Here is a 55,112-nt window from a genome sequence, read left to right on the forward strand (position 1 = left end):
CGTACTCGCCGACGCCGGAGACAACCGTGAGATCGTCGTCGACCCCACGATCGGCTACTTCGGCGGAAACGTGAACGACCAGTCCCTGACCCCGGGCAACGACCCCGCTCTCTCATACCGACTGGCCGAAACAACCCTCGACGCGTGGCTCGCGCGCTGACCACGAATCGATCGGCGTAGAAATGGAAAATGACATGACAGACAACAACGACCTCGTTGACAGCTCGAAGGAACCCATCATCACGATGCTGGCCACCGTTCCGGGGCCGCACATCCCTGAGCCTGCCGAGGTGATGACGATCCTCGTCACCTCTCCCCCTGGCAGCCCTGGAACGCCCCCTCACCGACACAGCGGCCCGGCCTTCGGGTACGTCATCGAGGGCGCGGTGACGTTCGAACTCGAGGGCGAGCCGGTTCGGGTCGTGCGCGCCGGCGAAACCTTCTGGGAACCGGGTGGCGACCTCATCCACTACCAGGACGGCAACCACCTTGCTGACGAGACCACACGGTTCGTCGTCACCATGTTCGGAGTCCCCGGTGAACCGATGCTGACCTTCGTCACGGCAGAGGAACTCGAAGAACGCCGACACCTCAGGATCACCTGAGTCTCATGCGGCGGGAACGACTCACGAGTCAGATGAGCTTGACTCTCACGGGGCGCCGACTGATCCTGTGGCTGCTTTCGCTCTTCGCTGCTGCTATCGGCGCCTGGTCGCTGCTGTTCCCGGCGGAATGGTATGACACGTTCCCTGACGGCTCGGCCTCGTGGGGGTTCGGTCAGTGGATCCTGACGGATGGCCCCTTCAACGAACACCTGATCCGTGACGTCGGCGCGATGTACCTTGCTCTAGCCGGTGGAGGCATCGTCGCGGCACTCTCGAAGAGCGTCACCGCGACCCGCACAATGGCGGTGGCTTGGATCGTGTTCTCCGCTCCTCACCTCGTCTACCACTTGCAGCATCTGCACGGACTGCCCACGATCGACTTGATCGGTGAACCGATCTCCCTCGCACTGACGCTGGTTCTTCCGCTGTTCCTCCTCGGTCCCGAGCGCACCAGACGCCAACCCGTCACCCAGGCAAAGGAAGTACCTCGATGAGGATCGTGATCGCCGGAGGCACCGGAACCGTAGGGAGGCATATCGCGGAGCCAACGGGCCCATCCTCGAGGTGCCGCTACCTGGCGGTTTCGGTCGAGCGATCCGCGACGGAACTCTCACTGCCGGTACGGCAGCCACACTCAGCACGCTGACGTACGCGGACTGGATCGAAGAGATCAGATCCGGGCGGACTCCTGCCCCTGATGCTGATGTTTGACCTGCAGTTCAGCCGTCTACCGACACGCGCCGGGACCTCGCGAAGTCGTCATCGAACCCATCGCCAGCCAGATAGCGGAAACCTTCAATCCCCGACTGCGGGCACAGCCCGCTCTGGCGCACGAGAGGCTCGTCAACATCCTGGTGAGGATCTGGCATGGGTCATGCGCGGTATTGGCCGCAGGCTGAGGGGAATCATTCATTGGAGGTGCCGTGAAGGCGATAAGAGATGTGCCCGTTCCCGACCTGACCGGGAAGGTGGCGGTCGTGACGGGAGCGAGCGATGGCATCGGACTCGGCATCGCGGTGCGGCTCGCGAGAGCTGGCGCGGAGTTGGTACTCCCGGTTCGGAACCCGGCGAAGGGGGCCCGGGCCCTGGAGGTGGTCGCGGCCAGGGCTCCCGGCTCTGTGGCGAGCACTCGCGAGCTTGATTTGGCTTCACTATCGTCAGTGAAGCATCTCAGTGAGACCCTTCTCTCGGAAGGGCGTCCGCTGCACCTGTTCGTGGCGAACGCGGGGGTGATGACGCCACCAGAGCGCACACTTACGACCGATGGATTCGAGTTGCAGTTCGGCACGAACCATCTAGGGCACATGGCATTGATCGGCCGCGTCCTGCCGCTGCTTCAGATGGGGGAGGCACGCGTCACCACCATGTCGAGTTCGGCAGCAGCGCAAGGCGCGACGGACTGGGATGACCTCGCTCGTGCCAATCGCTATAAAGCGATCCGTTCCTATTCCGCCTCGAAGCTTGCCCAACTCATGTTCGCGATGGAACTGGATCGAAGGAGTCAGGAGCTCGGGTGGCGGATATCCAGCAATGCTGCACACCCCGGCACGACCTACAGCAACCTTTACGCGTCCGGTCCGAATCTGGGGCGTACCAAGCCGTCACCGATCGATGGGATCTTCCGCAGGCTCTCCACCATCGGCGTCTTCGTGCAGTCGGTCGACTCCGGGCTGCTGCCGGCTCTGCATGCTGCGGTGTCACCCGACGCAGAAGGTGGACGCTACTACGGGCCTGACGGGCTGGGCCAGTTCACCGGGAGCGCGAAGGAGTTGAAGCTGCCTCGGCGGGCGAATGCACACAGCGACGCGGCGCGGCTCTGGGCTTTGTCTGAAGAGGTGACAGGTGTGACCTTCCCGCCCGCAGCGAGCTCCGCCAGCTCCGACGACACGGGAGGCCGACCCTCAGACCCGAGAAGAGGGAGACGATGAACGATCGGCCGCAGCTTTCGAAGTTCCTTCGGGCGCGCCGAGAATCGATCCAGCCGGAAGACGTGGGGATGCCCCGCGGCCCGCGTCGGCGGACCAGCGGACTACGCCGTGAGGAAGTCGCCGCCCTCAGTGGCATCTCAAGCGACTATTACAGCAAGATCGAGCAGCACGACGGCCCAGTGCCGTCGCAGCAGATCCTCGCATCGATCGCACGAGGCATCCAACTGAACCTCGACGAACGCGACCACCTGTTCCGACTTGCCGGATACACGGCCACGTCCCGTGCGGTCCGAAACGAGCACGTGAATGCGGGCCTCATGCGAGTGCTGAACCGCCTCGGAGACACCCCCGCACAGGTGGTCACGATGCTCGGCGAAACGCTCGTGCAAACCCGGCTGGCGGTTGCCCTGCTTAGCGACGAAACCTCCTACACGGGTCTACGCCGCAACCGGATCTACCGTTGGTTCACCGACCCTGACGAGCGTGCTCTGACTCCGGTAGAAGATCACGAGCGGCACTCCGCGACCCTGGTCGGTCACCTGGTCGCCGCAAGCACTTCTGCCTCCCTGGCGGACCCCGCGCGCATTCTCATCTCCCGCCTTCGCAGGGCCAGTCCGGAGTTCGCGGCCCTATGGGAGTACCAACCCGTTCCCGGACCGTACTGCGAAGCCACGCGCATCCTGCACCCCGAGGTCGGCGAGGTCGAGCTCTACGGCCAGACCATCCTCGACCCCGATCAGTTCCAGGCCCTGATGATCTTCACCGCTGAGCCTGGCAGCCCCAGCGCCGAGAAACTGGAGCTCCTCTCAGTCATCGGCGTCCACCCGTGACTTCGACGTTTGACCTGGAGTGCACTCCAGGGTGCACGATGTGATCATGGCTGCCGTCACACTCCCGACTGTCGATATCGACATACCCGAGGGCGGGCTGCCCATCAGCGCGGTTGCGCGGGCCACCGGGTTGAGTATCGACACACTCCGCTACTACGAGGGTGCCGGGCTGCTGCTGAATCCCGCACCGCGTGACCACGGCGGCCGGCGCCGGTACGGCCAGAACGACGTGGATTGGATCGCCGGCTTGATCATGCTCCGTGAGACCGGCATGAGCATCGCCGATATACGACGGATGGCCGAGCTCAGCCGCATCGACGGCACAGAGGCGGAGCGGCTCATAGTGCTCGAGCAGCACCGGCTTCACGTTCTCGCGAAGCTCGACAGAACCCGCGCGCACCTCGCAGCACTCGAATCGAAGATCGCCGCATATTCCGAAGCATCAACCAAAGAAGGATCATCATGACACTTTCGACACCTCTACCGACCGCTGCCCTCGGAGACGGCCTGCGGGTCTCGGCCATCGGCTTGGGCGCCATGGGCATGAGCGCTTACTACGGAACCAGCGACGAGAAAGAATCGATCGCCACACTCCGCCATGCCGTCGACACCGGCGTGACTTTCATTGACACCGCCGAGGCATACGGCCCGTTTGAGAACGAGAAGCTCATCTCGCGCGCGCTGGGCGACCGCCGTGATGAAGTCACGCTCGCAACCAAGGCCTCCGCAGAGACCGACGACGATGGCACCATCCACGGCCGGAACGGTACTCCCGCCTATATCCGCAAGGCGGCAGAACGGTCCCTGCGCCATCTTGGCACCGAGGTCATTGACCTGTACTACCTCCACCGAGTTGACCCGGACGTCCCCATCGAGGAGAGCGTCGGCGCGATGTCCGAGCTCGTGACCGAAGGCAAAGTGCGGCACATCGGCTTGTCCGAAGCATCGGAGGCCACCATTCGACGCGCACACGCCGTGCATCCGCTCGCTGCGGTGCAGTCGGAATTCTCTCTCTTCGCCCGCGATGTGCTGCACAACGGCGAACTGGCCGCTCTGCGCGAACTCAACATCGGTTTCGTGGCGTTCTCGCCACTGGGTCGTGGATTCCTGACGGGAGAAATTCGCTCAGTGCACGATCTTGATCCCGCGGACGCTCGCCTGGGCCTTCCCCGGTTCCAGCCCGAAGCCATCGCCGCGAACTTGGCGCTCGTCGATCGGGTGAATGCGATCGCTTCCGAGAAGGGAGTCACCAACGCGCAGATCGCCTTGGCATGGCTGATCGCGCAAGGGGTGGTGCCGATCCCCGGCACCCGTCGGCGCAACCGACTCGACGAGAACACCGCCTCAGTGCGTGTCCGTCTCGACGACGCCGACCTCGCTCGGCTCAGCGCGGCGCTGCCCGACGAACAGATCGTGGGCACGCGCGACTATGTCGCGCACGCAGACGGTGTGGATCGATGACAGCCGGGACGGCGAAGTTCATCACGGTCGTCACAACGACGACACGCGTCCGGTCATAGCTTGTGACGGCCGCATGAAACCTCTGCGTCCGCGCGAACCGGAAGGTCACTCATGTCCAGAATCGTTGTCATCGGAGGCACCGGCCTCATCGGCTCCAAGGTTGTCTCAAAGCTCACTGAGCACGGCCACGACGCTATCTCGGCCACACCCAACTCGGGCGTGAACACCCTGACCGGAGAGGGACTGGCCGAGGTGCTGGTCGCCGCCAACACCGTGCTCGATGTGTCGAACTCGCCTTCGTTCGCCGATGACGACGTGATGAACTTCTTCACGACCGCCACCAGCAACACCATTGCCGCCGCGAAGGCCGCAGGGGTTAGCCACTACGTCGCCCTTTCCGTCGTCGGTGCCGAGCGGATGGTCGACAGCGGTTACATGCGCGCGAAGGTCGCGCAGGAGAAGCTCATCAAGGACTCCGGTATCGCCTACTCGCTGGTGCACGCGACCCAGTTCTTCGAGTTCGTGAAGAGCATCGCCGACAGCGCCACCGTCGACGGCGTCGTGCACCTGTCCCACGCCCTGATTCAGCCGATGGCGGCGGAGGACGTCGCGACCGCGGTGGCACGCACCACCGCAGGCGAGCCGCTGAACCGGACCATCGAGGTCGCCGGCCCCGATCGGTACAGCCTGGACGACCTCATCCGCACAGGCCTCGCCTTCCGCGGGGACACGCGGACCGTCGTCGCCGACCCCGATGCCACCTACTTCGGCGAGAAGCTCACCGCCGAGATGCTTCTCCCCGGCCCCGACGCCACACACTTCGACACCCACTTCGAGGAGTGGCTGCCCGCGAACCCCGCCCCGGCAGCGCCGGCCGCTTCGAAGTAGCATGCCGACCGTGTCCGCTTCGGACCACCTCGACTCCGCGGTTCCGGCCGCCTACCAGGCGCTCATCGCCGCCGGTAAGGCGGCCGGCCTCGCCGCCCGCGACGCGGGACTCGACCCGCTGGTTGTTGAGCTCGTTCGCATCCGATCGTCGCAACTTAATGGCTGCGCATTCTGCCTCCGCATGCACACAAGGGATGCATTTGCTCACGGCGAGACCAGCGACCGCCTCGCCGTGCTCCCGGCATGGCGAGACTCCCGCTACTTCACGGCCGTCGAACGTGCAGCACTGGCCGTCGCCGAAGAGGTCACACTCATCGCTGATCAGCAGACAGGACGCCGGTTCCTCCGAAGCGACGGTGACGTCGAGCAGCAGGTGCTCACCCCCGACCAGCTAGCGGCGGTCCGCTGGTTGACCATCGTCATCAATGCCTTCAACCGCATCGCGATCCTCAGCCACTACGACGTCGCACCGTAGCCAGCGGCCGACATCCCACCCCACGGATCGACCGAAACCCAGCACCACTGAAGAAAAGGAAGCGAATGATGAGTGAACACGAGAACTCCGATTCCGCTGCCCACCCTGATGAGGTCAGTTTCCTCCAGGATGGCATCGCCGACCTTCGCAATGACAGTCTCCGCGACGCTGACCTTCCGTCGGCGGACGCAGATTTCGAGATGGTCGTGCATCGCGATGATGTCCGGCATCACTACTCTGCCAGACTCGAGGAGCTCGAGGTGGCGGCCATCGAGTTCAAACAGATGGGCAACCGGGTCGTGATTCTTGCGACCACTGTCGTCCCAGAGTTTCGTGGGCGAGGCATCGCTGTGGAACTCATCGCTTACGCCCTCGACGACGTGCGCGATCGCGGCATGCACGTCACCGTGTACTGCCCTCTCGTTTCCGCCTTCATCAACCAGAGCCCGGAATATGCGGACCTGGTCGATCCGGAGCATCCGGGACGAACATCCAGCGAACGGCTCTTCACCAAAAGGACCACATCATGAAGAACATCGCCGTCTACGGTTTCGGACGTATCGGCCGTCAGCTCGTGCGCAGCGCGGTGAAGAACGACCTCTTCTTCCCCAGCGTCATCTGTGACATCGCTCCAGCCGGCGACCTCGCCGCACTCCTCGAAGTGGACACGAACTACGGGTGGTGGCCAGCGGTCTCCTCGGACGACGACACTTCCATCTCCATCGACGGCAGACGAATCACGTACATCAACTCCCGCGAGGGCGTCCCGGACTGGAAGGCCCTCGGCATCGATCTGGTCGTCGATTGCACCGGCCGCGGTGTCACCCGGGAAGCAGCTGAGCGGCATCTCGCGAACGGCGCCGAGCGCGTGCTGATCAGCGGACCGAGCAAGACCGCCGAGGACTGCGACGCGGTTCTGCTGCCGGGCATCAACCTCGACGACTACAACAGTGATACCCACAAGATCATCAGCATGGCCAGCTGCACCACCAACGCCCTCGCGGCCGTCGTCAAGGTGCTCCTCGAGTCCACGGGCATCCAATACGGCGTCTTCTCAACGGTCCACGCCTACACGAACACGCAGTCGTTGACCGACCAGCCGATGAAGTCCAGAAGAGACTCATGGGCCGGTGCGGAGAACATCATCCCGTCCTCTTCGGGGGCCGCAAAAGCGCTGGGGTTCGTCTGGCCCGACCTCAAGATCACCGGTAAGGCCTATCGGGTACCCGTGCGTACGGGCAGCATCGTCGAGCTCAACGTGATACCGGAGCGAGAGATCGCGACCGAGGACCTTCGCGACGCCTTCCGGCAAGCCGCGGCCACAGGGCCCCTCAAAGGCATCCTCGAAGTGTTCGAGGACGAGTGGACCTCAGCCCGCATCGTCGGAGATCCGCACTCATCGATCGTCGACCTCCCGCTGACTCAGTCGTTCAACGGGATGGTCTCAGTGGCGGCTTGGTACGACAACGAGGCCGGATTCTCGATGCGACTCGCTGAGACCGCTGTCCGCTTGGCATCCACAGACTGCTGAGTGCCGTGCACCGATGCCATGGAACGTGGCATCGGTGCACGTTTTGGTTTCAGCGCCCTCAGCGATACTCGGGATTCGCGCTCAGGCCAAAGCGTTCTCCGCTGTCCCACGCCCCTCGAAGATTTCCCCACGCGGGGATACCGCCAGCTGCTCGAAGCATGCTGGCCATGTGCATCAGGTTCCAGGTCATAAACGTCACATTTCGACGAGTGAAGTCATTCTCCGGACCTCCGGAACCTGGGTCCAAGTAGCTCGGTCCGGGACCGATCTCGCCTATCCAGCCCGCGTCGGCACCTGGAGGTATGACGCATCCCACGTGTTGGAGGCTGTACAGGATTGAAGCGGATGCGTGCTTGACCCCGTCTTCATTGCCGGTGATGATCGCGCCGCCAGTCTTCCCGTAGTAGACATACTGACCTTGGGCATTGTATTCGCCGCTCATCGCGTAGAGGCGTTCGATGAGTTTGCGAGTGACCGATGCGTTGTCCCCGAGCCACAAAGGCCCGCCAACGACGAGGATGTCGGCGGCCTTGATCGCCGGCCATACGTCGGTGAGCCACTCATCGCTCGCCCAGCCGTGTTCGCGCATATCGGGGTAGACACCCGGAGGCACGTCAAAGTCGACGAAGCGAAGCGTTTGCACCTCGACACCATGGGATCTCATCAGGTCGACACTGAGGTCCATGAGTCCTTGGGTGTTACTCACCTGCGGACTTGGTTTGAGAGTGCAATTAACGAAGACGGCACGCAACCCGCTGAAATCAGGCCCGCCGCTCATCGTTGTTTCGCCGCCTGCGCGCGCCAGTCTGCCGGAAGCCGACTCGCGGGGCCGGGCGCTGCCTGATCGAGGGGATGGCTCAACGGTGGCGCCAGAACGACCGGCTCGGCGTAGCTGTCGCTCCGGTAGTCCCAGAACCAGTCCTCGCCCGGCTCGAAGCTTGCGATGACGGGATGGCCGGTCTGAAGGAAGTGCGCCGTCGCGTGCTGACCGGGCGAATTGTTGCAGCAGCCAACATGACCGCAGGCAGCGCACCGGCGCAGATGCACCCACCAGCTGCCTTCCGCATCGCACTGCACACACACATTTCCCGACGGCGGGACCGTCGGGTCGACAATTGAGAGATCCATGGTCATGAGCCAGCCTTCGCTGCGGTGCCCGCCGGGGCAGGTCGCGTTTGCATGAGATCCAGACTGGACAGCCCGCCGGTGCGGGTTTCGCTGATAGTCACTGCGACTTTCCTCTCTCACCGAGCTGAGGCGCGGTGGGTCATGAGATAAGACCGAACAACTGCAACTTGTGTGACACCCCAGAAGCACCGCCAACTGCGGCGATCTACAGCGCCAGGGGCACGGAGGGCGCAATCGGTGCGAGCTTCTCGGGATTCATCACCCAGAAAATTTCTTGCACCGAGCCCACGCGGGCGGAGACCGTGAGGAGCGCGAACGGCTTTCCTGCTCGGTACAACAGGGCACTGTCGTGGCCGTTCGCCTCGACGATTTCGATGGTCACATCACCCCAGAACCACGTCGAGACGCCGACGAGGAATCGAATGAGCGTCTCCCGCCCGCAGATAGGTCGCCTGGCGGTGCGATGAACCACACCGCCGCCGTCGGTGTAGCTCACAGCGTCGGCAGCGAGAAGCTTCTCTAGCTCCGTTGCGTCTCCCCCCTGGGCTGCGTCGAGAAACGTGCGGAAGAGTCGTTTCTGTTCTTCTCGGCTGCTCACGTGCACAGCATCCGTCGACAGATGCTTTCGTGCCCTGCTGACCAGCTGGCGGGCAGAAGCTTCCGTTGTGCTGAGGATGTCCGCGATCTTCGCGTAAGGGTAGGTGAACGCTTCCCGGAGCACATATGCCGCGCGTTCGGTAGCAGTGAGTCGCTCCATGAGGAACAAGGTGGCGAGCTCGAGTGCCTCAGATCGTTCAGCTCCGAGCATCGGATCGTCTGAGGTATCGACGGGCGTCGGCAACCACGAACCGACATAGGTTTCGCGTCGAGAACGGGCACTGTTGAGGACGTTGATGGCGAGGCGCGTGGTGGTTGTCGCGAGAAAAGCGGCGGGGTTTCGCACCGTTGCCTGATCGCACAGTTGCCATCGAATCCACGTGTCCTGCACGACATCCTCCGCTTCAAAAGCGCTGCCGAGAATCCGATAGGCGATGCCGAACAATCGCCGACGCTGAGTGACGAAGGCCATCAGCGACTCGTCATCTGAGTCGTACACGTATTGCTGTTGCGGGTTCATGTGCCGTTCCTGAAGGAAGGTCGCGCACTCGACTTTGTCGCACACGCTGGCTGAGTCGCGCACCTCAGCTGAGCGCAAGGCTACAACGTGCGCCAGCAGTTAGATAGCGATATGACTGCACCTCAAGCCGTGATGTCTTCAACGACTTCCGGGGTCTGAATGCGCCAGTCGTGGTACCTCCGCTGAGCAATCGAGGCTGTGGCCTCCGGAAGAAGGTCACGGCTCGCGAGTCGAGCACCGAAATAGGTCCCGAGCGGGTCGGGCACGACTTCCCGCTCGTCCTGGCGGAAGCTCAGATCCATCACCGCCAGGTCCTTGAGACTGAAGACCTCCGGGCCACCGAACTCCACCATCCCGTAGAGCGGCTGCCCGAGCGACGTGTCAACGACAGCCCGTGCGACATCGTCGGCTGCCATGGGCTGCACCAGCACATCGGCGACCCGGACGGCCCCGCCGCGCACCGCATGGTCGGTGATGCTGCGAATGAATTCGAAGAACTGAGTCGCGTGTACGAGCGAGTATGGGCGGTGAGACTCGATGATGAGCCGTTCCTGCTGCTGTTTCGCGACGAAGTACCCGCCTTCGGCACGGGCCAGACGATCGGTGCCGACGACGGAAAGGGCGACATGGTGCCCTACGCCGGCTGCTTCCCCGTAGCTGAGCAGGTTCATGGTGGAGGTGTAGAAGAATTCTTGCGCCCCCGCTTCGTCCGTGTAAGAGGAGTTCGACACGTCGACCAGAACGTCTGCACCTGTCAGCGCGTCTTCCAGCCCCTCCCCCGTGAAGGAGTTGACGCCCGTGGAGCGGGCGGCGACGAGAACGTCGTGCCCGGATGCCCTCAGCTGACGGACGACCCTCGCTCCGATCAAGCCTGTTCCACCGATCACCGTGATTTTCATGTCGCCCCTCTGAATGCTGTTCGGCTGCGACGGATGTCCGCCCGTACTCAATAGACCAGGCGCCCGCCCTGTTTGTGACAGTCCGCGAGGAACTGCCTTTCAATCGCTAAGCCCGTCACACCCGCTCGAGCTACACGGTCTTGTCTGGCATGGGCAACAGATGTTGAACGAAGGCCCATCCCGTTATCCCTGAGCACGGAAGGACCATCATGGTCGATCACACCCTGGAGCCGGATGCACGAGCATTCGCGGACGCCACCTCGAAGCCGCCGTATCTCACCAACCTCGGCGTCGATGGCGCCCGCGAGCTGTTAGACCAAGTTCAAGCGTCCCCGACCGCAAAACCCGACATCGATGAGGAATGGATCTCTGTCCCCGCCGACGTCGGTCAGGTGCGAGTGCGCATCGTCAAGCCGGTTGGCTCCGCTGCGGCGCTGCCGGTTGTCCTCTACGTGCATGGCGGCGGGTGGGTGCTCGGCAACGCTGGCACCCATGATCGGCTGGTGAGAGAGATCGCTGTCGGCGTCAACGCAGCGATAGTGTTCGTCGAGTATGACCGGTCCCCGGAAGTGCGCCACCCCGTCGCCGTCGAACAGGTATACGCGACCGCGCGCTGGATCATGAACGAAGGCGCAACGAAGGGCCTGGACGCGTCTCGTCTCGCGATCGCCGGCGATTCCGTCGGTGGAAACATGGCCGCTGTTGTCGCGATCCTTGCGAAGCGGCGTGGCGACGTCACCTTCATTCACCAGTCGCTGTACTACCCCGTCACCGATGCGGGCCAGGACACTGACAGCTACCGTGAGTTTGCTGAAGGATTCCACCTGCGCGCTGATGCGATGGCGTGGTTCTGGGACAGCTATCTGCCGGATCTTGACGCTCGCAAGGACGTCACCGCGTCGCCGTTGCAGGCTTCCGTTGACGATCTCAGGGGACTGCCGGAGACGCTCCTCGTGGTCGATGAGAACGATGTCCTTCGCGACGAAGGCGAGGCATACGGACGAAAGCTCATCGAGGCGGGAATCCGCGCGACCCTCGTCCGCTACGACGCCACAATCCACGACTTCATGATGCTCAATCCGCTACGGACCTCAGCCGCAAGCACGGCGGCGATTGAGCAGGCCGTGCGGACCCTCCGCCAAGCCTTCGCCACCGCAAACTAGCCCATTTCGAAGAAAGTGAAGATCATGACCGACTTGAAGCCCACCATCGTCCTCGTTCACGGCGCCTTCGCCGAATCTGCCTCGTGGAACGGGGTTATCACCCGTCTGCAGGAACAGGGGCTCGACGCAGTCGCTGTCGCGAACCCGCTGCGTACGCTCGCCGGCGACGCTGCCTACGTCCGCGATGTCATCACCTCCATCCCCGGGGCCGTCATCCTCGTAGGTCACTCGTACGGCGGCCTGGTGATCACTGAAGCTGCAGCCGACAACGACGCCGTCGTCGGTCTCGTATATGTGTCCGCCTTCGTCCCTGATACCGGGGAGAGTGCGCTCTCGCTGTCGTCCAGCGCGCCGGGAAGCACTCTCGGAGACGCGCTTTCTGTGTACCCGGTCACAACCGGAGGCAACGAGTTCGCTATCCGTCCGGACGTATTCCGGCACCAGTTCGCCGCAGATGTGGCAGAGGATGTTGCGGCACTCATGGCCGCAACTCAGCGACCTGTGACCGAAGCCGCGCTCTCCGAGACGCTTTCCACGTCGCGTCCGGCCTGGAAGGACGTGCCCTCCTGGCACGTGTTCGGCGAGCAGGATCTGAATATTCCAGTTGCAGTGCTGCGGGCTGGTGCCGAGCGCGCTGCCTCGCGGGCAACACACGAGATCAGCGGAGCATCACACGCTGTCCCCGTTTCCAACCCCGGTGTCGTCGCCGAGATGATCACTAAAGCAGAGCAGGCCTATGCCGCGACCTTGGAGGGCGCCGCATAGCCAAGAAGTTTCGGGCAGGCTGTCACAGATCGATGCACTGTCCGGTCTGAACTTGAGTAGGGCTTTCTGCGTGCACGGCGCAAGCCCGGAACGGAGCGGGCGAGATGCGAATCGTTGTATTGGGCGGAACCGGCCAAGTTGGCCGGAAGATCGTCGAAAAGCTCGAACGAAGAGCTCAGGCCGTTGTCGTTGCTTCACCGACCAGCGGGGTGGACGCGAGAACCGGACGCGGGCTCGACGCCGCGCTCGAATACGCCGACGCGGTGATCGATGTGACCAATGCTCCCGATCTCTCCGGAGATGCGGCGCGGGAGTTCTTCGAGGCCAGCACTCACCGGTTGCTGGAAGCCGAAGAACGCGCCGGCGTGAAGCACCATGTGGTCCTCTCGATCGTCGGGGCCGATCACGCAGGTGAAGACGGTTACTTTGCGGCAAAGGGTCTCCAGGAACGGCTTGTACAATCGGGGCCGATCGCTCACTCCATCCTGCGATCGACTCAGTTCTTCGATTTTGCTCGCAGCATCGCCGAATGGAACACCGCCCAGGACACGGTGCATCTACCCGCGAAGCGCGTTCAACCGGTCGCGTCGTCGGATGTCGCGGAAGTTCTCGTGGAACTGGCGATGGGAGATCCGCTGGGCGGCGCCATTGACTTCGCCGGCCCGGAGCAGATGCCCCTGCCCGAGTTCGTGCACCGCGTGCTGCGGGTCGACCACGATCCGCGCTACGTCATCGAAGATGCGGAGACCACCCTCGTGGGCTTCAACGTCTCCGGAGATCTCCTCCTCCCCCGCTCACCCATGCGCCTTGCACCCACCACGCTGGAATCTTGGGTGCACCAAGAAGGACAGCGGAAGCTTTCAGGAGTCCGTTGAGGTGGGAATGGAAGACGTGACAGCTACAAATCCTGATCATCCCAGCAGAAGCGGTGACCTCGCCGCTGCCGTCCAGGTCTTCGACGCGCATCGTCGGCGCCTGTTCGGCATCGCATACCGGATGTTGAGCAGCGTGGCTGATGCAGAAGACATCGTTCAGGAGACGTGGATCCGGTGGCAGAACACCGATCGGACACAGATTCAGGAGCCCGTCGCGTTCCTGGCCACGATAGCGACCAGGCTCTCGATCAACGTCCTGCAGTCAGCGCACGCACGACGTGAGACCTACATCGGGCCGTGGCTCCCGGAGCCGGTCAACACGGATAACGACCCAGCTCTCGGCGCCGAGCGCGCCGAAGCGTTGCATTTCGCGATCCTGCTAACCCTCGAGAAGCTGACCCCGACCGAGCGGGCAGCGTACATTCTGCGCGAAGCATTCGACTATCCCTACCCGCGCATCGCTGAGGTGATCTCCAGCAGTGTCGTCAGCGCTCGACAACTCGTCAGCAGAGCACGCACGCACCTGTCCTCGGCCCGCGTTGTGACAGTAGACACGATCGCGCAGCGCCGATTGCTGGAAGCCTTCCTCGTCGCTGCGCAAAAAGGCGACGCCAAAGAACTCGAAGCACTCTTCGCATCCGACGTCGTGAGCTACACAGACGGGAACGGCGCGAAGCTCGCTGCCCGCATCCCTGTCATCGGAAGTGCACGGGTAGCGAAGTTCGTCGCGGCGTTCTCGCACCACTTTTGGACTGACAAGACAATCGGCTGGGTTCATGTCAACGGTCAACCCGCCGCAACACTTACAGAGAACGGCACGGTGACCGCCATGGTGACAGCGACAACAACGAACGACGGCATCCTTCAACTTCTCTGGGTGATGAGCCCGCAGAAGCTCGGACATGTCACCGCGGCCAGCGCATGACTCGCAAGCACTACCCGGCGTGGTTGCGCCGGAGGCGTCGTGGTGCCGCTGACGAAGCCACGATGAAGGAACTTGCGATCGCGCTGACGTCGAGCGATCAAAATGCGCTCCAGGAACTGCTCCACCGTGATGTCGTCTTGGTCATCGACAGCGGCGGCCACGTCCCCAACGTCGCCGAACCCATCGAGGGGCAGGCAGCGGCTTCCGCACAGCTGCTCAGCCTGGTGACGTCGGGCACGTCCGCCGCGATGGCCTCGATCAACAGCGTGCCCGGGTTCACTCTCATCCGTGACAAAAAGGTCGTCGGAGCGGTCACGGCCGAGATGCGATCGAGGCTGTTGGCCACCGTCTGGGTTGTGTGCAACCCAGACAAGCTTCGCCACTGGAATCGGTGATCCGGCGTCACAACAGCGCGTCCTCAAGGACGGTGGTCACTGGAAAGAGGGCGGATGTCGGTGTTCACCGCCACACTGCTCGTAGAGCCTGCTGTTCCTGGCGCTACTACAAGGAGACAAAGATGCCTCAGCCCGACCGATACGTCAGTGTCCGGATTGAATGCAATTCCAACCACCCGCACGATATCTGCGTCGAAGTAGACCGGCAAGTCCCTCCGGAGCTTCGCTGCCAGCCAAACGCCGGTCCCGGTTACTCGCAGGGCGGCGGAGGTGGTGGTTGCAGCATTCGGTCTTCCGCCGAACTAAAGGAACTGACCAGACGCGAACTTCGCGACAACTTCCAAGAGTCCAAGCGCCGCGGTTATGTGCTGATCCGTCGGTGACAACAGATCCCCCACACTCGCGGAGACGCCTCCTGACTCGGACGCGCTACGTGTCGGACACGCTCTAGGTTGAGGGACACTCCATTCCTTGCTGCGACCGTCCGGCAAACTGAAGGGCTTTCTAAACACGCCCTGACGACTGGGGCGTGGCCTTCGACCCATCCCCAAAAGCAACTGTGTCTCCGGAGACGGCCGTCAGGTGGCTGAGGCCGCTCGTGCGCATGTCGTCGCCGAGCTCCGTCGACACCGCTCGGGTGTCTCCGACCGCGAGTCCGGGGAGCAAACCCGCTCCGGGCTCGGGAAGCCGCGATGAGCGCTCGATGAATGCGCCCCGGACATCGGCCGCCACCGCGAACACCCCCGACGCGGGCGTCTCGACCGACGCGCTGCTCGCGAACACGACCAGTGCCGACCTCTCCCCCGGATCCGTCGCCGCAGCCTCTCCCGTCACCCGGACAGCCGCGCCGAGATCGAACCCGTCAGCCGGATCGATCCCGATCCGCACCGGCGCCGAGGCCGCCTGCACCGACCCCGGCGACCCGATCCCCGTGAGCTGCACCTCCATCCAGAGACGCCCGTCCCGACCGACCGACGCCGACGAGGTGACCTCCCCCGTGGCCTCGACCACACGCCCATCCCACGACGCTGCGCCGTCACGCCCGGGCGACGACGACGTCACAGTGAAAGCGACCGCCGTGATCGTGGCGAGCACGACCACCATCAGAGCTGCCCGCGACGCGACTCGGTCTGCGCGTCTCAGCAGGACCGCACACACGATGACCGCACCGAACGCACCCACGAGCGCGCACCACCCCGCCGCGGCAGGGACGAACACGCACAGGAGAGCGACCCCCCAGACTCCCCCGGCAACGGGCAGGAGGCGCAGATCGCGCTTCACCCGAGCCCGCCGTCACGGATGATGACGGCGACCATCCATCGAATGCTGACGCTGTTCGTGGATGCCTGCATCAGAAGAACCTATGGGGCCCCGCAATCGACAGTCGGACACAGGCCCACGCACCGTGGACAAGCGTCTTCCACCGCGCGAAGTGCAGAAACGGAGAACGACGTCGACGCGCTGATTCGTGCGCGTCGCTTCCTCACGCGCCGGACGAGCGCCGACGGATCTGCATGGGACTTCTGGCTGAGGATGCGTCTACGACACGTCCGTCCTGAATGATGTCGACGGTCCCCGCAGCCACCAGCCGTCGAGCGGCGCGGCGCGCGGGCTCCACCAGCTCATGCCACGCCTCACCGCCGACCGCACGTGCGGCGTCCGAGGGACAGATCGCTCCCTTCGCGCCGAGTGGCGCGAGCAGAGCGAGAATCGCATCCTCGAGCTCGCGATCCTTCCGCGTCACCTTGCGAGAACGGCACGCGGCCGAGCAGTACCTGACCTCGTTCCAGACGGTCGCCCACGCCGCACGCCACTGCATCTCACGACCGCACGAGGCACATGTCTTCGTCTTGTCGCGAGGGAGAGAGGTGCGCTGCCGACTCACTGTGCGCCGCGATTCGACGTTCGGGAAGTCCGGGCGTGGAGCCAGAGCCGTCCGAGGGACGACTCCGCGAAGACGAGCGCCGTTGACTGTGTCCGCATGGTGCTCAGCGTGAACCGGCGAGGGAGCAGGAGATACGGCCGACTCGGAGCGGTCGGCCGCTGGCCCGGCATCCCGTCGTACGCTGGTGCCATGGAGCGGACGCTGCGCAATCTGGTGATCGTGCTCGGCGACCAGCTCGATCTCGAGGCGAGCGGGTTCGACGGGTTCGATCCGCTCAGGGATGCGGTGTGGATGGCCGAGGTCGCTGAGGAGTCCACTCACGTGTGGAGCAGCAAGCCGCGAACCGCGCTGTTCCTGTCGGCCATGCGCCATTGCGCGGCCGAGATGCGTGCCGCGGGACGAGAGGTGCATTACACGTCTCTCGACGATCCCGACAACCGCGGCACGCTCGCCGATCAACTCCTCGCCGATGTAGCGCGGCTGACTCCCGCATCGCTCCAGATGACCGCCCCCGGTGACTGGCGGGTGCTCGAATCGCTGCGGCAGGTGGCGGCGGATGCCGACATCCCCCTCGACATCCGTGAGGACCGCCATTTCTTCTGCACGGTGGGCGAGTTCGCTGCTCACATGCACGAGCGCAGAACGTTGCGGATGGAGTACTTCTACCGGGAGCAACGTCAGCGCTTCGGGATCCTCCTGACGCCGGAGGGGAAGCCCGAGGGCGGCGCGTGGAATTACGACGCTGAGAACCGCAAGGCTTTTCCGGCGCAGGGGCCGGGGCTGGTGCCGCCGAGGGCGGTGTTCGAGCCGGATGAGGTGACCCGTGACGTTCTCGCGCTCGTCACCGAACGCTTCGCCGACCACCCCGGTTGCCTCGACGGGTTCGCGTGGCCGGTCACCCGCGCACAGGCGCTGGAGTCGCTCGCGCTCTTCATCGACGAGCGCCTGCCCTGGTTCGGAGATTTCCAGGACGCCCAGTGGCCGGGCGAGCCGTGGCTGTGGCACGCTCATCTGTCCGCCGCGATGAACCTGAAGCTCCTTGATCCGCGTGAGATCGTCGCCGCAGCGGAGACCGCGTATCGCGACGGACGTGCCCCGCTGGCCTCAGTCGAAGGCTTCGTCCGGCAGATTCTCGGATGGCGCGAGTACGTCCGCGGAATCTATTGGACCCAGATGCCGGGGTATGCCCGCCGCAACGCGTTGGACGCGCATGAGCCGCTGCCTGGCTGGTACTGGACGGGCGACACCTCGATGGCGTGCATGGCCGACGCGATCGGCACCACGCTGGAGAACGGCTACGCCCATCACATCCAGCGGCTGATGGTGACCGGTCTCTACGCCCTGCTCCTCGGGGTCGAGCCGACGGAAGTGCACGCCTGGTACCTCGCCGTCTACGTCGACGCCGTCGAGTGGGTGGAACTGCCCAACACCCTGGGCATGAGCCAGTTCGCCGACGGCGGGCTGATGGGAAGCAAACCCTACGCGGCATCCGGTGCATACATCTCGCGGATGAGCCCACACTGCCGAACGTGCCGATTCGACCCGAAGAAACGCGTCGGGGCGGACGCCTGCCCGATCACCACTCTCTACTGGGATTTTCTGATGCGCCACCAGGAGACTCTCTCCTCGAACCCGCGCATGGCCCTGCAGGTGCGCAACGTCGATCGGATCGACGACGACGAACGCGCGGCGATCGGACGGCGCGCGTCGGCGATCCGCAGAGGGGAGGTCGTCGAGAATGCATGACCTCATCGTGATCGGCGCCGGACTCGCGGGGCTCCGATGCGCCGGATTGCTCTCCGCAGGCGGGCTCGATGTCGTCGTCCTCGAGGCCGCGGATGCGGTCGGAGGACGCCAGCGCACGGACATCGTCGATGGGTTTCGGCTGGATCGCGGGTTCCAGGTGCTCAACCCGGCTTACCCGGCGCTCCGGCGCAGCGTCGATCTCGACGCGCTCGCCCTCGGAAGCTTCCCTGTGGGTGTGCGGGTCCGCATGGAGGAGGGGATGGCCGAGCTGCGGCATCCGCTGCGGTATCCGCTGTCGATCGCCACATCGCTGCGCAGCGGCCTGGTGAACGGTCGGGATGCCGTCGCGCTGGCACGCTGGGCCGCGCCGGCGTTGGCGCAACCGCTCTCCCGTCTCGCCCGAAACGATGTCACCGTGCGCGAGGCATGGGATTCCGCGGGGCTCCGCGGCCCACTCCGCTCCGCCGTGCTCGAGCCGTTCCTCACGGGAGTCTTGGCGGAGAGCCGTGGCGAGACGTCGAACGCATTCGCCCGGCTGCTCGTGCGGTACTTCGTGCTCGGCCGCCCCGGCCTACCCGCACAAGGGATCGCTGCGGTCCCCGAGCAGCTTGCCGCGCACGCGCGCGCGATGGGAGCCGACATCCGTCTCGGCGCCAGCGCGGGACGCATGACAGCGCTCGGAGAGGAGATCAGGGTGGAGCTGATCGACGGCGACTCCGTCCGCGCGGCCCGGGTGGTCGTCGCGGCCGGCCCCGATGCGGTCACCGACCTCACCGGGCTTGCCCGTCCGGCGACGAACGGTCTGCAGACGTGGTGGTTCACCGCCGTCGAACCTCCGACCGCATCCGCGTTGCTGACCGTCGACGGCCGAAGCCGAGGCCGAGGCCCCGTCGTGAACACCGTTGTGATGACGCACACCGTGCCCTCGTATGCCCCGGCCGGACGCCACCTCATCGCCGCGACCTGCCTGCTGCCGCGCGGCGCTGATCCCGCCGAGGAGAACGACGTCCGACGCCACCTGAGTGAGATCTGGGGTGTGGACGTCAGCGCGTGGGAGCTGATCCGGCGCGACGACATCGCCGATGCGCTCCCGGCCCAACCGGCCCCGCTCGGTGCAGCACGGTCGCCGCGCTACGCCGAGCGGCTGTACGTCGCAGGCGACCACCGGGACACCGCGTCGATCCAAGGCGCCCTCGCATCGGGGGAACGTGCCGCACGCGCGGTCCTGAGCGACGCAGGACCGTCGAGAAGCGCCGCATCGCTTCACCGCTGACGGCGGCGTGACGACGCGGCTCACGATCAACTCACATCGAGCCGCGTGGGGGTGGCTCAGCCTCCGATGAAGCCGTTGGTGATGACGGGGAATCCTGCGGCTTCGCAGGCTGTCAGCAATTCAGCCCCGGGAACGTCCCATTCGCGCGAAAGGATGTTGCTCGGCCCCAGCGGTGCCTGCACGGCGGGCACCGCGTCCTGGACAGCCGTCAATGCCGTGGCGACGCGCCCCTCCTCCGCGGCGGGGATGTTGCCGAGCACCCGCGATGCGAGCGCAGTCCAGCCGTCGAGCTCTCGCTGGGTCATGCGCTCGTCGTAGAACGCGGCCTGAGCGTTGTGCAGGATCGTCTGCACGTCACCGAACGCATTGCAGGTCACCTCATCGTCCGCCGAACTCGATGCCTCCTCTGTCGGAGTCGTGGTGGGCGTCTCCGTCGCTGCGGCTTCCGCGCTGGAGCCGCCATCGCCAGGTCCGCCCTCGGCCGCGCACGCGGTGACCCCCACGAGCACGAGGAGAGCACCCACCACGAGGGCGGCATGGCGGGAGAATGCACGAGTTCGATGCAACGTCATGGGCGGAGCCTATCGAAACGAGCATCCGCCGGCATTCCGGCGGAAGGCGCAGGTCGCGCCTCACACCCGCACGCCGTCGCGGATGCCGGCGAGCAGCTTCTCACCGATGCCTGGAACCGCGAGGAGGTCGTCGACGGATTGGAACCTCCCGTTCTCGTCGCGCCAGGCGATGATCCGCTCGGCCAGGGCGGGACCGATGCGCGGCAGCGTCTCGAGCGCAGCCTGATCCGCCGTGTTCAGGTCGACACGGTCGTCGGAGGGCGCCACAGTCCCCGGCTCGTCCACCGCCACGCCGACCGTCGGAACGATGATCTGCTCGCCATCGGCGAGCAGGCGCGCGAGATTGATCGCGGTCAGGTCGGCGTCGCCGGTGGTCCCCCCTGCAGCCGCCACCGCGTCGACCAGCCGAGAGTCGAGATCGAGGACGTAGAGACCCGGATGCTCGACGGCGCCGAGCACATGCACATAGAGCTCCCCCGACGAGCCGCCGCCCGCCGCTGCGTCGGTGGCCAGCGGCACCGATTCGGTCGGTGCCGCCTGACCTCGCATCAGCCCGAGTCCGACGGCCGCCGACAGGACGACGAGCGCCAGCACGATCGCGGCTCCGACACCCAGTCGCAGACGGCGCGGCGGAGTCGACGGAGCGGCGGATTCGGGCATCCCGCAAAGCTAAGCGAGCGATCGGACGCCCCTCATGCGTCAGGCCGCCCGACGGGGAGAACCCCCGCAGGCGGCCTGATGTGCAGAGCCGGTGCGTCGTCTGCGACGACGCGAGCGGTCAGCCCTTGACGACGATGCTGACGATCTTGGGGGCGCGCACGACCACCTTGACGATCTCGCGGTCGCCGATCGAACGGATCACGCGCTCGTCGGCGCGAGCCAGTGCTTCGAGCTCGGCCTCGCCGATGCGCGCCGGCACCTCGAGCTGGGCGCGGACCTTGCCGCCCACCTGCACGACAGCCGTCACGGTGTCTTCGACGAGCAGAGCGGGGTCGGCCGAACGCCAGGTGACGAGGCCCACGGAAGGCTCGTGACCGAGGATCTCCCAGATCTCCTCCGCGGTGTGCGGCGCGATCAGGTCGAGCATCACGGCGACGGTCTCGGCGGCCTCGCGGACAGCCGGATCCGCGGCACCCGCAGCGCCGTCGATGGTCTTGCGGGTGATGTTCACCAGCTCCATCAGGCGTGCGACCAGCACGTTGAACTTCGTCTGCTCGACGAGGGCCGGTGCATCCGCGAGCAGCTTGTGCGTGGCACGACGGAGCGCTGCATCTCCTCCGGCGAACACCACGTCGACGGAAGACGCCACCTCACGCGCGATCCGCAGCGCGCGGGCGAGGAACTTCTGCGCGCCGGTCGTCGAGACGTCGGCCCAGTCCTTGTCGTCCTCCACCGGACCCGCGAACGCGAGACCCACGCGCAGCGCGTCAGCGCCGTACGCGTCGAGCTCTTCCTCGAACAGCACCAGGTTGCCCTTGCTCTTCGACATCTTCGCGCCGTCGAGGAGGACCATCCCCTGGTTGATCAGGTTCGAGAACGGCTCCGTGAAGTCGATCAGGCCCATGTCGAACAGGACCTTGGTGATGAAGCGCGCGTAGAGCAGGTGCAGGATCGCATGCTCGACCCCGCCGATGTACGAGTCGACCGGCGACCAGCGGGCCGCCTGAGCCGGGTCGAACGCCACGGTGTCGCTGTTCGGCGAGAGGAAGCGCAGGAAGTACCACGAGCTGTCCACGAACGTGTCCATGGTGTCGGGGTCGCGCAGCACGGGGTCGCCGCTCGCGGCATCCACCGTGCGCACCCAGCTCTCGGCTGCGCCCAGCGGCGACGAGCCCTTGGGCTTCAGGTCGAGTCCCTCGACACTGGGCAGCTTCACCGGCAGCTGGTCCTCGGGCACCGGGATGATGCGGCCATCCTCGGCATGCAGCATCGGGATGGGCGTGCCCCAGAAGCGCTGGCGCGAGATCAGCCAGTCGCGGAGGCGATAGTTCTTCGCCGCACGACCCGTTCCCGAGGCTTCGAGCTGCTCGATCGCACGGGCGATCGCGTTGCGCTTGGACAGACCGTTCAGGGCGCCGGAGTTGATCATCCGGCCCTCGCCCGTCAGGGCGATGCCGGTGGACGCCGGGTTCTGCTCGTCGAGAGCGGCGCCCGTGTCGATCGGCACGCCCTCATCGTCGACCTCGATGACGGGCATCGCACCGGTGATCGGCGCCGTCGTGTCGACGACGACCTTGACCGGCAGATCGAAGGCGCGGGCGAAGTCGAGGTCGCGCTGATCGTGCGCGGGCACGGCCATGACCGCGCCGTGACCGTAGTCGGCGAGCACGTAGTCCGCGGCCCACACGGGCAGCTTCTCGCCGTTGACCGGATTGATCGCGAATCGCTCGAGGAAGACACCGGTCTTCGGGCGGTCGGTCGCCTGACGGTCGACGTCGGTGGTCTTCTGGACATCGCCCAGGTACTTCTCGAATCGCTCGCGCACCTCGACAGGAGCGTCCTTCGCGAGCTCGCTGGCGAGATCCGAGTCCGGAGCCACGACGAAGAACGTCGCACCGTGCAGCGTGTCGGGACGCGTCGAGAACACCGTGACCGGCTCGTCGCGTCCTTCGATGCGGAAGTCCACGTCGGCTCCGATCGAGCGGCCGATCCAGTTGCGCTGCATCTGCAGCACCTTGTGCGGCCAGAAGCCCTCGAGCTGGTTCAGGTCATCGAGCAGCCGGTCGGCGTAGTCCGTGATCTTGAAGTACCACTGGGTGAGCTTCTTCTTCACGACCTCGGCGCCGCAGCGATCACAGCGTCCGTCGACGACCTGCTCGTTCGCGAGCACCGTCTGGTCGTTCGGGCACCAGTTGACGGCGCTCTTCTTGCGATATGCCAGACCGCGCTCGTGCAGCTTCAGGAACAGCCACTGGTTCCAGCGGTAGTACTCGGGGTCGGACGTGTGCAGCACGCGCGACCAGTCGAACGAGACGCCGTAGTTCTGGAACGCCTGCTTCTGCTGGGCGATGTTCTGGTACGTCCACTCGCGCGGGTCGGCGCCCTGGCGGATCGCCGCGTTCTCGGCCGGCAGACCGAAGGAGTCCCACCCGATCGGGTTGAGCACGTTGTGCCCGCGGTGGCGCCAGAAACGGGCCACGATGTCGGAGTAGAGGTAGTTCTCAGCGTGCCCCATGTGCAGGTCCCCAGAGGGGTACGGGAACATCGCCAGCACGTAGCGGCGCGGCCGCTTGTCGTCGTCGCCGCCGGTGAGGAACGTCTCGTTCTCCGCCCAGTACTTCTGCCACTTGGCCTGGATAGCGTGCGCCGAGGAGGTCTCCTCGTCGACGGGAGAGGTGGACAGGTTCTCAGACAACGAACGCACGACCAATCTGGAGGGAAAAGGGGATCAGTTCAGGATATCGGAAGCCCAGGCCGCAGGCATTTCCGCGCCGAGGGCCGCAAGGGGTGCCCGCGCCTTCGTCGCCACCTCCGCGACCTCGGATGCCGCGACCGACCGCCATGTGATCCCGCCGCCCGCTCCGATCACCGCAGTCTCCGCGTCGATGACGATGCTGCGGATGACCATCGCCAGGTCGAGCGAGCCGTCGTCGCCGATGTATCCGAAGCATCCGGCGTAGATCCCTCGGGGGCCGCCCTCGAGGTCGTACAGATGCGTCATCGCCGACAGCTTGGGGGCGCCGGTCATGCTCCCCGCGGGGAAGGACGCTGCGAACAGGGCGCCCGCTGTCGTGCCGACGGCCGCCGTGCCGCTGACCGTGCTGACGAGCTGATGCACGGCCGGATAGCTCTCGACCGCCCACAGCGCGTCTACACGGATCGACCCCGGCTCACACACCTGCGAGAGGTCGTTGCGCATGAGGTCGACGATCATGACGTTCTCGGCGCGCTCCTTGACGTCCGTCGCGAGCTCCGCGGCGAGCGCGGCATCCTGCTCCGGGTCGTCGCTGCGCGGCCGTGTCCCCTTGATGGGACGGGTGCGGATGACTCCGCCTTCGGCGTGCAGGAACTGCTCCGGGCTCGCGCTGAGCAGGGAGCGTCCGCCGATCCGCACGAAACCCCCGTGGTGGGCGGGGGTCGCGGATCTCAGCCGACGGTAGACGGATACGGGATCGTGCTCCCCGGGGACCGTGAACCGGGTGGTCAGACAGAGCTGATAGGCGATCCCCGCTCGGATCAGGTCGCGACACCGTTCGATGAGGGCCGCGTATTCGTCAGGGGTATGCCTGGCATCCACTCGGCGCGGCTCCGCGGCGAGCGCGGCGGCGCCCTGCGCGTCGACGGAGCGCTGCTGCGTGACGAATGCCGCCCAGTCGTCCAGATCCTCGGCCGCGCAGGCCCAGACGCGCCCTGTCGCGTGGTCGAACGCGGCGAAGCGGGTGATGCGCACCCAGGCGCCGCCTGCGGACTGGGCGGACTCGGACACCGGGGCCCCTGCGGTTCGGGCCCCCGACTCGTAGTCGAACCAGCCGACCCAGCCGCCTCGCAGCGGAGGGCGCGAGCCATCGCCGTCGAGGGCAGGCCCGTCCCCCGCAGACGCATCCAGCCGAACACCGTCGGGGAAAGCGGACGGCTGTCCCGTTCCGATGAAGCTCCACCCCTCGGATGCAGAGGCACCGGCGTCGAGCCAGAACACGTCGGGCTCTGCCCGCTCGAGCGCGAGGAAGAGCGCTGCGGGATCCACCCGGTCCGTCAGGACGCGGGTGCTCAGACGTTCGGGCACGTTCTCAGCCTAGGCCGCGGCGTCTCCCGTATTCTCAAGGGGTGGACGACCTGGTGCCGTGGCTGATCGAGTTCATGCGATCGATCGACCCGGTCGCTCGGACTCTCGTGGCCGGACTCGCTGTCCTGCTGGAGACCAGCGTGCTGATCGGTCTGGTGTTCCCCGGAGACACGGTCGTCCTCGTCGCATCGATCGGCATCACCAGCCTGCCCGAGGCGGTGGCGATGGTCATCGCCGTCGTGGTCGGTGCCCTGATCGGCGAGAGCATCGGGTTCTGGCTCGGACGCTGGATAGGCCCGCACATCCGTGCATCGTGGGTCGGGCGTCGGGTCGGGGAGGCGAACTGGATCCGCGCCGAGCGTTACCTCGCCCGCCGAGGCGGCATCGCCATCTTCCTCTCGCGCTTCCTCCCCGTGCTGCATTCGCTCGTCCCCCTCACCGTGGGCATGAGCCACTACTCGTATCGCCGCTTCCTCGCATGGACGGCGCCCGCCTGCCTGATCTGGGCCACGGCGTACGTGAGCATCACGTCTCTCGCCGCCGGGAGCTTCGACGAGCTCGCCGACCGCGTGCACTACGCGGGCTACATCTTCGTGGGCATCATCGCCCTGTTCCTACTCGCGGTCTTCGTCGCGAAGAAGGTGCTCTCGCGGCTCGAGGCTCGTCACCTCGACATCTCCGACGCGGAGGACGCGACCGACGTGAAAGACTGAAGCAATGGCTTCGTCACCCCCGGCGCCCCGAATCCACTGGTTCGCGCGTCTCGAACACCGCCTCCACGTGTGGCGTGAGAAGCGAGCGCGCCGTCGAGGTCGCACCGCGACCATCCTCCCGTTCCCCGGATATGGCGGCCCCGGGTGGGTGCGCGTCGTGGGGCGTGTGCTGATCGTGCCGCCGCAGCGGAGCACGAAAGACGGAGAGCCGGCGAGCGTGCGCGGCTGGCGGAGCTTCGTCGGGATCCCCGTCAGCTTCGCGAAGGTGGCCGTGCGGATCGGCGATTCCGTGCACCACGTCGTCGCCGACCGCGGGGGCGTGATCGACTCCGTGGTCCACGTGGATCTCGAGCCCGGATGGCAGACGTTCACCTTCTCCGTCGAGGGGCAGGAGCCCGTCGAGGCCACGGCGTTCATCGTCGCGGAGTCGACGCACTTCGGCATCGTCTCCGATGTCGACGACACCGTCATGGTGACAGCCCTCCCCCGCCCCTTCATCGCCGCCTGGAACTCCTTCGTGGTCGACGAGCATGCCCGGATCCCGGTTCCCGGCATGGCCGTACTGCTCGACCAGGTGCTGCGCGAGCACCCGGGTGCTCCGATGATCTACCTGTCCACGGGGGCATGGAACGTCGCCCCGACGCTCCGACGCTTCCTCGGACGCCACCTGTTCCCGGCAGGATCCATGCTCCTCACCGACTGGGGTCCCACGCACGACCGCTGGTTCCGCAGCGGACGCGAGCACAAGCTCACAAACCTCCGACGCCTCGCGTCGGAGTTCCCGCACGTCAAGTGGCTGCTCATCGGCGACGACGGGCAACACGACGAGTCGATCTACTCGGAGTTCATGGACGAGCATCCCGACTCGGTGGCCGGTGTCGCGATCCGTCGACTGCTGCCGGCCGAGGCCGTGCTCGCCGGTGGCCGCGCGGGGCACGAGCCGCACTCCGACGATGTCGCCCCCTGGGTGAGCGCCGAGGACGGCGCAGGGCTGCGCGATCTGCTCGGCGAAGCCGGCATTCTCCGCTGACATGACCACCGCCCTCCCCCGACACGAGTGGCTGGAGCGAGAGCATGCCCACCTGCTTCGAGCGGATGCTCTCACCTCAGCGCACAGGGAGAGAGCATCCCGGCGCGAGAAGCACCCGGTCTGGGACTTCCTCTTCACCTATTACAACTACAAGCCCGCCCAGCTGCGGCGGTGGCACCCCGGCGCGGGCGTGCAGCTCGAGCAGGCTTCCGAGCGGCTGAGCTGGCGCTGGTACTCCCCCGGCGCCGACGCCGACAGCGTGATCCCGGATGCCGCGGCGTTCGCTCGCGAGAAGTCCGAGCTCGCGGCCCTCATCGAGCGGATGCTGCGGCGCACCGCCTCACGCCCCGGACAGTTCGGCTGCTTCGGTCTGCACGAGTGGGCCATGGTGTACCGGGCCGACGAGCACCGGCATTCCGTTCCCCTCAGGCTCGGACAGGCGGGCACCGACGCGGTCGTCGAGAACCACGACCTGCGGTGCACGCATTTCGACGCGTTCCGCTTCTTCACGCCCGAAGCTGCACCCCGTAACCGCACAGAGCTGACACGCGACGATCAGCCCCTGTTCGAACAGCCCGGCTGTCTGCACGCCGGCATGGACCTGTACAAGTGGGCTCTGAAGCTCGGTCCTCTCGTCCCCGGGGAGCTGCTCCTCGACTCATTCGAGCTCGCCCGCGACATCCGGCTGCTCGACATGCAGGCGGCCCCTTACGATCTCTCCGCCTGGGACGTGGTGCCGGTGCCCATCGAGACCGCCGAAGGCAAAGCCGAGTACGTACGACAGCAGCGCGGGTTCGCCGAGCGCGGCACGCGTCTTCGCGCCGCGCTCCTGCAGGCCTGGCTCGGCTCCGCTCAGCCGGTGGCAGTCAGCGCCTGACGTCAGCCGACGGGCTGGCACTCCCCGCACAGCGACCATTCGGCGCTCGCCGCACTGGACTGAAGCCTGAGCGCCATCACCCTCGTGGCAGCGTCGGCAAGCCGTTCTGCCGGGAGGGTCCCCGAGTCGACCGCCGCGGTGATCCCCGCGACGATCTCGGATGCCGTATCGGCTGTCGACCCGGCGATCATGAGAACCAGGTCGTTTCCCGCTGCGACCGCCGTGACGGCGTTGGCCACCGGGTCGGCGTACTCGGGAAGCCCTGAGGACTGCAGCATCCCGAGGTCATCGGTGACGATCACGCCGTCGAACCCCAGCTCGTCGCGGGCGATCTCGTGCCACCGTGCGGAGAGCGACGCCGGTGCCGGGTCCACCGACGTGTACGCGAGATGGCCGAACATCAGCACAGACGCCCCGGCATCCATGCCGGCGATGAACGGCACGGCGTCCTTCGCGCGCCACTCGTCGAGCGTCTCAGCCGTCGAGGGGATCGCATGGTGCGAGTCGCCTGGAGCTGCACCGTGCCCGGGGAAGTGCTTGAGCGTCGACGCGACGACCGGTTCCTGTGCCGCCGTGGCGGCGGCGACCCGATCGGCCGACGACTGCGGATCCGTGCCGAGCGCCCGGCCGTAGATGAACGACGAGGGATCGGCGGTCACATCCGCGACCGTACCGAAGTCGACGGTGATCCCCGACTTGGCGACCAGCGCTGCCCTGGCGGAGAAGGCCGCAGCGGTATCGGCTACAGGCAGCGACTTCAGAGTCGTCGACGCGGCGTAGTCGTCGGCAGGCAGGCGCGAGACGATGCCGCCCTCCTGGTCGATCGCGATGAGCGGAGGAAGCTCGGGGTCGACCGTCAGCGAATCGGTGAGCGCGGCGAGCTCCCCATCCGTCGCCGGAATGTTGGCGCCCATCAGGATGAATCCACCGAGCCCCTGGGCCATGTAGGCGCTCAACGCCGCCGCATCCGTCGTCGGAATGTGCCCCATCACGATGCTCGCCGCCTGCTGTGCCGCCGTCATCCGCCCGACCAGAATCTCGGCGCGGTCATCAGGCCCTGGCACCTCTGCGGGCGCCCCGGTGGCTAGCGCAGGTGCCTCAGCGCCGCCTGTGACCTGGGCAGATGCCGCAGAGGAGGCCGTGAGTGCGCAGAGCCCCACGATCGCCGCTGCTCCGACCGCCCAGGCGCGTCGCCGGGACATGGCGTCAGGCGCTGAGCGCGTCGGCGATCGGCACCGCCGAGTCGCCGGAGCCGTTCCCGAACCGGATGGTGCGACCGAAGGTCGACGGGTTGGCGACGGACTCGGCGATCACCGCTGCCACATCGGCGCGGGAGACCTCTCCCTTGCCCTCGGGATCGAGGACGATTCGGCCGGTCGGCTCGTCGAACGTGAGCGTTCCTGGCCCGAGGATCGTGCCGTCGAGTTCGGTGCCGCGCAGGTGCTCGTCGGCCGCCCACTTCGCGTCGGCATACGGGAAGAAGTCCGAATCCTCCGCGACACCGTGGTCGGCCTTCGAGCCGATCCACGACACCATGACGTAGCGGCCGGTTCCGGCCTCGGCCGAGGCATCCATCGTACGGATCGCGGCGTCGCGGTCGACCGCGTAGGTGCGCTCCGCGGATCCCCCGCCGGCTCCTGCCGACCACACCACCGCGTCGTGACCTCGGATGATGTCCGCGAGCTCGGTCGTGCCGACGGTCTCGACGTCTGCGACCAGCGCGCGGGCTCCCGTCTCTTCGACCTCGGCGACGTGATCCGGGTTGCGGATGACCGACGTGACCTCATCGCCGCGGGCGACGAGGAGCGGGGCAAGCAGCAGGGCGATGCGGCCGTGGCCGCCGAAGACGATGATTCGCGACATGTCTTCACCCTACGCGCCTCTGACGACACCGGCTCGGGGGTGCGGTCAGCGAGAGCCCTGGGAACTGTCGATGACGAACGCCTGCGGGTGCCCGGGGAGGTAGCGGACCACGACCGGCTCGCCGGAGGGCAGGTAGGCATCGCGATCGGGGTACACGGCCGGGGTGAAGAAGTTGCTCTCGATCGTGTACTCCACACCGCTCGGGGTCGTGAACGTCACCCAGTCGCCGTCGACGGTGCCCGTCGTCGGCTGACCGTGCTGGTGGATGTAGGCGCGCGTGATCGGCACACCCGTGAGACTGAGGATGCCGATCACGAGGTTCGCCAGCATGACGACGGCAAGGACGCGGAACACGATACGACGTGCGGTGCCCACCGACTGTCCTCGTGTCGCCGCCTCGCCGTGGAGCAGTCCTTCGCGCTCGCGGACACGTCGTATCGACACGCCGGGAGCAGAACCCGAGGCGGACATGGCGAACAGGCCGAGGATCGAGAAGCCGGCGATGAACACCATCGCGTACCCGTGCGCCGCAGGGAAGTTGATCAACCAGATCAGTGTGTCGAGGATGTTCATCGTCCGGCCTCGTTCTCGATCGTCACGGCCACGGTCTTCGGATCCTCACGGCGGTAGAACGCCCAGATCGGCGCACCGACCTGGAATCGCGAGATCGCCTCGGGGTACGCGAACACCGTCGTGTCGGTCTCCCACGTCGACGCCCCCTCTGGCGCCATGAGCACCTTCAGCTCGAGCTCGCTCTGGCCCTCGAGGCGACGTCCGGTCGGTCGCACCGCGAGCACCGACGCGGGTACCTGCGTTCCCGTCGTCCGTGCTTTCACCAGACGAGGGTGGATGAGACCGCGATCGATCCTCCACTGCAGCATCGCGTCCCGAACAGTCGGATCGGTGATGTCTGCGAGCTCGACCGTGTCCTGGTCGGTGAGGCTGTACCTCACAGGGATCGGCTGTCCGATCTGGAGGCCGGCGAGATCGCTGGGTTCGACCAGCATCCGCAGCTGGCCGACGAAGTCCTCCCCCGCTTTCGGGGCGACCCGGATGAACAGGTCGTACTGCGGCACATCGTTGACGGTGAGGCCGGTGCGGGAGATCTCGACGATGCGCCCCACGCCGATCTGCGACTCCCCCCGCACCCTCTTGCGGCGACCGAGGCCCGACATCGTGCCTCCGAAGGTGAGGATCAGCCCCCAGGCGACCCCGATGATGATCGGTCCGCCCAGCGTGTCCTCCCCGGAGAACGGCAGGATCGACTCGCGCTGATCGATGCCGAACAGGCCTTCGCCGGTCCAGATGACGAGCCATGCCGACAGCAGCAGCCAGATGACCAGGACGACGATGCGGATCATGCCCTCAGCGTAGCGAGGACACGTCGCCGTATCGCGGAATCGGGCGCGCCGGATCCGGCCGACTCACGTGGTGCGGGCGGATGCCGCGGCCAGCGCTCGCTGCACGCCCTTCGCCGCCGAGCGCCCAGCCCTGTTCGCTCCGATCGTGCTCGCGGACGGACCGTAGCCGACGAGCTGGATGCGCGGATCCTGCACCGCAGTCGTTCCGCGTCCGTTCCGGTCGAGCTGGATGCCGCCCGCCGCACTGCGCAGGTGCAGCGGCGCGAGGTGCGCGATCGCGGGACGGAACCCGGTCGCCCACAGGATGACGTCGACGCGCTCGAACGACCCGTCCGCCCAGCGGACGCCGTCCGGCTCGATGCGCGCGAACATCGGGCGGCGCGCGGCGTAGACGCCGAGCCGCTCGGCCTCGCGTTCCTGCGGGCGGAGCATCAGGCCCGTCACGCTCACCACGCTCTGCGGCGGGAGGCCCTGCGCCACACGCTGCTCGACGAGAGCGACCGCCGCAGCCCCTGCTTCCGGTGTGAAGTCGTCGTTCCGCCACACGGGCTCCGTGCGGGTCGTCCAGAGCGTGTCGGTGAGCGGGGCGAGCGCTCCCAGGAACTGGACGGCCGAGGCTCCGCCGCCGACGACGAGCACCCTCTTGCCGACGAAGTGCGAAGGACCCGGGTAGTCGACGGTGTGCAGCTGCTCCCCGAGGAACGTCTCCATTCCCGGATAGTGCGGCAGGAACGGATGCGTCCAGGTTCCCGTGGCATTCACGACCGTCCGCGTCCGCCATCGCCGCTCCCCCGCGTGCACGACGAGGATGCCGTCCTCCTCCACCACCCGGTCGACGCGCACCGGGCGCACCACCGGGAGGTGATGCGCACTCTCATATGCGGCGAAGTATGCCGGAACGGCGATGTTCGCCTGCTGCCCGTCCCGCGGAGGCGGCGCATCGGCCGGCAGCTCGGCCACGCCGTGCACGTCGCGCATCGTGAGAGCATCCCACCGATGCCGCCAGGCGCCGCCGGGCTCGGCGTCGGAGTCGAGCACGACGTGGGAGATGCCGAGCCGGGTCAGATGGAAGGAGGCCGACAGACCGGCCTGACCGGCGCCGATCACGACGCTGTCCAGGATGCTCACGGTGATGTCAACGCCTGGGGGCGTGCGGTTGTTCCGGCGCTGTCAGAGCGAGACCTGGTAGTGCGTGTAGCCGGTGTGCGTCGCCACGCGTTCGTAGAGCGTGCGGGCAGTGGTGTTGCCCTCCTGCGTGAGCCAGTACACCTTCGCGCAGCCCTGCACCTCCGCCCAGTCGCGCACGTGGGCGATCAACGCCCGACCGGCTCCGGACCCGCGCGACTCCGCAGCGACGAAGAGATCCTCGAGATAGCAGTAGTCGGCGTCGCTCCACGTCGCAGGGTGCGTGAGCCAGTGCACGATGCCGATCGCGTGGCCGGCGTCGTCGCGTGCGATGGCGCCGTGGATCTCGCGGTCGCCGACGATGCGGTCGAAGGTGCGCCTCGTGACATCGTCGGCGATCTCCGCTCCGTAGAACCTGAGGTAGCCGTCCCATAAGGCCGACCATTCCTCGAAGTCGTCTCGCGTGACGGCGGTGATGTTGGTCATGCCGTCCACCCTAGGGCGACGCGCCCGGGAGGCCTGGCCCGATTGGTGCTGCGCGCGATCCGTGTAGTACTCTGTTCAAGTTGCTTCGAGCAGTCAGGAAGCAGTTCTGGGCCTGTGGCGCAGCTGGTAGCGCACCTGCATGGCATGCAGGGGGTCAGGGGTTCGAGTCCCCTCAGGTCCACAACGAAACCCGCGAGAGATCGCGGGTTTTCTTGTATCTGCACGCGGATCGGGCCGCGCCTGCACAGTCCTCAGTGCAGTGCGGGCCTGACTACGGGACCGGTTCGAACAGGTCGCCGATATCGCAGAGGACGTCCCCGTCCGGCAGAGCCCAGACGGCTCGGTCGCCCTGCACCATCGGCCGGAGCAGGCCCAGACCGGGAATGGTCGGCCACCGGTTCCCACGGAGGAACTCGCCCTCCTGGAGGAACGAGGCGACCGCGACAGCGAGCCGTTGATGCTGCTCGGCGCAGACCCGCAGTGTTCGATCGGCGACGTCGAGGTGGGCGGCCAATGTGCCCTCCTCCCCCAGCTCGATTCGAGCGACGAGCGGGTCAGTCGGCAGTCCGACCGCGGAGAAGTCCCTGACCGCCGACAGCATGGTGGCTTCTGCACGGTATCGATGACGTAGCCGGGTCCGGGTCAGTACGCTCATCGGCGTCGCTCCTCTCGTTCGACGGCGCACGCTCGACCACGCGTCATATCGTCCTCGCATCTATAGAGAGTCGCGAACCCGGCTTCTGTTACGCGACGGATCGATCCGAATTGCGCCATACGGCGTCGTCGCGTGCAGCGCCGCCCGGTGAACGCGACAGACTGGGGTGTGCACCCGGATGCCAGGGGCTTGCCTTCGCCCTGCGTCCCGGATAGACATACGAGGCCATCGATCGCCGGAGCGGCGATCCCTGAAGAGCGGGAGAACACGAGTGCTGGGACTTTTTCGACGGCCGGAACCCCTGTCAGACAGCGTGGGAGCGCCCAGAGAGCCCGGCCTCTGGTCCCGCGGCCTCGGTCTCGCCGCGACCCGCAGCCTGCAGACGCTGGCGGTGCTCGCGCTCGTGGCCGTCGGCGTCCTGGTGATCACCCAGTTGTCGCTGGTCTTCATCCCGGTCACGATCGCGCTGATCCTCGCGTCCGCCATCCATCCTCTCGTCGCTCTGATGCGACGCAAGGGAGTCCCTTCGATCCTGGCGACGTGGATCGCGCTGATCGGCATCATCACCATCCTCGGGGGCATCGTGTGGGTGATCGTCCTCACGGTTCGCTCCCAGTGGGACGACCTCGTCGAATCCACCACCGACGGCATCGCACAGGTCACGGCCTGGCTGGGTACGCTGCCGTTCGACATCTCGGCGATCGATCTCGATGACGTGTGGGCGAGCACCGGGGAGTTCCTCACCAGCGCCTCCTTCGGACGCGGAGCGCTCGCGGGCGTCTCGGCGACCGCGAGCTTCTTCACGGGCCTGGCCCTGATGATCGTGGTGCTCTTCTTCTTCCTCAAAGACGGACCACGCATCTGGGAGTTCCTGCTGCGCCCCTTCACCGGCACGAGCTACGAGCGTGCACGCCGCATCGGCGACAAGACGGTCGACGTGTTCGGCGGCTACATCCGCGGTACGTCCATCGTCGCGGCCGCAGACGCCCTGGGCATCGGGATCGGCCTCGCGATCCTTCAGATCCCGCTGGCGATCCCGCTCGCGGTGATCGTCTTCCTCACGGCGTTCATCCCGCTCGTCGGCGCGACGGCCGCCGGTATCCTGGCGGCTCTCGTCGCCCTCGTCACGCACGGTCCGGTCTCGGCCCTCATCGTCGTCGGAATCGTGGTCCTCGTGAACCAGCTCGAGGGCAACTTCCTGCAGCCCGTCGTGATGGCTCGCTCGCTCAAGCTCCACGCCCTCGTCATCCTGCTCGCCCTCACTACGGGCACGATCCTCGGCGGAATCGTCGGTGCCGTTCTCTCGGTGCCGATCGCCGCCGTCGCCTGGGGGATCATCACCGTGTGGGACGGCCCGCACACCCCGGCCCGCCCGTTCCGGAAGAAGCGCCCGGAAGAGGTGTGATCCTCCAGACCGCGCGGGCCGTCCGGCGCCGCGGGTCATCCGACGATCACCTACTCCTCGTGGGCAGTGCGGTCAACCCGCTCCCTGGTCGGGCGCCGAGCACCCTAGCGTGTCGCCACGATGACACGAGAGGAGCCCATCATGTCCACACCGACCCCACCGCTGGTACCGCTGCCTGACGACGGCGACCCCACAGGCGTTCCCGAGCGCGAGGTCGACGGCGAAGCCGTGCTCGACACGGACGTCGATGCCGATCAGGTCGACGGAGCCGAGGCCGATCGCCTGGCTGCGGAACGACCGGCGTCCGACGACGGATCCTGAACTCAGGCGTGCGGCGGGGTCCGCGATCGGACCCCGCCGCACGACTCCCTCAGTCGGCGAAGAGCGGAGGATGAGACGGAATGACGATCGGCCGCGTCGCTCTGCTCGGATCCTTGGCGCGCACGACCGCTTCGAGCACCTCGGACGCGTTCGCATAGCGGGTCTCGAGCGGCAGATCGCGAAGTCGGACGACCTCGACCCCGCCGTCCGCGTCGTAGACGCAGGCCACGACGTGCCGTGGATCATCGGTGTCGTACCGCCGGTCGTTGATCACCCATTCGGATGCGGTGACACGTCGCAGTACGTATCTAGGCTCTGGATCTCCAGACATTCAACAGCCCTCCAAGACTTCTCTCCCCAGCAGATCATCCATCGCGGACGCTGCGGCGGATACCCCCTTGACAGGGTGAGAAGCCGGAGCCGGCCTCGAGATCAGCCGGTCGGGCGGATCGTCAGGTCCGTCAGGGCGGCGTCATCAGGGAGATCGAGCGCGGTCAGGATGGTGGTCGCGACCGAGTCCGCCGAGATGAAGCGCGCGGCGTCGTACTCGCGACCTTCCTGCTGGTGCACCCGCTCCTGCATGGGGGTCGCCGTGCGCCCCGGATAGATCGAGGTCACTCGGACGCCGTGTTCGGCCTCTTCGGCGCGCAGCGAGTCCGCCAGAGCCTTGAGACCGTGCTTCGAGGCTGCGTACGCAGACCACCCCGCATGCGCGTGCAGGCCGGCGCCCGAATTGACGAACACCACACGGCCGCGCGAGACGCGCAGCACGGGCAGCAGGAGCCGCGTGAGCTCTGCCGGTCCCACGAGGTTCACCGCGAGCTGGCGCTCCCACAGGTTGGCCGGCAGGTCTGCCACGGATCCGAGGTCGACGACTCCGGCCGCATGAACGAGCGAGTCGATGCGCTCGGGAAGAGCCGTCTGCTTGGACAGCGCCCACGACAGCCGCCCCGGCTGGGCGAGGTCGCCGACGATCGCAGAGGACCCAGGAAGCGCTGCGGTGATCTCCTTGGCGCGACCCGCATCGCGTGCGAGCACCACGACCTGATCACCGCGGTCGAGCAGACGGCGCGCGAGCACAGCACCGATGCCGGACCCGGCACCGGTGATGAGGTGGACGCTCATGTCAGCTGCGGTCGGCAGCGGCGGAGTCAGCGAGCTCGAACGGGACCACGGGGCAGTCCTTCCAGAGGCGCTCGAGGCCGTAGTAGACCCGCTCCTCCTGGTGGAAGACGTGCACGATCAGGTCGCCGAAGTCGAGAAGCACCCAACGGGCCTCCGCACGACCCTCTCGGCGGACACGCTTGTGCCCTGCCTCGATCAGCTTGTCCTCGATCTCGTCGGCGATCGCGGCGACGTTGCGCTCGCTGTTTCCGGTGACGAGCAGGAAGATGTCGACGAGGGGCAACGGCTCCGACACGTTCAGCGCGACGAGATCCTCACCGCCCTTCGAGACGGCGGCGTCTGCCGCGAGCTGGAGCATCTCAACGGCGTTTTCAGGTGACTGCATCAGAACACATTCGTGGTGAAGGCGACGATCAGGGAAACGCCCAGCGCGAGCGCGAGACCACCCGCCACGATCGCGAGGATGAGCATGAGCTTGTTGCCCTTTTCGGGGGCGGGCGGGCGGATGACCTCGCCTGCGGGCTTGATGGTGCTGACGGCCGCGCTGGCGGCGATCGGCGTGGGCGAGGATGCAGGAGGCAGTTCGCCGTCGATGAGCACGGCATCGACGTCTTTCCCGTCGGTGGTGCCGTGCGCGTGACCCTGGGAGCCGAGGCCCTTGGGGAGTTCGTAAGAGCCCGTCACGAGGATCTCCCCCGTCGAGGCGACAGGACCGGACAGCGAACCGTCTCCCGGCGAGGGGTTGAAGATCAGCGTGTTCGGAGCGAGGTGCTGCGAACCGGTCGAGTCACCGACCGTGAGGAGCTCGTCGAAAGAAGGCGAGAAGGGCTTGCGGGTGTCCGCCTCGTCGCTGAGGAGCCCCTGACCGAACGCCGGGTTCACCGTGGGGTGCTCGCCGTCCGCGAGGTCGACATCGTCCTTGCGATCGACATCGGCGAGGACATCGTCCGGGTCGATCTCGTCGTGCTCGTCTGCAGACTCGACCTCGATGCCGAGCTCTGCGACGGCGGCGACGGGATCCTCTTCGGAGTCCGTCTCGTCGCCCGCGGGCTCTCCCGCAACGGGAGCGAGAGGAACCTCGCCGGAGGAGTCGACGCTCGTCGAGGCGCTGACCGGGGTGTGCGCGATCTCCTCGTCGACCTCGTCATCGGCATCGTCGATGTCGTCCACCGGCACGGGCGGGGTGTAGGCGGGAACCGAGTTGGCGAGAGCAGGGTTGTCGAGCAGAGGTTCTGCCGCAGCGGCCGTCTCGACCGGTGCATCCTCGACCGGTGCATCCTCGACGGGAACCTCGTCTGCGACGGAGTCGTCGACCTCGTCTTCGCCGTCGACCGGAACGGAACCGGTCTTCGCGAGCTCGCGCTCACGGACCTGACGCCGTGTCAGCCGCGCTGCGCCGGAAGGCGCGCCGGCGATGCCGGAAGACGCACCGGCGATGCCGGCGGACGCACCGGCTTCGTCGTGCGACGCGGGCTCCGCTGCCGGTGCGGGTGCCGCGTCGACCTGCTCGACCGGTTCCTCTGCGCGGGGAAGCGGCGGAACGGGCGGCGCCGCGACGGCGGCCGCCGCGGCCTCCTCCGGGGTGATGACAGGCGTGGAACCAGTCAACCGGATCTCACGCAGCTGCTTACGCGTCAGCGGACCCTGATCCTGCCGATCCGATGTACTCATGCCTTGCTCCGATACAGATGATGCTTCGCGATGTATTGAACGACTCCGTCGGGGACGAGGTACCAGACCGGCTCGTCCTCACGAACCCGCGCACGGCAGGCCGTCGACGAGATGGACAGCGCCGGCACCTCCAGTTGGCTGACGTTGTCGCTCGGGAGGCCGTCAGTGCTCAGAATGTGTCCTGGACGTGAGACCGCGACGAAGTGGGCCAACTCCCACAGTTCATCATGGTCCCTCCAACTGAGAATTTGCGCTACGGCGTCGGCTCCGGTGATGAAGAAGAGTTCCGCATCGGGCCGGCTCTTCTTCAGATCACGCAGGGTGTCGATCGTGTAGGTGGGGCCCTCGCGGTCGACGTCGACCCGACTGACCGTGAACTGCGGGTTGGATGCCGTGGCGATGACCGTCATGAGATAGCGGTGCTCGCTCGGGGTGACCTCCGGCTTCTGCCAGGGGCGTCCCGTCGGGACGAAGACGACCTCGTCGAGATCGAATGAGTGCGCGACCTCGCTGGCGGCGACCAGGTGCCCGTGGTGGATGGGGTCGAAGGTGCCGCCCATCACACCGATGCGCGCCGGACGCGAGGTCGTGTCGTCCATAGGGGCCTAGTGGCCGTGCCCTGCCTCGTGGCCAGCCTTGCCGTGCTTCGCCGCCCAGGCTTCGGCCTTGGCGGAGTGACGGTTGGCGACGTTCTTGTACGACAGCGTGACGAGGCCGAGGAAAGCGAACGCGATGATCGCGATCACGCCGAAGATCAGCGTATCGAGCTGGACATTGCCGTGATGCTCGGTTTCGGCAGCGGCCATCGCGATCTGTGCGACGAGGTTCATCCTGACTCCGTTTCGTGGCTGGCGGGCATGACTCACGTGGAGCCACAGCGCCCCCTAGTCTAGCCCTCAGCCGCGGGTCTGCCCCGACCCACGCGCCAGCCATTTCGTGCTGGTCAGCTCGGAAAGCCCCATCGGCCCTCTCGCGTGCAGCTTCTGGGTCGAGATGCCCACCTCCGCGCCGAACCCGAACTCGCCTCCATCGGTGAAGCGTGTCGAGGTGTTGACCATCACCACGGCCGAGTCCACCTCGGCGAGGAAGCGCTCCGCGTTGCGCGTGTCCGTCGTCACGATCGACTCGGTATGCCCGGTGCTGTAGCGACGGATGTGCGCGATCGCGTCGTCGAGCGTGTCGACGACCTTCATCGCGATGTCGAGGCTGAGATACTCCGTCTCCCAGTCCTCCTCGGTCGCGGGGATCACGTTCGAGACGAGCCCGGCGACCATGTCGTCACCGTGGATCGCGACGCCTTCGCTCTGCAGAGCGCTCGCGACCAGCGGCACCAGCCGCGGAGCAGCCTGACGCAGAACGAGCACCGTCTCGACCGCGTTGCAGACACTGGGCCGCTGCACCTTGGCGTTCACGACGATGTCGCAGGCCCAGTCTTCCGGAGCGCTCTCGTCGAGCACGATATGCACGTTGCCTGCGCCGGTCTCGATCACGGGAACCGTCGACTCCGTGACGACCGTCTCGATGAGACCGGCGCTGCCACGAGGGATCAGGACGTCGATGAGGCCACGACCGTGCATGAGCGCCTTCGCGCCGTCGCGCCCGAAGTCGTCGACGGTCTGCACCGCCTCGGGCGTGACCCCCGCTCCCGCCAGCGCGTCGCGCATGATCTGCACGAGCACGGTGTTCGAGTCGCGCGCGGCGCTGCCGCCCCGCAGCACGACGGCGTTGCCCGACCGCAGAGCAAGCGCGGCGATGTCCACCGTGACGTTGGGGCGTGCCTCGTAGATCGCTCCGACGACCCCGAACGGCACCCTGACCTGCTCGAGAGCGACGCCGTTCGGCATCCGGTGTCCGCCGACGACGCGCCCGACGGGGTCGGGCAGCGCAGCGACGTCACGCACGGCCGAGGCGAGAGCGCTGATGCGCTTCTCATCGAGGCGCAGCCGGTCGATCAGCGAATCGCCGATGCCGTCGGCCTGACCCCGGGAGATGTCGAGTGCGTTGGCCTCGATGATCCTGGCCGCATTCTGTTCGAGAGCGGCAGCGATAGCCTCGAGAGCGCGCGCCTTGTCGTCGCTGGTCAGTGCGGCGGTGGCGCGGGACGCCTCCTTGGCGCGCTCCAGGCGCACCTGCGGGGTCTGGTCGGTCATCCGCCCAGTCTAAGAGAGCGCCGGCTCGAACCAGGTCCCTATGTCGGCCCCCGAGAGGGCCTGATCGACCAGGTCCGCGCTGGTCACGAGCACACCGATCCCGGAGGCCGCCGCGAGCCGCGCAGCCGAGACCTTGGTCGCCGCTCCCCCGGTTCCGACGCTGTTCACGACCGTCGAACCGAACTCGAGACCCGAGAGGTCGGCATCCGGCGCGACGACGTCGATCGGTTCGGCTGTCGGATCGGACGGCGGCTTCGTGTAGAGCGACTCGATGTCGCTGAGCAGCACGAGCGCGTCCGCCTCGATCAGCTGCGCGACGAGCGCGCCGAGACGGTCGTTGTCGCCGAAGCGGATCTCCTGCGTCGCCACCGTGTCGTTCTCGTTGACGATCGGCAGGATGCGCAGACCCAGCAGCCGCTCCATAGCCCGGCGCGCATTCGAGCGTGAGGTCGGATTCTCGAGGTCGCCGGTGGTGAGCAGCACCTGGCCGGCGACGATGTCGAAGGGACGGAGCGACTCCTGGTAACGGTAGACCAGGATGTTCTGGCCCACGGCCGCTGCCGCCTGCTGCGTCGCGAGATCGGTGGGCCTCGCGTCGAGACGAAGGAACGGGATGCCGGTGGCGATCGCCCCGGACGACACCAGGATCACCTCGGCTCCGCGCGCATGAGCTGCGGCCAACGCCTCCACCAGGACGGGGATGCGCCAGGACGACTCTCCGCTGATCGAGGACGACCCCACCTTCACGACGATCCGCGAGGCGGTGGCGAGGTCCGCCCTGGTGCGAGCGGTCACTCGCCGTCCTCGCGGTACGCCGCGAGTCGCTGAGCCTCGACCTCGGCGCGGGCCTCGGCCTTGGCATCCATCCGCTCGTAGTAGGTCTCGCGACGCTCGGAAGTGGTGCGACGGCTGTTCGGCGCCAGACGAGGGTCAGTGCCTCGCGGAGCCGTCATGAGCTCTGCCGCAGAGGTCATGGTCGGCTCCCAGTCGAAGACGATGCTGTCGCCCTCGCCGATGACCACGGTCGACCCCTGCACCGCACCGAGGCGGAACAGCTCATCCTCGACGCCGAGCTTCTCGAGGCGGTCGGCGAGGAATCCGACTGCTTCCTCGTTCTGGAAGTCGGTCTGCTGGACCCAGCGCACCGGCTTCTCGCCGAGGATGCGGTAGAGGTTGCCGTAGGTGCCGCCCTCGACGCGGATCTCGAAGCCCTTCTTGGGGCCCCGCGGGCGGATGACGACGCGCTCGCGCGGCGTCTCATTGGCCGCGAGCTCGGCACGGTGCGCGTCGACGATCTCGCCGAGCGCGAAGGTCAGCGGACGCAGTCCCTCATGCGAGACGGTGGAGATGTCGAAGACGCGGAAGCCTCGAGCCTCGAGGTCGGGGCGCACGAGGTCGGCGAGATCACGGGCCTCGGGGACATCGATCTTGTTCAGCGCGATGAGCTGAGGGCGCTCGAGCAGCGGGGTCTGCCCCTCGGGGACCTCGTACGCCGCGAGCTCGCCGAGGATCACGTCGAGGTCGGAGATCGGGTCGCGCCCAGGCTCGAGAGTCGCGCAGTCGAGCACGTGCAGGAGAGCCGTGCAGCGCTCGACATGGCGCAGGAACTCGAGACCGAGGCCTCGTCCTTCGCTCGCGCCTTCGATCAGACCGGGGACGTCGGCGACGGTGTACCGCGAGTCTCCCGCCTGAACCACTCCGAGGTTCGGGTGGAGCGTGGTGAACGGGTAGTCGGCGATCTTCGGACGAGCGGCCGAGATCGCACCGATCAGGCTCGACTTGCCGGCGGACGGATAGCCCACGAGGGCCACGTCGGCGACCGTCTTGAGCTCGAGGATGACGTCGCCCTCGGTGCCGGGTGTGCCGAGCAGAGCGAATCCGGGCGCCTTGCGCTTCGGGGTCGCGAGAGCCGCGTTTCCGAGGCCGCCGTATCCGCCCTTCGCGACGACGAATCGCTCGCCGGGCTCGATCATGTCGATCAGCACCTCGCCGGCCGGGTTCTTCACCACGGTGCCGACGGGAACGGGAAGCTCCAGGTCCTCGCCCATGAATCCCGCGCGGTGGTCGCCCATGCCGGGACCGCCGTTGCCGGAGCTGCGATGCGGGGAGTGGTGGTACGAGAGCAGCGTGCCCGTCTGGGTGTCCGCGACGAGGACGACGTCGCCGCCGTCGCCGCCGTTGCCGCCGTCGGGGCCGCCGAGCGGCTTGAACTTCTCGCGGTGCACCGAGACACAGCCGTTGCCGCCCTTGCCCGCGCGCAGATGCAGCGTCACGGTGTCGACGAAACTGACCATGTCCCACTCCTCAATGATGATTTCGGCCCGAGACGGAGTCTCGGCCTGAAACAGAATTCGGCCAGAATCTGAATTCGGCCAAATACAGAATTCGGGACGGGCCGAAGCCCGCCCCGAATCGGATGTCTACTGTCGTGCTGTGATCACTCAGCAGCGGCGACGATGTTGACGACCTTGCGGCCGCCCTTCGCGCCGAACTGGACCGCACCGGCGGCCAGAGCGAACAGCGTGTCGTCGCCACCACGGCCGACGTTCACGCCGGGGTGGAAGTGCGTGCCGCGCTGGCGGACGATGATCTCGCCGGCGAGAACCTGCTGCCCACCGAAGCGCTTGACGCCAAGTCGCTGAGCGTTGGAGTCACGACCGTTACGGGTGGAGCTTGCGCCCTTTTTATGTGCCATGTCCTGGTCTCCTCGGTCTTTACTTGATGCCGGTGATCTTGACGCGCGTGAGCTCCTGACGGTGGCCCTGGCGCTTCTTGTAGCCGGTCTTGTTCTTGTACTTCTGGATGATGATCTTCGGGCCGCGGAGGTTGCCGATGACCTCAGCCGTGACCTTGACCTTCGCCAGCGAGTCAGCGTCGGTGGTCACCGTGGCGCCGTCGACGAGCAGCACTGCGGCCAGCTCGATCTTCTCGCCCTGGGCAGCCTTGACACGGTCGAGCTGAACGATCGTGCCGACCTCGACCTTCTCCTGCCGCCCACCGGCGCGCACTACTGCGTAAACCACTTCATACCTGTTTCGTTGGGGAGCTCGCGGCTCCGAGATCTCACGGGAAGACTGTTGCTTGCATGCATCGCCGGGAGCGACGGGTACGAACGCAAGACTCTCCGCTTCGACCGTCCAGGACGACGCGGCATACGCACCAAGGGACTACTTTACCGGAAGCGGGACACTGTGGCAAAACGTGCTGTCCGGTGTGTCCCACCATAGGCTGACGAGATGACCGTTCTCGTCGATGACCCTCGTTGGCCCGCGCACGGGCGCCTGTGGGCTCACCTCGTCAGCGACGACAACCTGGACGAGCTCCACGCCTTCGCGAGGTCTCACGACGTGCCTGCGCGCGCGTTCGACCTCGACCACTACGACGTGCCGGAAGAGCTCGTCCCCCGGCTCATCGCCGCCGGCGCTCAACACGTCGACGGCAAGGAGCTGGTACGGAGACTGATCGCGTCAGGACTGCGGATCCCCGCCCGCGACCGGCGCTGACGGCTCGGAGTTCACCGACACCGGAGTGCCCGTGAGAGCGGCCGTGGAGACACGGCGACGACCGCGTCCCTGACCGGGAGCCTTCGGCTCCGGAAGCGCATCCAGCACCGAGTCGAGCAGCGCCTCGGCCGGGGACTTCGGCGCATTGCGATCGGCGCCGCGCTTCTTGCGGGGCTTCTTCGTGCGCTCCTGCGCGACGGGCACCTCGACCGGAGCGGCGACGTCGACATCGGCCGCAGACTCCTCGGCACTCGGAGCGCGAGTCGACGCTGCGATCTGCGCGAGCGCGGACTTCGCGCCCTCGGGGATGCTGTGGGTCGTCACCGATGCCGGCGCCTGGTTCTGATTCTGGCTCTGTCCGCTACCACCGCGCTGGCGGCGGTTGGACGAGGAACCGCCGTTGCCGTTGCCATTGCTGTTGCCGCTGCTCGCACGGTGCTTCACGACCGGGTCGTGGTGCACGATCACACCGCGACCGGCGCACACCTCGCATGCTTCGCTGAAGGTCTCGAGAAGGCCGAGTCCGAGCTTCTTGCGGGTCATCTGCACGAGCCCGAGCGAGGTGACCTCGGCCACCTGGTGCTTGGTCCGATCGCGGCTCAGGCACTCGATCAGGCGGCGCAGCACGAGATCGCGGTTCGACTCGAGCACCATGTCGATGAAGTCGACGACGATGATGCCGCCGATGTCGCGCAGCCGGAGCTGGCGGACGATCTCCTCCGCGGCTTCGAGGTTGTTCTTGGTGACGGTCTCTTCGAGGTTTCCCCCGGAGCCGACGAACTTGCCCGTGTTGACGTCGACGACCGTCATGGCCTCGGTGCGGTCGATGACGAGCGAGCCGCCCGAGGGCAGCCAGACCTTGCGGTCGAGGGCCTTCTCAATCTGCTCCGTGATGCGGAACGCGTCGAACGGATCGGTCTCCTCCTCGTACGACTCCACTCGTTCGAGCAGGTCGGGGGCGACGCTCTCGAGGTACGCGCGGATCGTGCGCTGCGACTCCTCGCCCTGGATCAGCATCTTCGTGAAGTCCTCGTTGAAGACGTCACGAACGATCTTGACCAGGAGGTCAGGCTCGGCGTGCAGCAGTGCGGGCGCCTGCTGGCTCTCGACCTGCTTGCGGATGTGCTCCCACTGGGACGTCAGTCGCTGCACGTCGCGCGTCAGCTGGTCTTCGGTGGCGCCCTCGGCCGCCGTGCGGACGATCACACCCGAGGACTCGGGCAGGACCTCCTTGAGGATGCGCTTCAGGCGCGTGCGCTCATTGTCGGGCAGCTTGCGGCTGATGCCGTTCATCGAACCGCCGGGCACGTACACGAGGTACCGGCCGGGGAGCGAGATCTGGCTGGTCAGACGTGCGCCCTTGTGGCCCACCGGATCCTTGGTGACCTGCACAAGGACGCGGTCGCCGGCCTTGAGGGCCAGCTCGATGCGGCGGGGCTGGTTGCCGGTCTCGACGCCGTCCCAATCGACCTCGCCCGAGTACAGCACGGCGTTGCGGCCACGACCGATGTCGACGAACGCGGCCTCCATGCTCGGAAGGACGTTCTGCACGCGGCCGAGGTAGACGTTGCCGATCAGCGACGCATCCTGGTTGCGGGCGACGTAGTGCTCGACGAGCACACCGTCTTCGAGGACGCCGATCTGCGTGCGACCGTTCTTCGACCGGACGACCATCTTGCGGTCGACCGACTCGCGGCGAGCCAGGAATTCGGCCTCGGTCACGACCGGGCGACGACGACCGGCGTCACGACCGTCACGACGGCGCTGCTTCTTGGCCTCGAGACGGGTCGAGCCCTTGATCGCCTTCGGCTCGGTGATGTACTCGACGACGCGCTGTCGCGGCTGGCGCGGCTCGTCGCGCTGTTCGCGCTGGTCGCCGTCGTCGGAGCCTCCGCGACGGCGGCGGCCGCGACGACCGGATGCGGAGTCGTCTGGCTCGCGCTCGGCGATGCGGTCGAACACGCGCTCCCGCCCCGGGCGGGCCGGCAGCGGCACGACCTCGGGCGCGTAGAAGTGAAGCTGGGTGGAGACCTGAGAGACGAAGACCTCGGGCAGGAGTCCCAGCGACACCGCGGTGATCGCCTGGGGCGCCTCGGGCTCGGGAGCCTCGACGGGCGTCGCGTCGGTCGGCTTCTCGTCCACGGGCTTCTCGTCCACGGGCTTCTCCTCCACGGCGGGAGCCTCCTCCAGAGCGGGAGCCTCCTCCGCAGCGGGAGCCTCCTCCACAGCGGGAGCCTCCTCCGCAGCAGGAGCCTCCTCCGCAACAGGAGCCTCCTCCGCAACAGGAGCCTCCTCCGCAGCAGGAGTCTCGTCGGTCGCGTCCATGGGCGCGTCCTGCGTCGCAGGGGCGTCCTCGGCGACTACCTCTTCGGGTGCGTCAGCATCCGCAGAGAAATCGAGGGTAGGGGCGTCGTAGTCATTGTTCTCGTCGGCCATCTCTGGCGTGCTCCTCGTGGCGGACACTTGGTGTTCCGCCGAATCTCATGCGGCGCCTACAGGTGCCGCGAACTCATTCGGTGTGCGACCGGCTCATGGCTCTGGTCGCGAGGGGCATACGGCCCCGAAGTCTGCGTCGATGCCCACTACGACAACGTCGAGCGATGCATCACAGGCCATTATCGCACCAAGTGGGCCGGTTCGCGGCATCGTCGCGTGCTCGCGTCGTTTTCTCCGGCCCGCCTCACGCCCGATCCATAGTGATCACTGGGATAATCCATTTATGAGCGAGCAGCGAACCCGCCCCGTCGTCTATGCCGTCTGGCTGATCATCGCGAGCGTCGTGGGCTGGTTCGCCGCCTTCCAGCTCACGGTCGAGAAGTTCGTGCTGCTCGAGAACCCGACCGATGCACTCGCCTGCGATGTCAGTCCGTTCATCCAGTGCAGCAAGAACCTCGGCTCATGGCAGGGCGAGGTCTTCGGGTTCCCGAACCCGCTCATGGGGCTCTCCGGATGGATCGCCCCCCTCGTGGTCGGTGTGGCCATCCTGGCGGGTGCGCGCTTCCCCCGCTGGTTCTGGGCCGTCTTCGGCGCAGGCATCACGTTCGCATTCGGCCTGGTGTGCTGGCTGATCGGCCAGAGCCTCTACGCGTCGAACCTCGGCGTGCTGTGCCCCTGGTGCATGGTCACCTGGTCCGTCACGATCCCGACGTTCTTCGCGACCATGCTGCATCTGACGCGCAACGGCACCTTCACGAAGAGCGAGAAGGCCCAGGAACGCGCCGACAAGCTCATGGTCTGGGTCCCGCTCGCGACGATCCTGGCGTATGCCGTCATCATCATGATGGCTCAGCTGCAGGGTCTCGACTTCCTCGGCGAGATGGCGCGCATCATCTTCTGATCCGCCGCAGCCGCAACGACGAAGCCCGCCGCACGAGATCGTGCGGCGGGCTTCGTCGTTGCGAGGATGCTCAGTCGAACCAGATGCCGAGTTCGCGTGCGGCGGACTCGGGGCTGTCCGAGCCGTGCACGAGGTTCTGCTGGACCTTGAGGCCCCAGTCGCGGCCGAAGTCGCCACGAATCGTGCCGGGTGCCGCGGTCGTCGGGTCAGTGGTGCCCGCGAGCGAGCGGAACCCTTCGATCACACGGTTGCCCGCGAGGCGGATCGCCACGGACGGGCCCGAGAGCATGAACTCGAGGAGCGGCTCGTAGAACGGCTTTCCCTCGTGCTCCGCATAGTGCTCGGCGAGGAGGTCGCGGTCCGGTTCGACCAGGCGGATGTCGACGAGCGCGTAGCCCTTCGATTCGATGCGCGCCAGGATCGCTCCGGTGAGGCCGCGCGCGACACCGTCGGGCTTGACGAGGACGAGGGTTTCTTCGGTGGCCATGTCATTCACTCTCTGTCTGAGTCTCGGTCGCGGGCCCGCCAGGACGTCGTGCGTCCAATCGAGCCCCCATGATCGTCGCATATCCCCACATGCCGCCGAAAATCACGACGACCAGCAGGATGGCGGGAACGAGGATCGCGGCCAGCGCGATGATGACCTGGATCACCCAGCCCGCGGTGATGGCCCAGGGCTTCGTGATCATCCCTGCGACGGCGATGCAGGCGACCCCGACGATCGCTCCTCCCACGATCCCCCACCACTGCGGGATGCCCGGCGGAAGGGTCTTCAGTCCGAAGATCGTGAGCCCCGCGAGGAACACGACGATCGACTCGAATCCGAGCACGATCGGCGCGAGTTTCTGCACCAGAGTGCGCGGGGCACGAGGCGGACGAGGGCGTGCCGACTCGGCGCTCACGCCCGCCACCCCGACTTCCAGTCCTCTTGCTCCGAGAGGGAGATGGCCTCGCCGGCGAGCACGACGGATCCGGCGATCACCACCGCGCGGCGGTCGGACGACGCCGCCCACTCACGGGCGGCGTCCGCCGCCTCCGCGAGGGTCGGATGCACGGTCGCGCGCTGCCCTGCGGCTTCGACGAGATCGGCGATCGCATCCGCGTCGCTCGCGCGATCGGAATCGGGGGCGGTGGCGAAGACGTGGGCCGCAGCCGGTGCGAGCTTCGCCACGATGCCCGCAGCATCCTTGTCACCGAGGATTCCGAGAACGACCCCCCACTCGTCGAAGTCGAAGCTGTCGTCCATCGCCTGAGCGAGTGCTGCGGCGCCGTGCGGGTTGTGCGCCGCATCGACGATCACCGTAGGCGAGATGCCGAGCAGCTGGAGGCGACCGGGCGAGGTCGCGCCCTGCAGACCCTCCGAGACGATGTCGGCAGCGATCTGCTGCTGCCCACCGCCGATGAGCGCCTCGACTGCGGCGACCGCGAGAGCGGCGTTGTGCCCCTGGTGCGCGCCGTACTGCGGCAGGTACTCCTCGAGGTACTCCCCCGCGAGCCCGCGGATCGAGATGAGCTGCCCGCCGACCGCGAGCTTCTGGTCGGTGAGACCGAACTCGTCACCCTCGAAGGCGATCGTGGCGCTCTTCTCCGCGGCGACGCGCCGGAGCACGTCGGCGGCTTCGTCCGGCTGCTGCGCCGAGACGACGGCTGCGCCCTCCTTGATGATCCCCGCCTTGACCGCGGCGATCTCGGCGATCGTGCCACCGAGGCGATCGGCGTGGTCGATGTCGATCGGTGCGAACACCGCGACATCGCCGTCAGCGGTGTTGGTCGAGTCCCACTCGCCCCCCATGCCGACTTCGAGAACGAGGACGTCGACCGGGGCATCGGCCACCGCGACGAAAGCCAGCACGGTGAGCAGCTCGAAGAACGTGAGCGGCTCCTCGCCCGCGGCTTCGAGCTCGGCGTCGACGATCCCGACGAACGGCTCGATCTCGTCCCACGCGTCGGCGACCGCGGCATCCTCGATCGGCTGACCGTCGATCATGATGCGCTCCGTGAAGCGCTCGAGGTGCGGGCTCGTGAAGAGTCCGGTGCGCAGACCGTGCGCCCTGAGCAGGCTCTCGATCATGCGGGCCGTGGATGTCTTGCCGTTCGTCCCCGTGATGTGCACGACGCGGTAGGTGCGCTGCGGGTCGTCGAGGAACGCGAGGATACGTGCCGTGCGCTCCTTGCGCGGTTGCACCCAGCGCTCGCCCGCGCGGCTCAGCAGCGCCTCGTAGACGGCATCCGCCCTGTCTCGTGCGCTCATGCGCTCGGCTCCTCGATGTTCGTGTCGATCGTGACGATGATCGGGCGCTTGTCGGCGCCGAGGGCCGTGGCGCCGCTGCGGAACACGCCGTCACCCGGGCTCGTCACCTCCTGCACCAGAGCGGCGATCTCGTCGGTCGCGAGCACCGCGAAGCCCACAGCGAGAGTCTCGCCCGCGATCAGCTCGGCGTGCGTCTGCAGAGCCTCGGCATCGGCGGCGCTCACATTGAGCGCGAGCACGATGCGGTCGCTCACGTCGAGATCGGCGTTCTTGCGCGCCTCCTGCACGACGCGGATCGCGTCACGCGCCAGGCCTTCGGCCTCGAGCTCCGGCGTGGTCTGCGTGTCGAGCAGCACGAAGCCGCCGGCCGGCACGAGTGCGAGCGCCTCGCCCTCCGGACGTCCGGTGGTCTCGAGCGCGAGCTCGTATTCCGACGGCTCGAGCGCGATGCCGCCCGCGGTGACGACTCCGTCGCTCTCCGACCAGTCCCCTGCCTTCGCGGCTTTGATCACGGTCTGCACGTTCTTGCCGAGGCGCGGGCCCGCGGCACGGGCGTTGACGCTGAGCCGGTGGCTGATGCCGTAGTCGGCGGCGGTCGTCTCCGACTGCTCGACGAGCTCGACCGACTTGACGTTGAGCTCCTCGCGCAGGATGTCCTCGAACTGGCCGAGCGTGGCCGCGAGCGGCGACACGACGGTGAGACGGGCGAGAGGCAGCCGCACGCGCAGCTTCTCCTTCTTGCGCAGCGCGTTGGCGACGCTCGACAACTCGCGGACAGCATCCATCGCGTCGCGGATCTCGTCGGCCGCAGGGAACGCGCCGGCGTCCGGCCAGTCCTGCAGGTGCACGCTGCGTCCGCCCGTGAGTCCCTGCCACACGCGCTCGCTGATGAGCGGCACGAGCGGCGCGGCGACGCGGGTCAGCGTCTCGAGCACCGTGTAGAGCGTGTCGAACGCATCGGCGTTCGATCCCTCCCAGAACCGGTCGCGCGATCGGCGGATGTACCAGTTGGTGAGCACCTCGGCGAAGTCGCGCAGACGCGCGGAGGCCGTGGTGGAGTCGAGTCCCTCGAGGTCGACACGCACCTCCCGCACGAGGTCGCCGAGACGGGTCAGGATGTAGCGATCGAGCACATCGGTGGAATCCGTACGCCACGTCGCCTCGTACCCGCCGGGCTTCGCGGCATTCGCATACGTCGCGAAGAAGTACCACGAGTTCCACAGCGGGAGCAGGAACTCGCGGACGCCCGAGCGGATGCCCTCTTCGGTGACCGCGAGGTTGCCTCCGCGCAGCACGGAGCTCGACATGAGGAACCAGCGCATCGCGTCGGAGCCGTCGCGGTCGAGCACCTCGGAGACATCCGGATAGTTGCGCAGCGACTTCGACATCTTGTAGCCGTCGTTGCCCAGCACGATGCCGTGGCAGCTGACGCCCGTGAACGCCGGGCGGTCGAACAACGCGGTCGACAGCACGTGCATGACGTAGAACCAGCCGCGCGTCTGCCCGATGTACTCGACGATGAAGTCGGCCGGTGCATGCGTGTCGAACCACTCCTGGTTCTCGAACGGGTAGTGCACCTGCGCGTACGGCATGGAGCCCGAGTCGAACCACACATCGAAGACGTCCTCGATGCGGCGCATGGTGCTCTTGCCGGTCGGGTCATCGGGGTTCGGACGTGTGAGGTCGTCGATGTACGGACGGTGCAGGTCGATCTCGCCCTCGGGGTTGCGCGGCAGCGTGCCGAAGTCGCGCTCCATCTCCTCGAGTGAGCCGTAGGCGTCGACGCGCGGGTACTCGGGGTCGTCGCTCTTCCAGATGGGGATCGGCGAGCCCCAGTAGCGGTTGCGGCTGATCGACCAGTCGCGCGCTCCCTCGAGCCACTTGCCGAACTGGCCGTGCTTGACGTTCTCGGGCACCCAGGTGATCTGCTCGTTGTTCGCGAGCAGGTCGTCCTTGATGTCGGTGACGCGGATGAACCAGCTCGAGACGGCCTTGTAGATCAGGGGGTTCCGACAGCGCCAGCAGTGCGGGTAGGAGTGCACGTAGCTCTGCTCGCGCAGGAGGCGGCCCTCGGAGCGCAGCAGACGGATGAGCGGCGTGTTCGCGTCCATCCAGAGCTGGCCGGCGACGTCAGTGACATTGGGGAGGAAGCGTCCGCCGTCGTCGAGCGACAGGATCGTCGGGATGCCGGCGGCGCCCGCAACCCGCTGGTCGTCCTCACCGTAGGCCGGAGCCTGATGGACGATGCCGGTGCCATCGCTGACCGTGACGTAGTCGTCGACGAGGATGCGCCAGGCGTTCTCTGTGCCGTAGGTCTCGGTGTCGGCGTAGTAGTCGAAGAGACGGTCGTAGGTGATGTCCGCAAGGTCGGCACCCCGCACGGTCGCGTCGACCGCGGCGAGCGCCTCGTCGAGGCTCTCGTAACCGAGGTCCTTGCTGTACCCGCCGAGCAGCTCGCGAGCGAGGAGGTAGCGATGTGCGGAGGCTTCCACAGCGGCATCCGTCGATCCTGCGACCTGGTGCACGTCGGCCGCTCCGCCGGGGCCGGCAGGCAGCACGACGTACTCGATGTCGGGGCCGACGGCGAGCGCGAGGTTGGTGGGGAGCGTCCAAGGCGTGGTCGTCCAGGCGAGTGCCCGCACGGCGGTGAGGCCGAGGGCCTCTGCCTTGGCACCCGTCAGCGGGAACGTGACGGTGACCGACGGGTCCTGACGGTTCTGGTAGACGTCGTCGTCCATGCGCAGCTCGTGCGCCGACAGCGGGGTCTCGTCGCGCCAGCAGTAGGGCAGCACACGGTATCCCTCGTAGGCGAGCCCCTTGTCGAACAGGGTCTTGAACGCCCAGAGCACGCTCTCCATGTAGCCGAGGTCGAGGGTCTTGTACCCGCGCTCGAAATCGACCCAGCGGGCCTGACGCGTGACGTAGTCCTGCCACTCGTGCGTGTACTTGAGCACCGAGTCCTTCGCCTTCGCGTTGAAGACGTCGATGCCCATGGCCTCGATCTCGCTCTTCTCGGTGATGCCGAGCTGCTTCATGGCCTCGAGCTCGGCCGGCAGACCGTGGGTGTCCCACCCGAAGACGCGATCGACCTTCTTGCCGATCATGGTCTGGAATCGCGGGAAGACATCCTTGGCATAGCCGGTGAGCAGGTGCCCGTAGTGCGGCAGCCCGTTGGCGAACGGCGGCCCGTCGTAGAAGACCCACTCGTCAGCGCCCTCGCGCTGCTCGATGGAGGCGCGGAAGGTCTGGTCGGTCTCCCAGAAGTCGAGCACGTCGCGCTCGATCTGGGGGAACCGAGGGCTCGGGGCGACGGAGGCAGCCTGGTCGGCGGCGGGGCCGAAGGAGGAACGCGGGTAGGTCATGTCGTCTCGCAGGAGTCGTGGCGGATGCTGCTGCGAGGACGATCCGTCCGGCGTGTCGTTCCGGGGACCGCGGTACCACCTCGCGTGCCGCGCCTCTCGGCGGAGCCACTCTCACTGCGGCTGTGACGGGCCTGCCCCGCTCGGTTCTACTGAGTCCGCCCTTGCGGGGCCGACCGTTCTTCCGAGAGCTCCCCGGTGATGTCCGGATCACAGCTCGTGGCTCCCATTGTACGCGCGGTGCGGGGCGTGCGCCTCCCGAGGTGGCGGTGCGCTTTCTTAGTCCGAGAGCACTTCGCAAGTCCGTTCTCGGGAGATTCGGACTTGCGAAGCGCACACGGACTTGTCTGGCGCGCAGTCAGACTGCGCGGTGAAGCCCCTGAGCTACCGAGCGCATGATCAGATCCTGGACCGCAGGCCAGTCGAACATCACCTGCGTGTACGACACACGCATCACGTGGTACCCCATCAGCCGCAGTTCGGCGTCGTGCCGGATGTCTTCAGAGCGCTGTGCGCCGACATGGTGGGCACCGTCGATCTGGATGACGAGTCGGTCGCCGATCAGCGCGTCGACCCGGTGACCCGCGACCCAAATCTGCACGCGGATCGGCTCTCTCATCCACCGCAGTCGTGCACGAAGATAGGTCTCCAGGCCCGCGTCGGCGAACGGTGTCGCCCGAGCGAGGATCCGCCGAGCCGCGGGTCTCCACGAGTATCCGCGCAGAGCTTCCACCGTGACGAGCGACTTGTTGAGCGCCGACTCCCAGGTCGCGAGCGCCTGTTCGAACGGCTCGCACTCCGCGATGTAGGCCAGGATGTTCTCGATCGGATCGACGAGGGCATCCGGATGCCGTGGGATGATCGGCTTTCCCTTGTGCACCCGAGCCTCGAACGGGATCCGCACGACGGCGTTGTGCGGCGCGGCGAAGTGCGGCGCGCCGCCGTGATCATGCACCCAGAGGCCGAGAAGCCCCGCCTGCGTGCGGCATGTCAGAACCACGCCGAGCCTGGCCGCGGTCACCATCGTCTTTTCGGCGTCCTTCGTCGCGAGCCAACCTCGTCGAGGACGGGTGATCAGACCGTCTCGCTGCGCAGTCTCCACGGTTCTGCGTGAGAAACCGCTCTCGGCGACGACGACGCTGCGCACCACGCCTCCACGATCCGTGAGCAGGCGGATCAGCTCGTCGGCGCTCTTCATCAGCTCATTCTCCGGATCGGACGGGCTGGCATCGGCGATCGCGCACCAATCACGCAAGATCAGTGGACAGCCGCCTCCGATGCTCCGTCCGTGCAGGAGCCGAGAGCCGAACGCTTCGGAAGTCTTTCTGCGCCTCCCTGGCCCGTTTGCGAGCCAGACGGACTCGCGTAGCGCACATGGACTTCCGAAGCGCATCCGGCCCACGGAGAAGCGACCGAGCCGGGAGTGTCTCCCCCACCCCCTACCCTCGAAGAATGGCCCGCTCCCCCGAATCCCCTGCGGCTCCCCGCGTCTCGCCTCCCGACCTTCCCCTCGAGTTCGAGTTCGAGTTCGAGTCCGCGACCGCGAGGCGCAGCGCCGACCTGCTCGCGGCCCGGCTCGATCTCGAGGTCGCAGCCGACCTCGCCCACGCCTCACTCGAGCAGTGCACGATCACGGCCGATGCCGACAGCGTCGACCTGACCGGAGCCACGCTCATCGACGTCGATATGGCGGGTGTCCGCATCGCCTCGCTGCGGATGAGGGATGCCGGCGTCCGCCGTGTCCGCATCAGCGGAGGCCGCATCGGCACACTCGATCTGAGCAGCGCCCGCATCGACGAGCTCGAGCTCCGCGATGTGCGGATCGACTATCTCAACCTCGGCGGGGTGCGGGCAGCCGACATCGAGATCACCGCGTGCAGCATCCGGACGATCGACATGCCCCAGGCCGAGCTCACCCGGGTGCGCTTCACCGACACGCGCTCGGACGAGGTGGACTCGCGCGGCATGCGCGCCACGCACGTCGACCTGCGCGGGCTCGACGCCTCGGCGTTCCTCGATGCGAACAGCCTGCGCGGCACGACCCTGAGCAGCTTCCAGGTGCAGCAACTCGCTCCGGTTCTCGCTGCGGGGATCGGCATCCAGGTCAGGGACTGACGGGGCGGTTCGCCTCGAGCAGCTCCTGCGTGAACGGATGCTGCGGCGATGCGAACACGTCGGAGATCGCGCCCTGCTCGACGATGACGCCGTCCTGCATCACGAGCACGTCGTCGGCGACCGCTCCGACGACGTCGAGATCATGGGAGACGAAGATCATGGTCAGCCCACGCTCCCGTTGCAGCCGGAGCAGCAGCTGGAGCACGCGTTCGCGCACGGACGGATCCAGAGCTGAGACCGGCTCGTCCAGCACCAGCACCTCGGGCTCGGCCGCCAGCGCCCGTGCGATGGCCGCGCGCTGACGCTGCCCGCCCGACAGCGCGGCTGGCCGACGGCTCGCCAGCACGGGGTCGAGGTCGACCTCGGCCAGAAGCTCGGCCACACGCCGGGTCCGCAGCGTGCGAGCCACGCCTCCCGCGGCGAGCGCCTCCCTCAGTGAGCGGCCGATCGTCCACCGAGGGTCGAATGCGCCGAGGGGGTTCTGATGCACCAGCTGCACGCGGCGCTCTCCGATCCAGCGCAGTCCTCCGTCGTCCGGCTTCTGGACACCGACGATCATCCGCGCGAGCGTCGTCTTGCCG

General features: G+C 66.8%; 61 protein-coding genes and 1 tRNA gene (2 of these 62 only partly in view). 27 read left to right on the forward strand and 35 right to left on the reverse strand.

The genetic code is table 11. The features are described from left to right. The 11 genes from MRBLWH13_RS07970 to MRBLWH13_RS08020 form a co-directional block, all read left to right on the forward strand. On the forward strand, positions 1-160 hold the 3' portion of the coding sequence (locus MRBLWH13_RS07970; RefSeq protein ID WP_341957873.1) for an SDR family oxidoreductase. 593 nt of this gene lie to the left of the window's left edge; the window shows 160 of its 753 coding nt (coding positions 594-753); the start codon falls outside the window, past its left edge; its stop codon occupies positions 158-160. 34 nt (positions 161-194) lie between these two features. Further along, positions 195-605, forward strand: coding sequence for a cupin domain-containing protein (locus MRBLWH13_RS07975; protein ID WP_341957875.1), 411 nt, complete (start codon positions 195-197; stop codon positions 603-605). 32 nt (positions 606-637) lie between these two features. Next, entirely contained in the window at positions 638-1,099 is a 462-nt protein-coding gene (locus tag MRBLWH13_RS07980) for a hypothetical protein (RefSeq protein WP_341957877.1), read from the forward strand. A 447-nt stretch (positions 1,100-1,546) separates the two neighbouring features. Next, positions 1,547-2,533: an SDR family oxidoreductase gene (locus MRBLWH13_RS07985; protein WP_341957879.1), complete on the forward strand. Its 987-nt coding sequence runs from the start codon at positions 1,547-1,549 to the stop codon at positions 2,531-2,533. Continuing rightward, positions 2,530-3,363, forward strand: a complete 834-nt coding sequence (locus MRBLWH13_RS07990) for a helix-turn-helix transcriptional regulator (RefSeq protein WP_341957881.1) — start codon at positions 2,530-2,532, stop codon at positions 3,361-3,363. Before MRBLWH13_RS07985 ends, MRBLWH13_RS07990 begins: the two co-directional genes overlap by 4 nt. Positions 3,364-3,409: 46 nt before the next feature. Beyond that, positions 3,410-3,829, forward strand: a complete 420-nt coding sequence (locus MRBLWH13_RS07995; RefSeq protein WP_341957882.1) for a MerR family transcriptional regulator — start codon at positions 3,410-3,412, stop codon at positions 3,827-3,829. Then, a complete protein-coding gene (locus tag MRBLWH13_RS08000) occupies positions 3,826-4,824 on the forward strand; it encodes an aldo/keto reductase (RefSeq protein WP_341957884.1) in 999 nt (332 codons plus the stop codon). Before MRBLWH13_RS07995 ends, MRBLWH13_RS08000 begins: the two co-directional genes overlap by 4 nt. A 111-nt stretch (positions 4,825-4,935) precedes the next feature. Further along, positions 4,936-5,712, forward strand: coding sequence for an SDR family oxidoreductase (locus MRBLWH13_RS08005; protein ID WP_341957886.1), 777 nt, complete (start codon positions 4,936-4,938; stop codon positions 5,710-5,712). A gap of 10 nt (positions 5,713-5,722) precedes the next feature. Then, positions 5,723-6,187: a carboxymuconolactone decarboxylase family protein gene (locus MRBLWH13_RS08010; protein ID WP_341957887.1), complete on the forward strand. Its 465-nt coding sequence runs from the start codon at positions 5,723-5,725 to the stop codon at positions 6,185-6,187. Between the two features lie 68 nt (positions 6,188-6,255). Continuing rightward, the gene (locus MRBLWH13_RS08015) at positions 6,256-6,717 is read left to right on the forward strand and encodes a GNAT family N-acetyltransferase (RefSeq protein ID WP_341957889.1); all 462 of its coding nucleotides are present in this window, start codon (positions 6,256-6,258) and stop codon (positions 6,715-6,717) included. Next, complete coding sequence (locus MRBLWH13_RS08020) at positions 6,714-7,718, forward strand: glyceraldehyde 3-phosphate dehydrogenase NAD-binding domain-containing protein (RefSeq protein WP_341957891.1); 1,005 nt, start codon at positions 6,714-6,716, stop codon at positions 7,716-7,718. The genes MRBLWH13_RS08015 and MRBLWH13_RS08020 overlap by 4 nt, the downstream gene beginning before the upstream one ends. Before the next feature lie 58 nt (positions 7,719-7,776). On the opposite strand, the gene MRBLWH13_RS08025 is transcribed toward MRBLWH13_RS08020, so the two are convergent. The 4 genes from MRBLWH13_RS08025 to MRBLWH13_RS08040 all read right to left on the reverse strand — a co-directional run bounded on the left by MRBLWH13_RS08025 (position 7,777) and on the right by MRBLWH13_RS08040 (position 10,913). Beyond that, complete coding sequence (locus MRBLWH13_RS08025) at positions 7,777-8,496, reverse strand: NAD(P)H-dependent oxidoreductase (protein ID WP_341957893.1); 720 nt, start codon at positions 8,494-8,496, stop codon at positions 7,777-7,779. After that, on the reverse strand, positions 8,493-8,852 hold the full coding sequence (locus tag MRBLWH13_RS08030; protein ID WP_341957895.1) for a UBP-type zinc finger domain-containing protein: 360 nt from the start codon (positions 8,850-8,852) through the stop codon (positions 8,493-8,495). The genes MRBLWH13_RS08025 and MRBLWH13_RS08030 overlap by 4 nt, the downstream gene beginning before the upstream one ends. A 199-nt stretch (positions 8,853-9,051) precedes the next feature. Further along, positions 9,052-9,963: a sigma-70 family RNA polymerase sigma factor gene (locus MRBLWH13_RS08035; protein ID WP_341957897.1), complete on the reverse strand. Its 912-nt coding sequence runs from the start codon at positions 9,961-9,963 to the stop codon at positions 9,052-9,054. Positions 9,964-10,085: 122 nt separating this feature from the next. Continuing rightward, entirely contained in the window at positions 10,086-10,913 is an 828-nt protein-coding gene (locus tag MRBLWH13_RS08040; protein WP_341957899.1) for an NAD-dependent epimerase/dehydratase family protein, read from the reverse strand. 158 nt (positions 10,914-11,071) lie between these two features. Between MRBLWH13_RS08040 and MRBLWH13_RS08045 the strand changes: the two genes are divergently transcribed. From MRBLWH13_RS08045 to MRBLWH13_RS08065, 5 genes are all read left to right on the forward strand, one after another. After that, positions 11,072-12,025: an alpha/beta hydrolase gene (locus MRBLWH13_RS08045; RefSeq protein WP_341957900.1), complete on the forward strand. Its 954-nt coding sequence runs from the start codon at positions 11,072-11,074 to the stop codon at positions 12,023-12,025. 24 nt (positions 12,026-12,049) lie between these two features. Beyond that, the gene (locus tag MRBLWH13_RS08050; RefSeq protein WP_341957901.1) at positions 12,050-12,790 is read left to right on the forward strand and encodes an alpha/beta hydrolase; all 741 of its coding nucleotides are present in this window, start codon (positions 12,050-12,052) and stop codon (positions 12,788-12,790) included. A gap of 104 nt (positions 12,791-12,894) precedes the next feature. Beyond that, positions 12,895-13,665 carry an SDR family oxidoreductase gene (locus MRBLWH13_RS08055; protein WP_341957904.1) on the forward strand — a complete coding sequence of 257 codons (771 nt, stop codon included), beginning with the start codon at positions 12,895-12,897 and terminating at the stop codon, positions 13,663-13,665. Positions 13,666-13,672: 7 nt separating this feature from the next. Continuing rightward, entirely contained in the window at positions 13,673-14,590 is a 918-nt protein-coding gene (locus MRBLWH13_RS08060) for an RNA polymerase sigma-70 factor (RefSeq protein ID WP_341957905.1), read from the forward strand. Between the two features lie 62 nt (positions 14,591-14,652). Further along, positions 14,653-14,985 (forward strand): hypothetical protein, encoded by a 333-nt coding sequence (locus MRBLWH13_RS08065; RefSeq protein WP_341957907.1) that lies wholly within the window; start codon positions 14,653-14,655, stop codon positions 14,983-14,985. A 504-nt stretch (positions 14,986-15,489) separates the two neighbouring features. Here MRBLWH13_RS08065 and MRBLWH13_RS08070 read toward each other — a convergent pair. Together MRBLWH13_RS08070 and MRBLWH13_RS08075 are read right to left on the reverse strand one after the other, a co-directional pair. Continuing rightward, a complete protein-coding gene (locus MRBLWH13_RS08070; RefSeq protein WP_341957910.1) occupies positions 15,490-16,266 on the reverse strand; it encodes a hypothetical protein in 777 nt (258 codons plus the stop codon). Between the two features lie 202 nt (positions 16,267-16,468). After that, positions 16,469-16,804 (reverse strand): DUF3253 domain-containing protein, encoded by a 336-nt coding sequence (locus tag MRBLWH13_RS08075; RefSeq protein WP_341957913.1) that lies wholly within the window; start codon positions 16,802-16,804, stop codon positions 16,469-16,471. A gap of 162 nt (positions 16,805-16,966) precedes the next feature. Here MRBLWH13_RS08075 and MRBLWH13_RS08080 point away from each other — a divergent pair, with 162 nt between their 5' ends. Both MRBLWH13_RS08080 and MRBLWH13_RS08085 read left to right on the forward strand, forming a co-directional pair. Beyond that, entirely contained in the window at positions 16,967-18,616 is a 1,650-nt protein-coding gene (locus tag MRBLWH13_RS08080) for a cryptochrome/photolyase family protein (RefSeq protein ID WP_341957915.1), read from the forward strand. Then, on the forward strand, positions 18,609-19,889 hold the full coding sequence (locus MRBLWH13_RS08085; RefSeq protein ID WP_341957917.1) for an FAD-dependent oxidoreductase: 1,281 nt from the start codon (positions 18,609-18,611) through the stop codon (positions 19,887-19,889). The genes MRBLWH13_RS08080 and MRBLWH13_RS08085 overlap by 8 nt, the downstream gene beginning before the upstream one ends. Before the next feature lie 56 nt (positions 19,890-19,945). Here the strand turns inward: MRBLWH13_RS08085 and MRBLWH13_RS08090 are convergent, their stop codons facing one another. The 4 genes from MRBLWH13_RS08090 to MRBLWH13_RS08105 all read right to left on the reverse strand — a co-directional run bounded on the left by MRBLWH13_RS08090 (position 19,946) and on the right by MRBLWH13_RS08105 (position 25,184). Then, positions 19,946-20,461 (reverse strand): hypothetical protein, encoded by a 516-nt coding sequence (locus tag MRBLWH13_RS08090; RefSeq protein ID WP_341957919.1) that lies wholly within the window; start codon positions 20,459-20,461, stop codon positions 19,946-19,948. Between the two features lie 60 nt (positions 20,462-20,521). After that, positions 20,522-21,121, reverse strand: a complete 600-nt coding sequence (locus MRBLWH13_RS08095) for a ComEA family DNA-binding protein (RefSeq protein WP_341957922.1) — start codon at positions 21,119-21,121, stop codon at positions 20,522-20,524. A 118-nt stretch (positions 21,122-21,239) separates the two neighbouring features. Next, the gene (gene leuS / locus MRBLWH13_RS08100; protein ID WP_341958257.1) at positions 21,240-23,816 is read right to left on the reverse strand and encodes a leucine--tRNA ligase; all 2,577 of its coding nucleotides are present in this window, start codon (positions 23,814-23,816) and stop codon (positions 21,240-21,242) included. Between the two features lie 33 nt (positions 23,817-23,849). After that, positions 23,850-25,184, reverse strand: a complete 1,335-nt coding sequence (locus MRBLWH13_RS08105) for an anthranilate synthase component I family protein (protein WP_341957924.1) — start codon at positions 25,182-25,184, stop codon at positions 23,850-23,852. Positions 25,185-25,225: 41 nt separating this feature from the next. Between MRBLWH13_RS08105 and MRBLWH13_RS08110 the strand changes: the two genes are divergently transcribed. Genes MRBLWH13_RS08110 through MRBLWH13_RS08120 form a run of 3 tightly spaced genes read left to right on the forward strand, consistent with a single transcriptional unit; the run spans position 25,226 to position 27,804 of the window. Beyond that, the gene (locus tag MRBLWH13_RS08110; RefSeq protein WP_341957926.1) at positions 25,226-25,897 is read left to right on the forward strand and encodes a DedA family protein; all 672 of its coding nucleotides are present in this window, start codon (positions 25,226-25,228) and stop codon (positions 25,895-25,897) included. Between the two features lie 4 nt (positions 25,898-25,901). Continuing rightward, positions 25,902-26,927: a phosphatase domain-containing protein gene (locus tag MRBLWH13_RS08115; RefSeq protein WP_341957928.1), complete on the forward strand. Its 1,026-nt coding sequence runs from the start codon at positions 25,902-25,904 to the stop codon at positions 26,925-26,927. Position 26,928: 1 nt separating this feature from the next. Further along, the gene (locus MRBLWH13_RS08120) at positions 26,929-27,804 is read left to right on the forward strand and encodes a 3-methyladenine DNA glycosylase (RefSeq protein WP_341957930.1); all 876 of its coding nucleotides are present in this window, start codon (positions 26,929-26,931) and stop codon (positions 27,802-27,804) included. 2 nt (positions 27,805-27,806) lie between these two features. Here the strand turns inward: MRBLWH13_RS08120 and MRBLWH13_RS08125 are convergent, their stop codons facing one another. The 6 genes from MRBLWH13_RS08125 to MRBLWH13_RS08150 all read right to left on the reverse strand — a co-directional run bounded on the left by MRBLWH13_RS08125 (position 27,807) and on the right by MRBLWH13_RS08150 (position 32,639). Continuing rightward, the gene (locus MRBLWH13_RS08125) at positions 27,807-29,006 is read right to left on the reverse strand and encodes a glycoside hydrolase family 3 N-terminal domain-containing protein (protein ID WP_341957932.1); all 1,200 of its coding nucleotides are present in this window, start codon (positions 29,004-29,006) and stop codon (positions 27,807-27,809) included. Between the two features lie 4 nt (positions 29,007-29,010). Further along, positions 29,011-29,667, reverse strand: coding sequence for an SDR family oxidoreductase (locus MRBLWH13_RS08130; RefSeq protein ID WP_341957934.1), 657 nt, complete (start codon positions 29,665-29,667; stop codon positions 29,011-29,013). 45 nt (positions 29,668-29,712) lie between these two features. Further along, positions 29,713-30,240, reverse strand: coding sequence for a hypothetical protein (locus MRBLWH13_RS08135; protein ID WP_341957936.1), 528 nt, complete (start codon positions 30,238-30,240; stop codon positions 29,713-29,715). Next, positions 30,237-31,028: a hypothetical protein gene (locus MRBLWH13_RS08140; RefSeq protein ID WP_341957938.1), complete on the reverse strand. Its 792-nt coding sequence runs from the start codon at positions 31,026-31,028 to the stop codon at positions 30,237-30,239. Before MRBLWH13_RS08140 ends, MRBLWH13_RS08135 begins: the two co-directional genes overlap by 4 nt. A gap of 63 nt (positions 31,029-31,091) precedes the next feature. After that, the gene (locus MRBLWH13_RS08145; RefSeq protein WP_341957940.1) at positions 31,092-32,156 is read right to left on the reverse strand and encodes an NAD(P)-binding domain-containing protein; all 1,065 of its coding nucleotides are present in this window, start codon (positions 32,154-32,156) and stop codon (positions 31,092-31,094) included. A gap of 42 nt (positions 32,157-32,198) precedes the next feature. Further along, positions 32,199-32,639 (reverse strand): GNAT family N-acetyltransferase, encoded by a 441-nt coding sequence (locus MRBLWH13_RS08150; protein WP_341957942.1) that lies wholly within the window; start codon positions 32,637-32,639, stop codon positions 32,199-32,201. A gap of 108 nt (positions 32,640-32,747) precedes the next feature. Here MRBLWH13_RS08150 and MRBLWH13_RS08155 point away from each other — a divergent pair. Further along, a tRNA-Ala gene (locus MRBLWH13_RS08155) sits at positions 32,748-32,820 on the forward strand. 90 nt (positions 32,821-32,910) lie between these two features. On the opposite strand, the gene MRBLWH13_RS08160 is transcribed toward MRBLWH13_RS08155, so the two are convergent. Then, positions 32,911-33,294, reverse strand: a complete 384-nt coding sequence (locus tag MRBLWH13_RS08160; RefSeq protein ID WP_341957943.1) for a hypothetical protein — start codon at positions 33,292-33,294, stop codon at positions 32,911-32,913. A 313-nt stretch (positions 33,295-33,607) separates the two neighbouring features. Between MRBLWH13_RS08160 and MRBLWH13_RS08165 the strand changes: the two genes are divergently transcribed. Then, complete coding sequence (locus tag MRBLWH13_RS08165) at positions 33,608-34,699, forward strand: AI-2E family transporter (protein ID WP_341957944.1); 1,092 nt, start codon at positions 33,608-33,610, stop codon at positions 34,697-34,699. A gap of 141 nt (positions 34,700-34,840) precedes the next feature. After that, the gene (locus tag MRBLWH13_RS08170) at positions 34,841-35,020 is read left to right on the forward strand and encodes a hypothetical protein (RefSeq protein WP_341957946.1); all 180 of its coding nucleotides are present in this window, start codon (positions 34,841-34,843) and stop codon (positions 35,018-35,020) included. A gap of 49 nt (positions 35,021-35,069) precedes the next feature. Here the strand turns inward: MRBLWH13_RS08170 and MRBLWH13_RS08175 are convergent, their stop codons facing one another. The 11 genes from MRBLWH13_RS08175 to rplU all read right to left on the reverse strand — a co-directional run bounded on the left by MRBLWH13_RS08175 (position 35,070) and on the right by rplU (position 42,989). Continuing rightward, positions 35,070-35,294, reverse strand: a complete 225-nt coding sequence (locus tag MRBLWH13_RS08175) for a hypothetical protein (RefSeq protein ID WP_341957948.1) — start codon at positions 35,292-35,294, stop codon at positions 35,070-35,072. 158 nt (positions 35,295-35,452) lie between these two features. Next, positions 35,453-36,145 carry an SDR family oxidoreductase gene (locus MRBLWH13_RS08180; protein ID WP_056516744.1) on the reverse strand — a complete coding sequence of 231 codons (693 nt, stop codon included), beginning with the start codon at positions 36,143-36,145 and terminating at the stop codon, positions 35,453-35,455. Position 36,146: 1 nt separating this feature from the next. Further along, positions 36,147-36,530, reverse strand: coding sequence for a ribosome silencing factor (gene rsfS / locus MRBLWH13_RS08185; RefSeq protein ID WP_341957952.1), 384 nt, complete (start codon positions 36,528-36,530; stop codon positions 36,147-36,149). Beyond that, positions 36,530-37,816, reverse strand: coding sequence for a hypothetical protein (locus MRBLWH13_RS08190; RefSeq protein WP_341957954.1), 1,287 nt, complete (start codon positions 37,814-37,816; stop codon positions 36,530-36,532). Before MRBLWH13_RS08190 ends, rsfS begins: the two co-directional genes overlap by 1 nt. Next, entirely contained in the window at positions 37,813-38,415 is a 603-nt protein-coding gene (gene nadD, locus MRBLWH13_RS08195) for a nicotinate-nucleotide adenylyltransferase (protein WP_341957956.1), read from the reverse strand. Before nadD ends, MRBLWH13_RS08190 begins: the two co-directional genes overlap by 4 nt. Positions 38,416-38,421: 6 nt before the next feature. Further along, the gene (locus tag MRBLWH13_RS08200; protein WP_341957958.1) at positions 38,422-38,646 is read right to left on the reverse strand and encodes a hypothetical protein; all 225 of its coding nucleotides are present in this window, start codon (positions 38,644-38,646) and stop codon (positions 38,422-38,424) included. 66 nt (positions 38,647-38,712) lie between these two features. After that, positions 38,713-39,966, reverse strand: coding sequence for a glutamate-5-semialdehyde dehydrogenase (locus MRBLWH13_RS08205; protein ID WP_341957960.1), 1,254 nt, complete (start codon positions 39,964-39,966; stop codon positions 38,713-38,715). A 9-nt stretch (positions 39,967-39,975) separates the two neighbouring features. Beyond that, complete coding sequence (proB, locus tag MRBLWH13_RS08210) at positions 39,976-40,761, reverse strand: glutamate 5-kinase (RefSeq protein WP_056516726.1); 786 nt, start codon at positions 40,759-40,761, stop codon at positions 39,976-39,978. Then, on the reverse strand, positions 40,758-42,260 hold the full coding sequence (gene obgE / locus MRBLWH13_RS08215; RefSeq protein ID WP_341957963.1) for a GTPase ObgE: 1,503 nt from the start codon (positions 42,258-42,260) through the stop codon (positions 40,758-40,760). Before obgE ends, proB begins: the two co-directional genes overlap by 4 nt. A 143-nt stretch (positions 42,261-42,403) precedes the next feature. Then, positions 42,404-42,661 (reverse strand): 50S ribosomal protein L27, encoded by a 258-nt coding sequence (rpmA, locus tag MRBLWH13_RS08220; protein WP_028501603.1) that lies wholly within the window; start codon positions 42,659-42,661, stop codon positions 42,404-42,406. Positions 42,662-42,680: 19 nt separating this feature from the next. Then, positions 42,681-42,989: a 50S ribosomal protein L21 gene (gene rplU / locus MRBLWH13_RS08225; protein WP_028501602.1), complete on the reverse strand. Its 309-nt coding sequence runs from the start codon at positions 42,987-42,989 to the stop codon at positions 42,681-42,683. 213 nt (positions 42,990-43,202) lie between these two features. Between rplU and MRBLWH13_RS08230 the strand changes: the two genes are divergently transcribed. Next, positions 43,203-43,469 (forward strand): DUF4031 domain-containing protein, encoded by a 267-nt coding sequence (locus tag MRBLWH13_RS08230; RefSeq protein WP_341957966.1) that lies wholly within the window; start codon positions 43,203-43,205, stop codon positions 43,467-43,469. On the opposite strand, the gene MRBLWH13_RS08235 is transcribed toward MRBLWH13_RS08230, so the two are convergent. After that, a complete protein-coding gene (locus MRBLWH13_RS08235) occupies positions 43,434-45,905 on the reverse strand; it encodes an Rne/Rng family ribonuclease (protein WP_341957968.1) in 2,472 nt (823 codons plus the stop codon). The genes MRBLWH13_RS08230 and MRBLWH13_RS08235 overlap by 36 nt on opposite strands. Positions 45,906-46,188: 283 nt before the next feature. Here MRBLWH13_RS08235 and MRBLWH13_RS08240 point away from each other — a divergent pair, with 283 nt between their 5' ends. Continuing rightward, entirely contained in the window at positions 46,189-46,806 is a 618-nt protein-coding gene (locus tag MRBLWH13_RS08240; protein WP_341957970.1) for a vitamin K epoxide reductase family protein, read from the forward strand. Between the two features lie 70 nt (positions 46,807-46,876). Here the strand turns inward: MRBLWH13_RS08240 and ndk are convergent, their stop codons facing one another. From ndk to MRBLWH13_RS08265, 5 genes are all read right to left on the reverse strand, one after another. Beyond that, complete coding sequence (gene ndk / locus MRBLWH13_RS08245; RefSeq protein ID WP_045254652.1) at positions 46,877-47,293, reverse strand: nucleoside-diphosphate kinase; 417 nt, start codon at positions 47,291-47,293, stop codon at positions 46,877-46,879. 1 nt (position 47,294) lies between these two features. Then, a complete protein-coding gene (locus tag MRBLWH13_RS08250) occupies positions 47,295-47,708 on the reverse strand; it encodes a DUF4233 domain-containing protein (protein ID WP_341957974.1) in 414 nt (137 codons plus the stop codon). Further along, the gene (locus tag MRBLWH13_RS08255) at positions 47,705-49,057 is read right to left on the reverse strand and encodes a folylpolyglutamate synthase/dihydrofolate synthase family protein (RefSeq protein ID WP_341957976.1); all 1,353 of its coding nucleotides are present in this window, start codon (positions 49,055-49,057) and stop codon (positions 47,705-47,707) included. The genes MRBLWH13_RS08250 and MRBLWH13_RS08255 overlap by 4 nt, the downstream gene beginning before the upstream one ends. Then, positions 49,054-52,419: an isoleucine--tRNA ligase gene (gene ileS, locus MRBLWH13_RS08260; protein ID WP_341957978.1), complete on the reverse strand. Its 3,366-nt coding sequence runs from the start codon at positions 52,417-52,419 to the stop codon at positions 49,054-49,056. Before ileS ends, MRBLWH13_RS08255 begins: the two co-directional genes overlap by 4 nt. 355 nt (positions 52,420-52,774) lie before the next feature. Beyond that, positions 52,775-53,614: a DUF559 domain-containing protein gene (locus MRBLWH13_RS08265; protein WP_341957980.1), complete on the reverse strand. Its 840-nt coding sequence runs from the start codon at positions 53,612-53,614 to the stop codon at positions 52,775-52,777. Positions 53,615-53,868: 254 nt separating this feature from the next. Here MRBLWH13_RS08265 and MRBLWH13_RS08270 point away from each other — a divergent pair, with 254 nt between their 5' ends. Continuing rightward, entirely contained in the window at positions 53,869-54,531 is a 663-nt protein-coding gene (locus MRBLWH13_RS08270; protein ID WP_341957983.1) for a pentapeptide repeat-containing protein, read from the forward strand. Here MRBLWH13_RS08270 and MRBLWH13_RS08275 read toward each other — a convergent pair. Continuing rightward, positions 54,521-55,112, reverse strand: partial view of an ABC transporter ATP-binding protein gene (locus MRBLWH13_RS08275; RefSeq protein ID WP_341957985.1) — the 3' end only. It continues 917 nt past the right edge of the window; only the last 592 of its 1,509 coding nucleotides appear in the window; its start codon lies off the right edge, out of view — the gene reads right to left on this strand; it ends in the stop codon at positions 54,521-54,523. The genes MRBLWH13_RS08270 and MRBLWH13_RS08275 overlap by 11 nt on opposite strands.

The organism is Microbacterium sp. LWH13-1.2, from assembly GCF_038397735.1.
Classification (GTDB): Bacteria; Actinomycetota; Actinomycetes; order Actinomycetales; family Microbacteriaceae; genus Microbacterium.

Coding starts and splice junctions, on each gene's coding strand:
- MRBLWH13_RS07975 (WP_341957875.1), top strand. CDS start 195: ATGACAGACAACAACGACCTCGTTGACAGCTCGAAGGAACCCATCATC.
- MRBLWH13_RS07980 (WP_341957877.1), top strand. CDS start 638: ATGAGCTTGACTCTCACGGGGCGCCGACTGATCCTGTGGCTGCTTTCG.
- MRBLWH13_RS07990 (WP_341957881.1), top strand. CDS start 2,530: ATGAACGATCGGCCGCAGCTTTCGAAGTTCCTTCGGGCGCGCCGAGAA.
- MRBLWH13_RS07995 (WP_341957882.1), top strand. CDS start 3,410: ATGGCTGCCGTCACACTCCCGACTGTCGATATCGACATACCCGAGGGC.
- MRBLWH13_RS08000 (WP_341957884.1), top strand. CDS start 3,826: ATGACACTTTCGACACCTCTACCGACCGCTGCCCTCGGAGACGGCCTG.
- MRBLWH13_RS08005 (WP_341957886.1), top strand. CDS start 4,936: ATGTCCAGAATCGTTGTCATCGGAGGCACCGGCCTCATCGGCTCCAAG.
- MRBLWH13_RS08015 (WP_341957889.1), top strand. CDS start 6,256: ATGAGTGAACACGAGAACTCCGATTCCGCTGCCCACCCTGATGAGGTC.
- MRBLWH13_RS08020 (WP_341957891.1), top strand. CDS start 6,714: ATGAAGAACATCGCCGTCTACGGTTTCGGACGTATCGGCCGTCAGCTC.
- MRBLWH13_RS08025 (WP_341957893.1), bottom strand. CDS start 8,496: ATGAGCGGCGGGCCTGATTTCAGCGGGTTGCGTGCCGTCTTCGTTAAT.
- MRBLWH13_RS08030 (WP_341957895.1), bottom strand. CDS start 8,852: ATGACCATGGATCTCTCAATTGTCGACCCGACGGTCCCGCCGTCGGGA.
- MRBLWH13_RS08035 (WP_341957897.1), bottom strand. CDS start 9,963: ATGAACCCGCAACAGCAATACGTGTACGACTCAGATGACGAGTCGCTG.
- MRBLWH13_RS08045 (WP_341957900.1), top strand. CDS start 11,072: ATGGTCGATCACACCCTGGAGCCGGATGCACGAGCATTCGCGGACGCC.
- MRBLWH13_RS08050 (WP_341957901.1), top strand. CDS start 12,050: ATGACCGACTTGAAGCCCACCATCGTCCTCGTTCACGGCGCCTTCGCC.
- MRBLWH13_RS08055 (WP_341957904.1), top strand. CDS start 12,895: ATGCGAATCGTTGTATTGGGCGGAACCGGCCAAGTTGGCCGGAAGATC.
- MRBLWH13_RS08060 (WP_341957905.1), top strand. CDS start 13,673: ATGGAAGACGTGACAGCTACAAATCCTGATCATCCCAGCAGAAGCGGT.
- MRBLWH13_RS08065 (WP_341957907.1), top strand. CDS start 14,653: ATGAAGGAACTTGCGATCGCGCTGACGTCGAGCGATCAAAATGCGCTC.
- MRBLWH13_RS08075 (WP_341957913.1), bottom strand. CDS start 16,804: ATGCAGTGGCGTGCGGCGTGGGCGACCGTCTGGAACGAGGTCAGGTAC.
- MRBLWH13_RS08080 (WP_341957915.1), top strand. CDS start 16,967: ATGGTGCTCAGCGTGAACCGGCGAGGGAGCAGGAGATACGGCCGACTC.
- MRBLWH13_RS08085 (WP_341957917.1), top strand. CDS start 18,609: ATGCATGACCTCATCGTGATCGGCGCCGGACTCGCGGGGCTCCGATGC.
- MRBLWH13_RS08090 (WP_341957919.1), bottom strand. CDS start 20,461: ATGACGTTGCATCGAACTCGTGCATTCTCCCGCCATGCCGCCCTCGTG.
- MRBLWH13_RS08095 (WP_341957922.1), bottom strand. CDS start 21,121: ATGCCCGAATCCGCCGCTCCGTCGACTCCGCCGCGCCGTCTGCGACTG.
- MRBLWH13_RS08115 (WP_341957928.1), top strand. CDS start 25,902: ATGGCTTCGTCACCCCCGGCGCCCCGAATCCACTGGTTCGCGCGTCTC.
- MRBLWH13_RS08120 (WP_341957930.1), top strand. CDS start 26,929: ATGACCACCGCCCTCCCCCGACACGAGTGGCTGGAGCGAGAGCATGCC.
- MRBLWH13_RS08125 (WP_341957932.1), bottom strand. CDS start 29,006: ATGTCCCGGCGACGCGCCTGGGCGGTCGGAGCAGCGGCGATCGTGGGG.
- MRBLWH13_RS08130 (WP_341957934.1), bottom strand. CDS start 29,667: ATGTCGCGAATCATCGTCTTCGGCGGCCACGGCCGCATCGCCCTGCTG.
- MRBLWH13_RS08135 (WP_341957936.1), bottom strand. CDS start 30,240: ATGAACATCCTCGACACACTGATCTGGTTGATCAACTTCCCTGCGGCG.
- MRBLWH13_RS08140 (WP_341957938.1), bottom strand. CDS start 31,028: ATGATCCGCATCGTCGTCCTGGTCATCTGGCTGCTGCTGTCGGCATGG.
- MRBLWH13_RS08150 (WP_341957942.1), bottom strand. CDS start 32,639: ATGACCAACATCACCGCCGTCACGCGAGACGACTTCGAGGAATGGTCG.
- MRBLWH13_RS08160 (WP_341957943.1), bottom strand. CDS start 33,294: ATGAGCGTACTGACCCGGACCCGGCTACGTCATCGATACCGTGCAGAA.
- MRBLWH13_RS08170 (WP_341957946.1), top strand. CDS start 34,841: ATGTCCACACCGACCCCACCGCTGGTACCGCTGCCTGACGACGGCGAC.
- MRBLWH13_RS08180 (WP_056516744.1), bottom strand. CDS start 36,145: ATGAGCGTCCACCTCATCACCGGTGCCGGGTCCGGCATCGGTGCTGTG.
- rsfS (WP_341957952.1), bottom strand. CDS start 36,530: ATGCAGTCACCTGAAAACGCCGTTGAGATGCTCCAGCTCGCGGCAGAC.
- MRBLWH13_RS08190 (WP_341957954.1), bottom strand. CDS start 37,816: ATGAGTACATCGGATCGGCAGGATCAGGGTCCGCTGACGCGTAAGCAG.
- nadD (WP_341957956.1), bottom strand. CDS start 38,415: ATGGACGACACGACCTCGCGTCCGGCGCGCATCGGTGTGATGGGCGGC.
- MRBLWH13_RS08200 (WP_341957958.1), bottom strand. CDS start 38,646: ATGAACCTCGTCGCACAGATCGCGATGGCCGCTGCCGAAACCGAGCAT.
- MRBLWH13_RS08205 (WP_341957960.1), bottom strand. CDS start 39,966: ATGACCGACCAGACCCCGCAGGTGCGCCTGGAGCGCGCCAAGGAGGCG.
- obgE (WP_341957963.1), bottom strand. CDS start 42,260: ATGGTCAGTTTCGTCGACACCGTGACGCTGCATCTGCGCGCGGGCAAG.
- rpmA (WP_028501603.1), bottom strand. CDS start 42,661: ATGGCACATAAAAAGGGCGCAAGCTCCACCCGTAACGGTCGTGACTCC.
- MRBLWH13_RS08230 (WP_341957966.1), top strand. CDS start 43,203: ATGACCGTTCTCGTCGATGACCCTCGTTGGCCCGCGCACGGGCGCCTG.
- MRBLWH13_RS08235 (WP_341957968.1), bottom strand. CDS start 45,905: ATGGCCGACGAGAACAATGACTACGACGCCCCTACCCTCGATTTCTCT.
- MRBLWH13_RS08240 (WP_341957970.1), top strand. CDS start 46,189: ATGAGCGAGCAGCGAACCCGCCCCGTCGTCTATGCCGTCTGGCTGATC.
- ndk (WP_045254652.1), bottom strand. CDS start 47,293: ATGGCCACCGAAGAAACCCTCGTCCTCGTCAAGCCCGACGGTGTCGCG.
- MRBLWH13_RS08255 (WP_341957976.1), bottom strand. CDS start 49,057: ATGAGCGCACGAGACAGGGCGGATGCCGTCTACGAGGCGCTGCTGAGC.
- ileS (WP_341957978.1), bottom strand. CDS start 52,419: ATGACCTACCCGCGTTCCTCCTTCGGCCCCGCCGCCGACCAGGCTGCC.
- MRBLWH13_RS08265 (WP_341957980.1), bottom strand. CDS start 53,614: ATGAAGAGCGCCGACGAGCTGATCCGCCTGCTCACGGATCGTGGAGGC.
- MRBLWH13_RS08270 (WP_341957983.1), top strand. CDS start 53,869: ATGGCCCGCTCCCCCGAATCCCCTGCGGCTCCCCGCGTCTCGCCTCCC.